The sequence below is a fragment of the Sorangium sp. So ce887 genome (genome assembly GCF_051521455.1).
GTDB lineage: Bacteria > Myxococcota_A > Polyangia > Polyangiales > Polyangiaceae > Sorangium.
Map to the genome: position 1 here is coordinate 3,746,029 of NZ_CP150354.1, position 57,671 is coordinate 3,803,699.

General features: G+C 71.3%; 46 protein-coding genes and 1 pseudogene (2 of these 47 only partly in view). 26 read left to right on the plus strand and 21 right to left on the minus strand.

The window, feature by feature from the left end:
* The 3 genes in view from WMF36_RS13935 to WMF36_RS13945 are tightly spaced (each overlapping or abutting the next) and all read right to left on the minus strand, a layout consistent with a single transcriptional unit that may run on beyond the window.
* Positions 1-1,592 carry the 5' portion of a helicase HerA-like domain-containing protein gene (locus WMF36_RS13935; RefSeq protein WP_437580077.1) on the minus strand. 832 nt of this gene lie to the left of the window's left edge, so 1,592 of the gene's 2,424 nt are visible here — the first part of the coding sequence; the start codon lies at positions 1,590-1,592; the stop codon falls past the left edge of the window.
* Entirely contained in the window at positions 1,589-3,787 is a 2,199-nt protein-coding gene (locus tag WMF36_RS13940) for a P-loop NTPase fold protein (protein WP_437580078.1), read from the minus strand. Before WMF36_RS13940 ends, WMF36_RS13935 begins: the two co-directional genes overlap by 4 nt.
* Positions 3,784-4,734 (minus strand): hypothetical protein, encoded by a 951-nt coding sequence (locus WMF36_RS13945; RefSeq protein ID WP_437580079.1) that lies wholly within the window; start codon positions 4,732-4,734, stop codon positions 3,784-3,786. Before WMF36_RS13945 ends, WMF36_RS13940 begins: the two co-directional genes overlap by 4 nt.
* 25 nt (positions 4,735-4,759) lie before the next feature.
* Here WMF36_RS13945 and WMF36_RS13950 point away from each other — a divergent pair, with 25 nt between their 5' ends.
* From WMF36_RS13950 to WMF36_RS13975, 6 genes and pseudogenes are all read left to right on the plus strand, one after another.
* Positions 4,760-5,101, plus strand: coding sequence for a hypothetical protein (locus WMF36_RS13950; protein ID WP_437580080.1), 342 nt, complete (start codon positions 4,760-4,762; stop codon positions 5,099-5,101).
* 466 nt (positions 5,102-5,567) lie between these two features.
* A pseudogene (locus WMF36_RS13955) lies at positions 5,568-5,756 on the plus strand (GMC oxidoreductase); the annotation flags it as partial.
* A gap of 28 nt (positions 5,757-5,784) precedes the next feature.
* Complete coding sequence (locus WMF36_RS13960) at positions 5,785-7,284, plus strand: arylsulfatase (protein WP_437580081.1); 1,500 nt, start codon at positions 5,785-5,787, stop codon at positions 7,282-7,284.
* 418 nt (positions 7,285-7,702) lie between these two features.
* The gene (locus WMF36_RS13965; RefSeq protein ID WP_437580082.1) at positions 7,703-8,521 is read left to right on the plus strand and encodes an acyl-CoA desaturase; all 819 of its coding nucleotides are present in this window, start codon (positions 7,703-7,705) and stop codon (positions 8,519-8,521) included.
* 134 nt (positions 8,522-8,655) lie between these two features.
* Positions 8,656-12,555 carry a serine/threonine-protein kinase gene (locus WMF36_RS13970; RefSeq protein ID WP_437580084.1) on the plus strand — a complete coding sequence of 1,300 codons (3,900 nt, stop codon included), beginning with the start codon at positions 8,656-8,658 and terminating at the stop codon, positions 12,553-12,555.
* 97 nt (positions 12,556-12,652) lie between these two features.
* Positions 12,653-13,498: a hypothetical protein gene (locus tag WMF36_RS13975; RefSeq protein WP_437580085.1), complete on the plus strand. Its 846-nt coding sequence runs from the start codon at positions 12,653-12,655 to the stop codon at positions 13,496-13,498.
* A 641-nt stretch (positions 13,499-14,139) separates the two neighbouring features.
* On the opposite strand, the gene WMF36_RS13980 is transcribed toward WMF36_RS13975, so the two are convergent.
* The 3 genes from WMF36_RS13980 to xseA all read right to left on the minus strand — a co-directional run bounded on the left by WMF36_RS13980 (position 14,140) and on the right by xseA (position 17,617).
* Positions 14,140-15,339, minus strand: a complete 1,200-nt coding sequence (locus WMF36_RS13980) for a glycosyltransferase (RefSeq protein ID WP_437580086.1) — start codon at positions 15,337-15,339, stop codon at positions 14,140-14,142.
* 300 nt (positions 15,340-15,639) lie between these two features.
* Complete coding sequence (gene xseB, locus WMF36_RS13985; protein WP_437580087.1) at positions 15,640-15,954, minus strand: exodeoxyribonuclease VII small subunit; 315 nt, start codon at positions 15,952-15,954, stop codon at positions 15,640-15,642.
* 4 nt (positions 15,955-15,958) lie between these two features.
* Positions 15,959-17,617: an exodeoxyribonuclease VII large subunit gene (gene xseA / locus WMF36_RS13990; RefSeq protein ID WP_437580088.1), complete on the minus strand. Its 1,659-nt coding sequence runs from the start codon at positions 17,615-17,617 to the stop codon at positions 15,959-15,961.
* A gap of 317 nt (positions 17,618-17,934) precedes the next feature.
* Here xseA and WMF36_RS13995 point away from each other — a divergent pair, with 317 nt between their 5' ends.
* A complete protein-coding gene (locus WMF36_RS13995; protein WP_437580089.1) occupies positions 17,935-18,285 on the plus strand; it encodes a DUF1428 domain-containing protein in 351 nt (116 codons plus the stop codon).
* 120 nt (positions 18,286-18,405) lie between these two features.
* Here the strand turns inward: WMF36_RS13995 and WMF36_RS14000 are convergent, their stop codons facing one another.
* The 3 genes from WMF36_RS14000 to WMF36_RS14010 all read right to left on the minus strand — a co-directional run bounded on the left by WMF36_RS14000 (position 18,406) and on the right by WMF36_RS14010 (position 19,987).
* Positions 18,406-18,903, minus strand: a complete 498-nt coding sequence (locus tag WMF36_RS14000) for an N-acetyltransferase family protein (protein WP_437580090.1) — start codon at positions 18,901-18,903, stop codon at positions 18,406-18,408.
* 52 nt (positions 18,904-18,955) lie between these two features.
* A complete protein-coding gene (locus WMF36_RS14005; protein ID WP_437580091.1) occupies positions 18,956-19,672 on the minus strand; it encodes a hypothetical protein in 717 nt (238 codons plus the stop codon).
* A gap of 72 nt (positions 19,673-19,744) precedes the next feature.
* On the minus strand, positions 19,745-19,987 hold the full coding sequence (locus WMF36_RS14010) for a hypothetical protein (protein ID WP_437580092.1): 243 nt from the start codon (positions 19,985-19,987) through the stop codon (positions 19,745-19,747).
* Between the two features lie 370 nt (positions 19,988-20,357).
* Here WMF36_RS14010 and WMF36_RS14015 point away from each other — a divergent pair, with 370 nt between their 5' ends.
* Positions 20,358-21,854: a DUF1552 domain-containing protein gene (locus WMF36_RS14015; RefSeq protein WP_437581913.1), complete on the plus strand. Its 1,497-nt coding sequence runs from the start codon at positions 20,358-20,360 to the stop codon at positions 21,852-21,854.
* A 124-nt stretch (positions 21,855-21,978) separates the two neighbouring features.
* On the opposite strand, the gene WMF36_RS14020 is transcribed toward WMF36_RS14015, so the two are convergent.
* Entirely contained in the window at positions 21,979-22,806 is an 828-nt protein-coding gene (locus tag WMF36_RS14020) for a helix-turn-helix domain-containing protein (RefSeq protein WP_437580093.1), read from the minus strand.
* A gap of 141 nt (positions 22,807-22,947) precedes the next feature.
* On the opposite strand from WMF36_RS14020, the gene WMF36_RS14025 reads away from it, so the two are divergent.
* On the plus strand, positions 22,948-24,033 hold the full coding sequence (locus WMF36_RS14025) for an aldo/keto reductase (protein WP_437580094.1): 1,086 nt from the start codon (positions 22,948-22,950) through the stop codon (positions 24,031-24,033).
* A gap of 21 nt (positions 24,034-24,054) precedes the next feature.
* Here WMF36_RS14025 and WMF36_RS14030 read toward each other — a convergent pair whose 3' ends face one another.
* Together WMF36_RS14030 and WMF36_RS14035 are read right to left on the minus strand one after the other, a co-directional pair.
* Positions 24,055-26,475 carry an ATP-binding cassette domain-containing protein gene (locus tag WMF36_RS14030; RefSeq protein WP_437580095.1) on the minus strand — a complete coding sequence of 807 codons (2,421 nt, stop codon included), beginning with the start codon at positions 26,473-26,475 and terminating at the stop codon, positions 24,055-24,057.
* A gap of 60 nt (positions 26,476-26,535) precedes the next feature.
* Positions 26,536-26,865, minus strand: coding sequence for an ArsR/SmtB family transcription factor (locus WMF36_RS14035; protein ID WP_437580096.1), 330 nt, complete (start codon positions 26,863-26,865; stop codon positions 26,536-26,538).
* Positions 26,866-27,140: 275 nt separating this feature from the next.
* Between WMF36_RS14035 and WMF36_RS14040 the strand changes: the two genes are divergently transcribed.
* From WMF36_RS14040 to WMF36_RS14050, 3 genes are all read left to right on the plus strand, one after another.
* A complete protein-coding gene (locus tag WMF36_RS14040) occupies positions 27,141-27,773 on the plus strand; it encodes a class I SAM-dependent methyltransferase (protein ID WP_437580097.1) in 633 nt (210 codons plus the stop codon).
* Positions 27,774-27,977: 204 nt separating this feature from the next.
* Positions 27,978-28,385, plus strand: a complete 408-nt coding sequence (locus WMF36_RS14045) for a hypothetical protein (RefSeq protein ID WP_437580098.1) — start codon at positions 27,978-27,980, stop codon at positions 28,383-28,385.
* A 109-nt stretch (positions 28,386-28,494) separates the two neighbouring features.
* Positions 28,495-28,713: a hypothetical protein gene (locus WMF36_RS14050; protein WP_437580099.1), complete on the plus strand. Its 219-nt coding sequence runs from the start codon at positions 28,495-28,497 to the stop codon at positions 28,711-28,713.
* 73 nt (positions 28,714-28,786) lie between these two features.
* Here the strand turns inward: WMF36_RS14050 and WMF36_RS14055 are convergent, their stop codons facing one another.
* The 3 genes from WMF36_RS14055 to WMF36_RS14065 form a co-directional block, all read right to left on the minus strand.
* Positions 28,787-29,017, minus strand: a complete 231-nt coding sequence (locus WMF36_RS14055; protein ID WP_437580100.1) for a type II toxin-antitoxin system RelE/ParE family toxin — start codon at positions 29,015-29,017, stop codon at positions 28,787-28,789.
* Positions 29,008-29,190: a hypothetical protein gene (locus WMF36_RS14060; protein WP_437580101.1), complete on the minus strand. Its 183-nt coding sequence runs from the start codon at positions 29,188-29,190 to the stop codon at positions 29,008-29,010. Before WMF36_RS14060 ends, WMF36_RS14055 begins: the two co-directional genes overlap by 10 nt.
* A gap of 970 nt (positions 29,191-30,160) precedes the next feature.
* The gene (locus tag WMF36_RS14065; RefSeq protein WP_437580102.1) at positions 30,161-31,678 is read right to left on the minus strand and encodes a xylulokinase; all 1,518 of its coding nucleotides are present in this window, start codon (positions 31,676-31,678) and stop codon (positions 30,161-30,163) included.
* Between the two features lie 234 nt (positions 31,679-31,912).
* Between WMF36_RS14065 and WMF36_RS14070 the strand changes: the two genes are divergently transcribed.
* Entirely contained in the window at positions 31,913-32,947 is a 1,035-nt protein-coding gene (locus WMF36_RS14070) for a zinc-dependent alcohol dehydrogenase (RefSeq protein WP_437580103.1), read from the plus strand.
* Between the two features lie 150 nt (positions 32,948-33,097).
* On the opposite strand, the gene WMF36_RS14075 is transcribed toward WMF36_RS14070, so the two are convergent.
* Entirely contained in the window at positions 33,098-35,212 is a 2,115-nt protein-coding gene (locus WMF36_RS14075; protein ID WP_437580104.1) for a PQQ-dependent sugar dehydrogenase, read from the minus strand.
* 906 nt (positions 35,213-36,118) lie between these two features.
* Here WMF36_RS14075 and WMF36_RS14080 point away from each other — a divergent pair.
* Complete coding sequence (locus WMF36_RS14080) at positions 36,119-37,252, plus strand: STAS domain-containing protein (protein ID WP_437580105.1); 1,134 nt, start codon at positions 36,119-36,121, stop codon at positions 37,250-37,252.
* Positions 37,253-37,580: 328 nt separating this feature from the next.
* Positions 37,581-38,189, plus strand: coding sequence for a nuclear transport factor 2 family protein (locus WMF36_RS14085; protein WP_437580106.1), 609 nt, complete (start codon positions 37,581-37,583; stop codon positions 38,187-38,189).
* A gap of 43 nt (positions 38,190-38,232) precedes the next feature.
* Here the strand turns inward: WMF36_RS14085 and WMF36_RS14090 are convergent, their stop codons facing one another.
* The 5 genes from WMF36_RS14090 to WMF36_RS14110 all read right to left on the minus strand — a co-directional run bounded on the left by WMF36_RS14090 (position 38,233) and on the right by WMF36_RS14110 (position 42,793).
* On the minus strand, positions 38,233-39,012 hold the full coding sequence (locus WMF36_RS14090; RefSeq protein ID WP_437580107.1) for a hypothetical protein: 780 nt from the start codon (positions 39,010-39,012) through the stop codon (positions 38,233-38,235).
* Complete coding sequence (locus WMF36_RS14095) at positions 39,012-39,986, minus strand: hypothetical protein (protein WP_437580108.1); 975 nt, start codon at positions 39,984-39,986, stop codon at positions 39,012-39,014. Before WMF36_RS14095 ends, WMF36_RS14090 begins: the two co-directional genes overlap by 1 nt.
* 16 nt (positions 39,987-40,002) lie before the next feature.
* Positions 40,003-41,484 (minus strand): serine/threonine-protein kinase, encoded by a 1,482-nt coding sequence (locus WMF36_RS14100; RefSeq protein WP_437580109.1) that lies wholly within the window; start codon positions 41,482-41,484, stop codon positions 40,003-40,005.
* Between the two features lie 98 nt (positions 41,485-41,582).
* Positions 41,583-42,080, minus strand: coding sequence for an anthrone oxygenase family protein (locus WMF36_RS14105; RefSeq protein WP_437580110.1), 498 nt, complete (start codon positions 42,078-42,080; stop codon positions 41,583-41,585).
* Between the two features lie 23 nt (positions 42,081-42,103).
* Entirely contained in the window at positions 42,104-42,793 is a 690-nt protein-coding gene (locus WMF36_RS14110; RefSeq protein WP_437580111.1) for an alpha/beta hydrolase family protein, read from the minus strand.
* 457 nt (positions 42,794-43,250) lie between these two features.
* Between WMF36_RS14110 and WMF36_RS14115 the strand changes: the two genes are divergently transcribed.
* The 11 genes from WMF36_RS14115 to WMF36_RS14165 all read left to right on the plus strand — a co-directional run.
* Entirely contained in the window at positions 43,251-44,165 is a 915-nt protein-coding gene (locus tag WMF36_RS14115; RefSeq protein ID WP_437580112.1) for a hypothetical protein, read from the plus strand.
* Positions 44,166-45,272 carry a hypothetical protein gene (locus WMF36_RS14120; RefSeq protein ID WP_437580113.1) on the plus strand — a complete coding sequence of 369 codons (1,107 nt, stop codon included), beginning with the start codon at positions 44,166-44,168 and terminating at the stop codon, positions 45,270-45,272. It begins immediately after the preceding gene.
* Positions 45,273-45,346: 74 nt separating this feature from the next.
* The gene (locus WMF36_RS14125) at positions 45,347-45,880 is read left to right on the plus strand and encodes an LEA type 2 family protein (RefSeq protein ID WP_437580114.1); all 534 of its coding nucleotides are present in this window, start codon (positions 45,347-45,349) and stop codon (positions 45,878-45,880) included.
* A 228-nt stretch (positions 45,881-46,108) separates the two neighbouring features.
* The gene (locus tag WMF36_RS14130; protein ID WP_437580115.1) at positions 46,109-46,846 is read left to right on the plus strand and encodes an RNA polymerase sigma factor; all 738 of its coding nucleotides are present in this window, start codon (positions 46,109-46,111) and stop codon (positions 46,844-46,846) included.
* Positions 46,843-47,892, plus strand: coding sequence for a hypothetical protein (locus tag WMF36_RS14135; protein WP_437580116.1), 1,050 nt, complete (start codon positions 46,843-46,845; stop codon positions 47,890-47,892). The genes WMF36_RS14130 and WMF36_RS14135 overlap by 4 nt, the downstream gene beginning before the upstream one ends.
* A complete protein-coding gene (locus tag WMF36_RS14140) occupies positions 47,889-50,723 on the plus strand; it encodes a CHAT domain-containing protein (RefSeq protein ID WP_437580117.1) in 2,835 nt (944 codons plus the stop codon). Before WMF36_RS14135 ends, WMF36_RS14140 begins: the two co-directional genes overlap by 4 nt.
* 266 nt (positions 50,724-50,989) lie before the next feature.
* The gene (locus WMF36_RS14145) at positions 50,990-51,436 is read left to right on the plus strand and encodes a hypothetical protein (RefSeq protein WP_437580118.1); all 447 of its coding nucleotides are present in this window, start codon (positions 50,990-50,992) and stop codon (positions 51,434-51,436) included.
* A gap of 834 nt (positions 51,437-52,270) precedes the next feature.
* Entirely contained in the window at positions 52,271-53,236 is a 966-nt protein-coding gene (locus tag WMF36_RS14150) for a sigma-54 interaction domain-containing protein (RefSeq protein WP_437580119.1), read from the plus strand.
* A gap of 1 nt (position 53,237) precedes the next feature.
* The gene (locus tag WMF36_RS14155; protein WP_437580120.1) at positions 53,238-54,389 is read left to right on the plus strand and encodes an HlyD family secretion protein; all 1,152 of its coding nucleotides are present in this window, start codon (positions 53,238-53,240) and stop codon (positions 54,387-54,389) included.
* Positions 54,386-57,130 (plus strand): ATP-binding cassette domain-containing protein, encoded by a 2,745-nt coding sequence (locus WMF36_RS14160; RefSeq protein WP_437580121.1) that lies wholly within the window; start codon positions 54,386-54,388, stop codon positions 57,128-57,130. The genes WMF36_RS14155 and WMF36_RS14160 overlap by 4 nt, the downstream gene beginning before the upstream one ends.
* Positions 57,127-57,671, plus strand: partial view of an ATP-binding cassette domain-containing protein gene (locus tag WMF36_RS14165; RefSeq protein ID WP_437580122.1) — the 5' end (the start) only. The gene runs 1,585 nt beyond the window's last position; 545 of the gene's 2,130 nt are visible here — the first part of the coding sequence; its start codon is at positions 57,127-57,129; its stop codon lies beyond the right edge, outside the window. The genes WMF36_RS14160 and WMF36_RS14165 overlap by 4 nt, the downstream gene beginning before the upstream one ends.

A 57,671-nucleotide genomic window follows, 5' to 3' on the forward strand; every position in this document is an offset into this window, starting at 1 on the left:
GACTCCTCCTCGCCGCCGCACGCGCACAGGCTGACGAGGTTGGCCGCCACCGCCACGAGCAAGCCCTCCTCCTCCTCGGCGCGGAGCGCGGGGTTCGCGATGTGCGAGAGCTCGCTCGCGCTCGGGAGCCGCAGGGGGTCGAGGCAGAGCCGCTGGCCGTGCGAGGACCCGGGGGTGAGGATGCGCGGCTCCATGCGCTCCTGGAGCTCCTCCCAAGCGCGGCGCAGCTCCGCCGGCACGTCGGCGGGCGGGCGCGCCTCCATCATCTGGACGAGATCGCCCTGGGGGTCGATCGCGAGGACGGGAACACCGGCGCGCAGCGCCTCCTCCGCGATGATCTTGGCCATCCAGGTCTTGCCGCTCCCCGCAGCGCCGACGACCGAGACGTGCGTCCGCAGCACCGCAGGGTCCATGCAGACGGGCGAGCCGCCGTCGTCGAATCCGAGGAGCATGCCGCTGACGTTCGCGGCCCGGGCCCCCGGCGGCCTCGCTTTCGTGAGGCGCTCGCCCGCCGGCTTCACGACCGCCAGCGCCTCTTCGAGCTCGGGATCGTCCTCCACCATCGGCTCGTCCGCGATCGGCTCGTCCGCCGTCGGCCCATCCGCCGCCGCGCCGGCGGCGAAGCGCTCGCGCTCCTCGTGCGCGTCGCGCGCGCCGCCGCCGCGGGTGGCCTCGAGCGCCGTCCAGCGGCGGTCCCACGCGCCCCTGTCCTTGGGGCCGAGCTCCGCGACGCACGCCCCGGAGCGCTCGTGCTTGCAGCCGTCGCAGCTCGCGCGGTCGCCCGGCGGCGGCAGCCCCCCGGCGCCCAGCGCGTGGTCGGACCAGGCCACCATGCTGGCGATGAGCTCGTGGACCTTGCCGCGCTTCGCCTCGATCTCCTCCCAGCGCGCCTCCCGGACGCTGCGCGTGGGGTGCAGATAGAACACCGCCACGTCCGGTTGCGTGCCGTGCTGGTGATGGTGCATCAGCGCGTAGGTGAAGACCTGGAACAGATCGCTGTTCGGGGAGGTCGCGGGCGTGAGCTTGTAATCCACGATGCGGTGCTTCCCGAGCCGCGGATCGAAGTACACGTAATCGATCGCCCCGGTCACGTGGACGTGGATGTCCTCCCCCACGTGGAACGTCACATCGACCCGCTTGCGCGAGTCCCCGAAGAGCTGGTTCCGGAGCTCCGCCGCGGGCAGGCCGTCCGCCCTCGCGTGCACCGCGAGCCGCGCGAGCTCCTCCATGTAGAGCTGGACCGCGGAGATGAAGCCGAGCCGCAGCGGCACCGGGCGCGCCGCGAGCGCGTCGAGGTTCAGGCACGAGGCGTTGAACCAGCGCATCAGCGCCTGCTGGAGGCTCACGGCGTCGCGGGCGGCCTCCAGCGCCGACAGCACCTCGTCCGAGCTCCGCGCGGCGGCGTTGAAGCGCTCCACCGCGGTGTGGAACAGCGCGCCGCAGCCGGGCGTCGCCCCGCCCTTGCGCCAGATGCGGCTCACGACCTTCTTCCCGTCCTGCCGCTCGGCCGTGGCGCGGGTGTCGAACCAGTGGAGCCTCGGGCACGTCGCCGCGACGCGGAGCTGGGTCACGTTGACGTGGACGAGCCTCACTTCCTGCTCCGGAGCTGGACGAAGAGGTCGTCGTCCGTCGCCGTGGCGTGGACGTGGCCCTCGTCATGGAGCGCCTGCGCCGTCTTCTTGAGGTGCGACCAGACCTCCGGAAAGCGCTTCTCCGGCAGCTTCTTGCGGGTCGCGAAGATCTGCGCGAGCTCCTTCGCCATCAGGCCGAGGCGCCACGACAGCTCGGCCATGATGTGCTCCCGCGTCTGCTGAGGATCCCACGCCGGCGGCGGCACCGAGTCCGTGCCGCCCTTCACGATCTCCTCGGTGAGCAGCTCGCGAAGCAGCGGGGGCGCCAGCAGCAGGCTCTGGCGGTGGAACGACGCCATCACCTCGGCCTCGGTCACCTTGCGGTACTGCCCGCGCGGGTGCTCGATCTCGAGGTCCTGGCTCCTCGCGGCGCCCAGGAGCCCCGCCAGCGAGTCGAGCTCCGCGTGCCCGGAGAAGTCGAGGTGAAGGTGGAGGAAGCGCTGGCGGCCCAGCTTGCTGAGCGCGTCGTACGCGGCCTTGCCGGCGCCCCCCAGCCGCAGCGGCCGGCGCTCCTCGTCGGTGACAAGGATGCGCTTGTCCGTGTGCTTCGTGTCGTCGACCATGCGCTGGAGCGGCATCCGCGCGCCGTGCCCGCTCGGCGCGCAGAGGAACGTCACGCCGGTGCTCACGATCACGCCGTCGGCGCGCTTCTCCCTGGCCAGCAGGTGATACGCCGGGGCCTTGCCCCGCTTCTTCGGGGTGAGGTGCTCGACGCTCAGGAGCGTCGAGCCGTCCTGGCCGGCGCACCTGGCGAGCAGGTGGTGCGTCAGGCTCGCGAGGTTGTCCTCGTCGGGCGGCAGCGACGCCTGCTGCAGCCGGCGGCGGTTCTTGCCTTCCTCGAGCTTCTTCCTCACCTCGGCGTCGATGACGTCCTCGAGCTTCGCCACGGGCGGCTTCGGTCGGTCGTCGCCCGGGCCGGGCCACTCCTTGAGCCAGCGCTTGCCGCCGGCGGTCGCGAGCCGATCTTGCTGTGCCTCCCAGCGGTCCCGCGCCCAGAGGATCGCGTCGCGCGGCCGGAGCTCCTGCACGCCGTCGAGGCGCTGATCGAGCCACTCGCCGCCGAGCGGGAACAGCCGATCACGCTTCCGCGCGGCGATGACCTCCTCGATCTCCTTCTCCTCGAAGCCGGAGAGCGCGGCGTCGAGCCGCCCTTCGAGGATGGCGCGGGCTTCCTCGGGCGAGATCATGTGCAGCTCGAGGATCCGCTCGGCGATCCGGTCCCACGCGGCCGCCGGGATCACCTCGCCCGCGCGCATGGAGAGCATGGACTGCTTCACGCCGGAGACGATGATCACGAGGTGCTTTGCCCTGTCGAGCAGCGCGTGCGCGTACGACATCAGGGCGCGCACGGCGTCCGGATCGAGGTTGTCGATCTGGTCGAGGCAGAGCACGAGCGGGAGCTCGGCGAGCGCGCAGAGGTGCGAGAGGACGTGGAGGACGCGCTCCACCGCGGCGTCGTCCGCGAGGGCGAGGCCGTCGTCTCCGGCCGCCTGGTCGAGCAGGCGCGCCTCGTCGGGCCCGAGGGTCTCGCCGGCGAGCCAGAGCACCGCCGCGTGGGCGCGCTTCTCGGCGCCGGCGTCGCCGAGGCTCCCGTGCGAGGTCCCGGTGAGGAACGCGTTGAGCACGGGGATGACCGCGCTCTGCGGGTCGATCTGGGCGCCGAGGCGGGCCAGCGCTTCCTTGCGCGCCTCGATCGCCTTGGGCCCCGTCATCATCTTGCGGCCCTTGAGCTCGCCCGTCTTGATGAGGGCGCGGTTGAGGATGGAGTAGAGGCGTGACTGCGTGTAGTCGCTCCCGCGGTGCCCCGCGAGGTCGCTGACGGTCGCGTTGAGCACGTACCGGAGCATCCGCTCGGGCGAGGCGAGGATGTTGTGCAGGTAGACGATGGTCGCCTTGTCTTCCCCGGCCCACTGGAACAGCCGCGCGAGCAGGTGGCTCTTGCCGACGCCGGGCGCGCCGATGAGCAGCGCGCCGAGGCTCGTCGGCTCCTTCGCGGCGTCCTGCACGACGCGCACGAGCTTGTTGAAGGCGTTCTTGTGGATCGACGCGACGGTGGCCTCGGTGCTGCCGACGTCGGTGATGCGGTGGCTGCGGAACGGGTTGGTGCCCCGGACCGCCGCGAGGAAGCGCTCGAAGGTGGGCTCTTCGCTGCTCATGCGTCGTGCCTCTGCGCCACGTAGACGAGCAGGTTGCCGGCTTCCATGATGCCGGCGTCGCGCTCCGCCTCGGCCATCTGGTGGTGGCGCCCGTCGGACGGGTCGAGCGAGTAGCGCCGCTGCCGCCGGAGCGCGGCGAGCTCCGCGTCGAAGACGGCGCGCGGGACGTCGGGGAGAGCGGCGCGGAGGGCGTGGAGGGTGACGTAGTTGTGGCCGCCGGCGTCGCGGTCGAGGGCGGCGAAGGCGGCGTCGAAGCGAGCGGCGAAGGGGGCGGGCGCGGGGGCGGCGTCGGGGGTCGCGAGGTGGGGAGCGGCGGCGGGGGCCGCGGGGTGGTGGGCGCCGTCGAGGGCCGCGGGGTGGTGGGCGCCGTCGAGGGCCGTGTGGCGGGGAGCGCCTTCGGGGGCCGCGTGGCGGGGAGCGCCTTCGGGGGCCGCGTGGCGGGGAGCGCCGTGGGGCGCGGGCGCGGCGGGGCGCGCCGGCGCACCGGCGGCCGGGAGGACGGCGTCTGCGATGAAGAAGAACAGCGGTTTCTTCCCGGTCAAGGCGCCCAGGGTCCGGGGGAGCCGGCGCTCGGCGATGCGCCGCTCGATCGCCGCCTTGAACGCGCGGCTCAAGGCCGGCAGGAGGCCCTTGGGGAGCTGCGCCAGAGCGACCGCGGGCGCGCCGGCCGTGCGCGCCGACTGGAGCTGCAGCTCCAGGAGCCGATCGGACTGCGCGACCGCCTGGAGGTCGTCCGCGAGCAGCACGAGCGTGGTACCGGGCGCTGGCTTCTTCTTGCCTCCCACGCCGCGGGAAAGCAGCACGCGCGCCTTCGCCTCCCTGGTGGTCAGCGCCTTGGCCGTCACCGCGGGCGTGTCACCGGTCAGCTCGGCGAGTCGCTCGAGCGTCGGCGGGTACGACGCGCCGCCGAGCTGCTTCTGCGACTCGAGGACCCCGAGGAGCCTCACTACCGGCGAGGGCGACGGAGCCTTCTTGCTCGCCGCAGCCTTCTGCCTTGCGGGAGCCTTCTCCTTCGGCGCGGCGGCCTTCCGGGTCGCGGCGGCCTTCCGGGTCGCGGTGGCCTTCTTGGGCTCCTCGGCGCTGCTCTTCCGGGCTGCCGTGGTCTTCGTGCTCGTCGCCCGCGCGCGCGGGCTCGATACGCGGTTCGTGTTCGTGACCCACCTCCTCGTGGCCGAGACTACCCGGGCGTCCAGCCATGGGAAGGGGCTCCGCTCCACCGCGCTGACGCCGGCGGCGAGCCTCTCGTGTCGCTGGCGCTGGGAGGTGCACACCCCGGCCGCGGAGCCCGGTGCGAGGCTACCTGGGGTCACGTAGTGTCATTTCGCAGGCAGATCTGTCAACGGATGGGCACACGCCCTCGCACCGGGCTCCACGTCGCGTCTGTCCACGCGATTGCGCTCTGGTCGCTCATGACCTGCTCTTCTGCGCACGCGGTCCGGAGGGTTGAATCGCGGATTTCGTCGTCTGCCCGTGAGCGCTGCGCTGAGGACGCAGGCTATCGGTCGCACCGACGGCGTCCCGAACCCCGCCGTGTCTCGGGCCAATTTCATCCGGGGCGCGAACGTGACGGAGCTGAAATGAACCGTCATAGACAGCGGCGAGAGCCCGATTCCGACCAGCGAATTCGTCCCCGTCGCCGACAGCAAGTGGCAGTGAAGCCACTGCCACTGTTGAACCGGTCGTGCTATGGTTTTCCCGGGTTCGGTGCCCCTCTCCGGGCCGCTCCTCATCGAGATCGTGCTGACGGACGAGATGTCCAGGCGCTCGGCTCATGATAACTGTGGGCAGCGACCCGGACCCGGGCTTTACATTCGCGCCCGTCCTCCCTCGACTCCGTATGCACGGCGTCGAAGGACTCCGGGTGATCGACGCGTCGGTAATGCCTGCCGTCGTCAGCGGAAACACGAACGCGGCATGCATCATGATCGGCGAGAAGGGAACGGACATGATCCGAGTGTCGCATGCCTAGCAGGAAACAATCCAACAAGGGGACACGAATGCCGAGCAAGCCGAATATCTTGATCATCTGGGGTGACGACATCGGCATTTCGAACCTCAGCTGTTACAGCGACGGCTTGATGGGCTACCGCACGCCCAACATCGATCGGATCGCGGCCGAAGGCGTCCGCTTCACCGACTCCTACGGTGAGCAGAGCTGCACGGCTGGCCGGGCGGCGTTCATCACGGGGCAGAACCCGTACCGCACAGGCCTCACCAAGGTCGGCCTCCCCGGCGCCGACATCGGGCTGCGCGCCGAGGACCCAACGATCGCCACGGCCTTGAAAGCCCAGGGCTATGCCACCGGCCAGTTCGGCAAGAACCACCTTGGTGATCGCGACGAGTTCCTGCCAACGATGCACGGGTTCGACGAGTTCTTTGGCAACCTGTACCACCTCAACGCCGAAGAAGAGCCCGAGCTCGAAGACTACCCGACGCCGGAGGACTTCCCGCAGTTCCAGAAGCGCTTCGGCCCGCGCGGCGTGCTCCGCGCGTGGGCCAACGGCGACGGTACCCAGCGGATCGAGGACACCGGCCCGCTCACGAAGAAGCGCATGGAGACCTGTGACGAGGAGTTCCGCGACGCGGCGATCGACTTCATCAAGCGCCAGCACGAGGCCGGCACCCCGTTCTTCGTGTGGTTCAACAGCACCCACATGCACTTCCGCACCCGCGGAAAGCCAGGAAGCAAGGGCCGGGCGGGCCGGTGGCAGTCGGTCTACCACGACACGATGTGTGACCACGACGACCTCGTGGGTGACCTCCTCGATCTGCTCGACGAGCTCGGCATCGCCGAGAACACCATCGTCATCTACTCCACGGACAACGGACCGCACATGAACACCTGGCCCGATGCCGGGATGACGCCGTTCCGCAACGAGAAGAACTCGAACTGGGAGGGCGCCTACCGGGTACCGGCCGTGGTGCGCTGGCCGGGCAGGATCCCGGCCGGTCGCGTGCTCACTGGCATCGTCAGCCAGAACGACTGGTTCCCCACGCTCCTCTCCGCCGCAGGAGTCCCCGATATCGTCGAGCAGTTGAAGGCGGGGGCCGAGCTGAACGGCACGCCGTACAAGGTGCATCTCGACGGTCACGACCAGCTGCCGTACCTCACGGGCGAAGCGACCGAGAGCCCGCGGAAACACTTTTTTTACGTGTCCGACGACGGCGACCTCACTTCAGTCCGGTTCGACAACTGGAAGCTCGTGTTCCTCGAGCAGCGCGCTGTCGGCACCTTGAAGATCTGGGCCGAGCCCTATGTGCACCTGCGCGTCCCGAAGATCTTCAACCTGCGCACAGACCCGTACGAGCGGGCTGACATCACGTCGAACATCTACTACGACTGGTTGCTCGACCACGCCTGGCTGCTCGTACCGATCCAGGCCTACGTCGCCCAGATGCTCCAGACCTTCGTCGAGTTCCCGGCCAGGCAGAGGCCGGCGAGCTTCAGCCTCGAACAGGTGATGGCCAAGATCGAGGCTGGTATGACGAGCAGCTGAACGAGCTCGAAGCCGACCGCGACCCACACGTCGACGTCGCTCGCCGGCGAAGGCGTGGAGCTTCTCGACGACGCTCGCGTTCTTTGCCCCTTGCTCGCCTGCGAAGCGTGGCATGTACGGCGGAAGTCCCCCTTTCCCGAAGCTCACTCGGCTGCGTAATATTGTTTACACCCCGCTGGCGCGCTGATCGAATCCCGTTCACGAAGCACCCCGGACGGTGTTATTCACAGGGCACCCGCTCCAGATTTCCCCCCCTTCCGGGTGCCGCGCGCCCACCTCGCTGACGAGCGTCGCGCACCCAGCCAGGCTTTAACAAGTGCCGAAACCCGTTGGGTCTCTCTCCCCCGACCGAGGCGCGTGGTTGACGCCCGGTCAGTGCTTCAACGTCCTCGGGATCGCCGCGATCCACGCCGGCGCCGTGCTCGCCCTCGTCCGGGGGGTGACCTGGGAGCTCGTCGCGCTCGCCGCGGTGGCTTACCTGATCCGGCTGTTCGCGATGATGGCCGGATATCACCGGTATTTCTCGCATCGCACCTTCAAGACGAGCCGCGCGTTCCAGTTTTTGCTCGCGCTCGTCGCGACGACGGCTGCGCAGAAAGGCCCGCTCTGGTGGGCGTCGACTCACCGGGTGCATCACAAATACTCGGACACCGATCGCGACGTCCACAGCCCCACGCGCCGTTCTTTCTGGTATGCGCACATGGGCTGGTGGATGGGACGGGAGCACGAGTCGACAAATCTCTCGCTCATCCCTGATTTCGCTCGCTACCCGGAGCTCCGCTGGCTCGACCGGTGGCACGCTCTTTCAATCGTGGCGATGGTCGCTGCGCTCCTGATCTTCGGTGGCCTCGACGTGGGTCTCTGGGGCTATTGCGTGTCGACCTGTCTCTTGCATCACGTCATCTATGCGATCAACTCCGTCGCGCATGTCAGCGGCTCGCGCCGCTATGCGACCACCGACACGAGCCGCAACAACCCGCTTCTCGGCGTGCTCTGCCTCGGGGAGGGCTGGCACAACAACCATCATCACTACCAGAGCAGCGCGCGTCAGGGGTTCTTCTGGTGGGAGATCGACCTTACCTATTACGGGCTGAAGGCGCTCGAGAAGATCGGCCTGGTGTGGGACGTGCGCGGCGTCCCCGAGCACGCGTTGCGGCGCAACCTCGTCGCGGAGATCGGCGAATCCCGCGCGCTCCGCGACCCTGTTGAAAGACCCGTCGAACAGTCCACCAGATGAACCCGGGTCGATGATCGGCCTGGGTCGGAATCGGGGTAAACCATCGATGCGTCCGGGGCGCCGCGCGCGCAGGAACCGCGGCCAGAATCCAGATCATCGCTGGACGAACCGCGTTCTCCGTCTATCCTCGACGGGTGCGCTCGGGGGAGCTCTTGGGGGGGCGCTTCCGCGTCGAAGCGCTCGCGGAGATCGGAGGGATGGGGGCGGTCTACCGCGCCTGTGACGTCACCACCGGAAGGCGGGTCGCCGCCAAGGTGCTGCACGATCCGTCGCCGCACCACCTCGAGCGCTTCGCGCGGGAGGCGGAGCTCCTCGCCCGTCTCGCGCACCCGGGGATCGTCCGGTACATTGCCTACAACGCGGCGCGCGAGGACACGCCCTTCCTGGTCATGGAATGGCTGGAAGGAGAGGACCTCTCCCGCCTCCTCTCGCGGCGGCGGCTCACGGTCGCCGAGGCGGTGGAGCTCGGGGCGCGCGTCGCTGCGGCCCTGGACGCCGCCCACGCGCGGGGGATCGTCCACCGCGATCTCAAGCCGGCCAACATCTTCCTCGTCGGCGGCCGGATCGCGGAGCCCAAGCTCCTCGATTTCGGGATCGCCCATTTTCCGGGCAGGGTCCCGATCACCGGCGCCGGGGTGCTGGTCGGCACGCCCGAGTACATGGCCCCGGAACAGGCGCGCAGCGGCGAAGATGTCGGCGCGCCCGCCGACATCTTCTCGCTCGGCTGCGTGCTCTTCGAGTGCCTCACCGGCGCCCCGCCGTTCCAGGCCGATCACCTGATCGCCCTCCTCGCCAGGATCATCTTCGACGAGCCGCCGCGCCTGTCGGAGGTCTGCCCCGGCGCGCCCCTGTGGCTCGACGCGCTGCTCTCGCAGATGCTCGAGAAGGATCCGGCGCGGCGCCCGCGCGACGGGGCCGCGGCCCACGCCGCGCTGGCGACGCAGGAGGTCCACGGCGGGTTGATCCCGGCACCGGCGAGCTCCGCGCTCACCAGCAGCGAGCGCCGTTTCCACGGCGTCGCGGTGGTGGGCCGCGCGCCAGCTTCCGCGCTGGACGCCACCCTCTCGGTCGGCGAGGTGGGCGCGGACGACGGCACGCTCCGGGAGGTCGCCGCCCGCTTCGAGGGGCGCCTGGAGCTGCTCGCCGACGGTACTGCGGTGCTCATCTTCGGCCGCCCGCACGTGCCCACCGACGTCGCCGCGCAGCTCGCGCGCTGCGCGCTGGCCCTGCGGGAGCGCGTCCCAGATCGCCCGATCGCGATCACCGTCGGCTGGGGCGAGCTCGGGTGCGGCCTGCCGGTCGGCGACGCCATCCAGCGCGCGGTGGAGCTGCTCCGGAGCGCGGGCCGCACGGGCGCGCCGCGGATCCTCCTCGACAAGATCACGGCCGGGCTGATCGAGGCCCGCTTCGAGGCCGCGATCACCACGTCCGGCGCCCTCGAGCTTCGCGGCGAGCGCGGCGCCGCCGAGCCGTGGCGCCCGCTCCTCGGCAGGCCAACGCCCTGCCTCGGCCGCGATCACGAGCTCCGCCTGCTGGAGCAGACCTTCGCCGCGTGCGCCGGCGAGCCCGCCGCCCGGGCGGTGCTCATCATCGGCGCCGCGGGCATGGGCAAGTCCCGCCTCTTCCAGGAGCACCTCGCGGCCCTCCGGCGCGCCGGTGCGCCCGCGGAGATCTGGCCGGGGCTCGGGGATCCGCTGCGCGCGGGATCCATCGGCGGCCTGCTCGCGGAGGCGCTCCGGGGCGCGGCGGGGATCAAGGGCGGCGAGCCCATCGAGGAGCGGCGCGCGCTCCTCCGGGCCCGCGTCGCCCGCCGCGTGCCCGAGGCGGATCGGCGCCGGATCGAGGAGTTCCTCGGCGAGCTCGCCGGCGTGCCCTTCCCCGACGAGGACAGCCTCCCGCTCCGCGCCGCCCGGCAGGATCCCGAGCTGCTCGGCGACCAGATGCAGCGCGCGCTCCGCGATTTCCTGCGCGCCGAGTGCGCGGCCCAGCCGGTGGTGCTCGCGCTGGAGGACGTGCACTGGGCCGATCGCGCCTCCGTCGCGGCCATTGACACGGCGCTGCGCGAGCTCGCGGACCAGCCGCTCGTCGTGCTCGCCACCGCGCGCCCGGAGATCAAGCAGGCGTACCCCGATCTCTGGGCCGAGCACGGGCGGCAGGAGCTCTGCCTCAGGCAGCTCTCGACGACGGCGTGCGCGCGGCTCGCGCGGGAGGCGCTGGGCGACGCGGCCGACGGGGCCGTCATCGATCGTCTGGTCACCCAGTCCGAGGGCCAACCCTTCTTCCTCGAGGAGCTGATCCGCGCGACGGCGGAAGGCCGGGGCGACGCGCTGCCCGAGACGGTGGTGGCGATGGTGCAGGTTCGGCTGGAGGCGCTCTCGCCCCCCGCGCGCCGGATCCTGCGCGCCGCCAGCGTGCTCGGCGAGGTGTTCTGGCGAGGCGCCGTCGCGCACCTGCTCGGGGGCGGCGAGGCCGCTCCGCTCGCGGATCACCTCTCCGCGCTCGTCGCCGGGGAGCTCTGCGTCCGTCACCGCGAGGGCCGCTTCCCCGGCGAGGAGGCGTACTCCTTCCGCCAGGCGCTCCTGCGCGAGGGCGCTTACGCGCAGCTCACCGAGGACGATCGAGCGCTCGGCCACCGCCTCGCCGCCGATTGGCTGGAGGCCGCGGGCGAGACCGATCCGCTGGTGCTCGCGGCGCACTGCGAGCGCGGCGGCCTGACCGCCCGGGCGGCGTCGCTCCTCGTCCGCGGCGCCGAGCTCGCGGCCGCGCGCCGGGCCTACCTCGACGCCGAGGTCTGCTACGGGCGCGTCGAGGCGCTGCTCGGCGCGTTGCTCCCCGCGGCGCGCCGCGCGCGGGGCCTCGCTCGCTTCCGGCTCGGGCGCTACACGGAGGCCCTCGCCGACCTCGCCGCGGCGCGCGACGAGGCGGCCGCGGCGTCGGAGCCAGGGGCGGAGATCGAGCTCCTCCTCGATGAGGCGATGATCCTCGACTGGACAGGCGAGTACCGGGCCGCGAGCGAGCGGGTCGCGGCCGCCGAGCGCCTCGCCGACCGGGTGGTCTCACCCCTGCTCGGCGCCCGCCTGCTCCTCGGCGTGGGCCGCTCGCTCCACCGCGTCGACCGCGAGGACGAGGCCGCCGCGGTGCTGACGCGCGCCGCGGCGCAAGCTGCGCGGCTCGGGGACGAGGGGCACGAGACGCACCTCATCGCCCGGCTCCTTCTCGGCTTCATCCTGGCCAGCCTTGGCCGCGTCGAGGAGGCGGCACGGGACCTGGACGCGGTGATCCTCAGCTGCGAGGAGCGCAGCGATCTCATGCACCTCGGCGCTGCGCTCAACAACCGCGGGCTCGCGCGGGCCCTCCAGGGCGACCGCGCCGGGATGATCGCCGATTTCGAGCGCACCATCGCGCTCGGGCACGACCTCGGCCAGCCCGCGCTCGAGCTCGTCGGCCGCTACAACCTCGCCGAGTACCTGTATTTGATGGACGATTTCGCGGCCGCGACGCCCCATGCGTGCGCTGTCCAGGCGACAGCGCCGCGCTGCGGCGATCGCCACGCGTCGATCGCCGTGGCGCTCCTGACCGCGCGCCTGCGCCTCTACCAGGGCGACGAGGCGGGCGCTCGCGGGCTCGCCCTGGGGCTCCGCGCGGCGCAAGATGAAGCCGGCTGCGAGGCGCTGAAGCCCTCGGAGGACGTGCTCTGCGCGATGATCGAGCTCGCGACCCGCGACGACGACGGCGCCGCGTGGGCCGCGCTCGAGGAGCGGTCCGCGCGCTGCTCGGTAGGGCAGGAGCGGATCGAGGTGCTCGAGGCACGGGCCCTCGCCTCTCTCCGCCGCGGCCGGCACGTCGATGCCCGGGCGCAGATCGAGCGCGCCCTCGCGGCCGCCGCCACCATTCCGACCGTCATGGGCGGTCGCCTCCGTCGCTGGCACGCGGAGCTGACGAAGCTGACAGAAACGGACGCTCCGGACACCCACCTTGCCGCTGCACCATCGCCTTTCACCGGCGCGGCAGTGCGGGAAAAAGTAGAATATTAACTCATCAGCGAATCGAGGGAGGTGGTTGGTGGGCCCGCGCGCGCCGCGCTGCGCGCAGGGAGCCGCCGGGTCATGCGCCAGGAACAGGGGGGAATCCATGTCTCTCAAGCGGACATTCATCGTGCTTGGTTGGGCTGGGGCGCTGTCGGGCTGCATCGCCGAGGTGGGGGACACCGGTGCGCGGGATGAGCTTGTGGGGGAATCCCAGGGGGCCCTCCTGGGCGGCAATGCGCTCAGCGCGAACGCCCTGAACCTCAACGCCCTGAACCTCAACGCCCTGAACCTCAACGCCCTGAACCTCAATGGTCTCAGCGCGCAGAACCTCGCCACGATCCAGGATCCCGGGCCGAACGGCACGCTGGCGCGCGAGTTCGTGCGCTATGCGACGAACTGCGCCCTGAGCAGCGCGGCGTCCTTCGACTTCTCGTGGACGGACTCCAGCGGCAACATGCACAGCGAGAGCTACCCAGGGCTGCTCGGCGTCGCGCCCACCTGGGCGAGCGGGCCGCTCGACGAGCTCGGGCAGCGCATGGTCACCAGCTGCGTGGCGGCGCGCGTGAACTACTATCAAGTACCGGTCGTCCTCTCCGCCCGCTCGCTGCGGACTCCGCTGAAGACGCTCTCCTCCAGCCAGGAGCTCATCGATTATCCGGACGTCGAGGGGGCCTTCTGGGGCAACCTGTTCGCCGCGCAGCCCTACCTCAACGCCTGCTACAACAGCGCGACGGTCAACAACTCGCGCGCCTACCAGCGCGACTGCGCCGCGGGCCACCTGACCTCCGGGGACCAGATCGTGGAGTGCGGTGTGATCCGCATCGCCGGGCCATGCGACCGGGTCTGCCAGACCCTCAACGGTGCCGGCCAGTACTACCCGTCCTGCGTCGACCGCCCCGGCCAGAGCACCGCGACCACGAAGGACGTGGTCACCACCGCCTTGCCCTGACCGACGCGCCGCCGCGACCCGCGACCGGCGATGACGTACGATCCGGCTACCGCGCCCGGGATCTCCTGCCCGCTTTCGCCTGCAGGGGGCGTGTCCTCTGCCCGAGCGACGTAGGCGACCGGCCGGGGACGGAGACCTCCTGGCGGCGTCCGGGCCCTCAACCTGGGTCGGGTCGCGTCCGTGGAGCCTGGGGTGAGGCTACCGGGGGTCACATAGTGTCATTTCGCAGGCAGATCTGTAAACGGATGGGCACACGTAGTGTCATTTCGCAGGCAGATCTGTGAACGGATGGGCACACGTAGTGTCATTTCGCAGGCAGATCTGTACCTGCCGAACCTTACGTAGTGTCACCCGTCAGGGGCCGGTCGCCCGGCCCTGCGGCCGGACGCGCCGCAAGCCCAACCTGGGTCGGGCTGCGGCCGGCCTGCGGCCGGACGTGCCGCAAGCCCAACCTGGGTCGCAAGCCCAGCCTCGGTCGGGCTGCCCCCCGCAAGCCCAACCTGGGTCGGGCCGCCGGCCGCCCCAACCTGGGTCGGGTCGCCCAACCCGGGTCGGGTCGCCCAACCTGGGTCGGGTCGCCCCAACCCGGGTCGGGTCGCCCCAACCTGGGTCGGGCCGCCCCGAGCCCGGGTACCCGAGGTTCACGCGGCGGCCCGCTCGATGAGCTCGGCAGCGACGGCCGTGCCATCCTCCGCCACCGTGCCGGCGAGCGCGCCCGCGCGAGCCGCGACCCCCTGATCGAGGGCGCCCTTCAGCGCGGCCAGGAGGGACGCCGCGTTCAGCGCTCCACGAGCCATGGACGTCCCGATCCCGAGCGCTCGGACGCGCCAGGCCCAGTAAAGCTGATCGGAGAACATCGGGACGATCACCTGCGGGACGCCCGCGCGCGCCGCGGTCGTGGTCGTACCCGCCCCGCCGTGGTGCACCACCGCGGCGACCCTCGGGAACAGCGCCTGCTGGTTGACGTCGCCGATCGCGATGCCGTCAAAGGCGTCGTCGACCCGACCGAGCTCGGCCCACCCCTGCGACAGGACGACGCGGCGCCCTGCAGCCCGCACGGCCTCGATGACGATGCGGCCGGCCTGCGGGTCCACAGGCATGCTGCCGAAGCCGACGTAGACGGGCGGCTCGCCGGCGGCGAGGAACGCTTCCAGCTCGGGTACGAGCGGCGTCTTGTCGGGAAGGAGCCAGGCGCCCGTCTGCGTGGCCTGCAGGCCGGGCGTCGCCGGCAGCGGCCCGAGGACCGGGTCCGCCGCGAGCCACGGACTCTCGCCCAGGATGTGACTGAGGACATCGCTCAGCGGACCCAGGCCCAGTCGCTCCCGATTCTCGTTGAGCCGCTCGAGAACGCGCTCGTTCCAGCTCCGCGATTCATCCTGCCAGCGTCGGAGGTTGGACTCCGGGTCGCCCCCGGGCTCCCCGTCGGGCCCATGATCCGGCGACGGCAGGGTCACCGGCGCATACACGGCGACCACGGACGGGATCCCCAGCCGTTCCGCGATGGACCGTGCGGCGTACTGGTGCGCTCCGCCGGCCACGATCACGTCGCATCCCTCGGCGGCCGACGCGGTCGCGTCGTACTGGTCTCTCACGAGGTGCTCGACCAGCGCGCGGATCTGCTCCGGCGTCGGCAGGGAGGCCTGCGTGCCGGCAACCCCGCTCGGTTGACGCATCGCGATCCCGATCGGGGCCGCCGTGAAGCCCAGGCTGCCCACCCAGTCGATGAAGTTCGGCGGAACGCACAGCCTCACGTCGTGCCCCCGACGCCGCATCTCGGCGGCCAAGGCCACCACCGGTTGCACGTCACCGCGAGTCCCCACTCCAGTCAGCAATACGCGCATCGTCTCTCTCCCTTTCACCACGCGTGTTGCGCGGATGACGGAGGCGACGATCGCACCGGGGACGCGATTTATCATCGTATCATCGCGCCAGTTCCGCTATACATGCTGGAAGGGGCGGCGGGGCGAGGACGCCCAGATTACGGATCATCCGTTCAGGCCGAGACGGCCGGAGGGTACCGCCCTCATCGCCATCGCTTCCTCCTTCGTCGCGATGGGGACGGGTAACCGGCGCCGCAGGGACCGTCACAACGCCCTCGGCCGGGCGATTACGCCGGACGTGCCGCGCGGCCGCGCGGCCGCCTACTCGTCCTCGTCGTCGTCTTCTTCTTCCTCTTCGTCTGTGGTGGCCGGGGCCTCGCGCTCGAGCTGCTCGGTGATGGTCTTCACCTGGACCTCCGCGGCATGGATCTTCTGGCGACAAAGCGTCACCAGATCTGCCGCCTCCTTCACGAGCGCGGAGAGCTCATCGATGTCGACCTGACCTTCCTCGATGTCCTGCAAGATCTCCTCGAGGCGCGACGAGGCCTCTCCATAGGAGCGCTCTTTCGTGGCGCCCTGCGGGCTTGCCGTGCTCCCGGTGGACGGTTCCTTCCTCTCGCGCTTCGGCTTTGCCATGGTCCTAGTTCTCCTCCGACCCGTCCGAGCGAAGCCGCAGCACACCCTGCTTCAGCTCGGCCGTGAGCGTCGTCCCGCGGGGCGCGCGTGCGGCGTCGGTGAGCACCGTTCCCGCCTCCGTGCGCAGGATCGCGTATCCCCGCTCCACCACGCGCCGCGGGTCGAGGAGGCGCAGGCGCCGCCCGCGCGAATCGACGCGCTCGGACTCGAGCGCGAGCCTCCGGGAGGAGCGCGGGCCGAGGAGAGAGGCCATCTCGCCGACGTGATGCGAGGCGGCGTCGAGATCGCGCCTCGCTCCCTGGCGAAGCTGGCGGACCGCTTCCTGGAGCTGGCCCGCTCGGCGCGCGATGAGCAGCGACGCGGTGCGCGGGACCCGGGCCGCCCCGCGGGTGAGATCCGATGAGGCGGACCGGAGGACCCGCCGGCCCTGGTCGAGGATGTTCAGGAGGGACGATTCGACAACATCCCTCGCGTCCGAGACCCGGTTGACGAGGGATGCGGCCGCGGCCGTCGGGGTCTTTTCGCGCCAGCCCACGAAGTCGAGCGCGGACATGTCTCTCTCGTGGCCGATCCCGACCACCACGGGGAGCGGGAATGTGGCGACCGCCCGGGCGATCGGCTCGGAGTCGAACCAGGCGAGATCGGTGCGTGAGCCGCCGCCGCGGCATATCAGCAGCACGTCGAGCTCCGCGGCATGCGCCCGGAAATAGTCGAGCGCGTTCAGGACCGATGGCTCCGTCTGCCGCCCCTGGACACGCACCCCGTGCGCCACGACGCGGAACGCGAAGCCTGACTCCTTGAACGTGCCGAGCACGTCGTTGTAGGCGTCCGAGCCCAGGCTCGTCACGAGGCCGACGCGGAGTGGCAGGGTGGGGAAGGGGAGGGAGCGGTTGCGCTCGAGGAGCCCTTCCTCGGCGAGCCGGCGGCGGATCTCGTCCCTCCGCCGGGCGGCCTCGCCGAGCGTGTAGCCCACGTCGAGATCCTCGACCATGAATCGGTACGATCCCCACGGGACGTACAGCTCCACGCGCCCGCGCACGCGGATCTGGATCTCGTCCTCGATCTGGAACGGATTGCCCGCCGCGGCGAGCCGCCGCTCGATCTCGGAGCGAGCGCGGTCGAAGAGGGTTGCCTTGATCTCGGCGATCGTCTTGCCATGAGCGTCGCGCTCGACGAGCTCGAAGCCGACGGTGCTCTTGTGGGCGGCCCGGTTGTAGCTGCAGACCTCTCCGACGAGCCAGATCGAGGCTGGAAACGCTGCTTCGAGGGCGGCGCGGACCGTTCCGTTGAGCTGCGAAACGGTGAAGTCGGAGGCGGCTGGGGTGGCTTGGGTGGCTGAGCTTGGCCGGGGGGCCATCATGTCGCGCGGCGCATCGGAGCGGATGGGCTCGGCGGTGCGGACCGGCGCGACGGGCGCTTCGTCGAGGGCGCGGGCGCCGCCGCGTTCCCGGTAGAGGCGCTGCGTCACCTCGCAGAAGGCGAAACCCTCGAGGTGCAGCCTGTCCACCACCGCGACCACGTGCGTCTCCGGGACCCACCAGGTTTTCTGCTCGGGATTCCAGCGGCGGGCGGGGAGCAACTTCACGACCTCCACCAGCCTGCGATCGAAGGCGAAGTGGATCTGGAGGGTCCCGGTCCCGTCGTTGGTGACCCGGCGGCTCATCGCGCGACTCTATCATCGCGGGCGAGGAACGCGGGCGGGCATCGCGGGCGGACGCGACAGAGGCCGCGACGTGGCCCCCAGGAGCCCCAGCGGGGTCGGCGCCTGCGCCGCGAAGCGGCCGAGCGTGCGCTGCACCGCGGTCCGGCGGGAGGCAATCACGGCAAGGTCGTCGGGCCGCTCGCCGGCGAGCTCCCATGGTTGCCTTCTGCAATCGGGTGGGGCATCACCCCAGAACCTCGATCCGGTCGGCGCCCCCCGCCGGGCGGCTTCGAGGCGGCGGCCCGTCCGGAGCGGGCCAGAGCGAGAGGAGAACCACGATGAGCTACGTTGACGGTTTCGTTGTGCCCGTGCCCGCGGGCAAGAAGCAGGCTTATCGCGATCTGGCCGCGAAGGCCGCGGCGTTGTTCAAGGAGCACGGGGCGACGCGCGTCGTCGAGTGCTGGGGCGACGACGTGCCTGACGGCAAGATCACCGACTTCAAGGGCGCGGTGAAGGCGGAAGAGGGCGAGGTCGTCGTCTTCTCGTGGATCGTCTGGCCCTCGAAGGAGGCTCGCGACGAGGGTAACAAGAAGGTGATGGAGGACCCGCGCATGAAGATGGGCGATGACGTGCCCTTCGACGCAAAGCGCATGATCTTCGGCGGGTTCGACGTCCTCGTCGACATCTGACCTGGATCTGACCTGGGGCTGCTGGCCCCGAGCCCGGCCCCGCTCAGGCGGGCCCCTGACGAGCCGTGCCCGGGCAGGCCTCAGGCGCGCAACGAGACGCGAATGCCGCCCGCGGCGCGATCACAGCATCCGGCACATCCAGACACTGGGAATCTCGACGGAGAACCCTGCCTTCTGGTACGCGCGTCGCGCGGGCGCATGGCTCGGGTCCCCACCCGTACCCACCGTGGCGACCTTCATGCCGGCTTCCTTCATTCGACCGATCGAGAAGTCGTACATTCCGGTGCCGAGACCCTTGCCGGCGTGCGCCGGGTCGACTGCGTTCAACCCGATCTCTCCGACCTTCGTGTCGTGGTTGAGCTGCACGGAGACGAATCCAACGACGTCATCGGCGACCTCTGCCACGTACAGCTCCCAGGGTGACCCCGCTGTCAGCATGGAAGCCAGAAGACCCTCCTGAGCTTCGTCCCCGCGCGCCTGGGCCGCAGCATAGATCTCGTCGCCCAGGATCGAGCGGAACGACGCGAATACAGGAGCAAACGCCGCTCGACGTATCTCATCGAGGCGAGCAGCGTCCTCCGCTCTGGCCGGTCGAATCTTGAGTCCTGACGCTGTCATGTGACCTCCGCGAATTCGGGAGCATACCACGCCATCGTGAGTCGATGCGACCTCACGCCGAGAAGACCTCGTCCGTGCGCGCCTGCAATAGTGCGTGGGCTTCGTCGCGCAGCGGCTCTCCGTGCGCGCTGATCAGGTGCCGGAAGGGCAGCGCCAGCAGGCGGCGGAAGTCGTCGACATCCGGGTGGCACGCGAGTTGCCAGGTGGATGGGATGTTCGCGGCGCGGATCAGCCCTTGCTCCGCGAACAGCTCACCGCATTGGGGAGAGAAGAACTCATCGATGTGCGTCCAGTTCTGAACGGCGTCGCAGGTGATCAGGATCCCGCCTTCGTGGTGTAGCAGCACCGCCGCTTCGGGGAAACGTGCCGACGAAAAGACGAAGACCTCGCCGGTGCGTACTGGAAACGCTCCACCCGAGGCGAGCTCTCGATCGGGGCCTCGACCGTCGAGAGGCTCTGCACCAGGTAAGGTCCACAGCGTGGCGCCGTAGCGATCGCGATAAAATGGATCGTCGCGACCATGGAAGGCGCCGAGCCGGACCACATTTCGGACCTCTCCGAGGCCTTCCAGGTCGCGCAACCCTTCCTCCGTGAGCCGCACCGTGTTCAGCAGTGTCAGCGCGCCGTCCTCACGCACGACGACCATGGTCCGACTGGTCTGGATCCCGACGCCGTCATGCTGTGTCTTGTTCGTACCGATAACGAAGAAGATCTCGGGAAACGCGATCCGTAACCTGCCATGCGGCCAAGCAGGGATGTACTCGAACATCTGAAGCTCCTCCACTCTCTTTGGGACGATACGTTCCACGGTCGCTGCGGCCTGGGGAAAAGTCGCCTCGTCTTAGGTCTGCCGCTCCATGACCAATGCCCTCAGAGCCTGCCGCATCGGCTCACGCAACCCGTTCCAGATGAGCTGAAAATAGACCATCGCGTGCTCCTGGTCGAGCCGGCCGAGGGCAACGAGCGCCGCCTGTACCACGGTGAGCCCGTTCGGCCCCTTGCCATGCGCCACCGCCGAGAGCACCGCGAGCTCGGTCGCCGTCTCCGCGTCGGCCGGGTCGGTGATCTCGGGTACGCTGGTCACCGTGCATCGAGCTTGTTGGTTCGTTCTCGTGATCATTTCGACACGGACCGGGCATAGACCAGGCACAAGAGGTGCATACACATGCGAACGCCAAGGCACCTGTCGTACATCGGTGCAATAAGTTTCGCACCTCAGCACCTCTCTTCGCTGGCTGCACCGGCACCATCGCGGACAATGCCGAGGAGGGCGGACCTCTGAGTCCGTGAAACGTCATGAAAGCTGAGGAACGTCGAACATGAGCAAGGTGCTGAACCGAAGGATCTTCCTTCGTGGCATGGGCGGAGCCGTCCTGGCTGCGCCGTTCCTCAGCTCCGTGTGGGAGCGCACCGCAAGGGGCGACACCCCTGCACCTGGGAAGTCGCTTATCGTGATGTTCACGCACTATGGGTGCATCACGAACAACTGGTTTCCCGCGAAGACCCAGGGTGAGCTCACGGCTGCTGACCTCACGCCGACGAGCCTCGCGCCCCTCGCTCCCCATGCGAAGAAGCTCCTCATGCCGCGCGGCATCCGCTCGATGAACGAGTGGACCGTCAACAGGGTGCGTGGACAGGGGAACGACCCCCACACACAGACCGTAGGGTCGTTCTTCAGCTGCCAGCCGATCACCCCGAACAGCAACGACCCGTTCAGCTTCGACGGGGCGACGAAGTTCAAGGCAATGCCTGTCGGTCCTTCGCTGGATCACGTCATGGCCCAGCAGCTCAGCCCGCAAGGCGCTCCGTTGCTCTTGAACATGGCCGGCCAGAGTCAACACCCTCAGTCGGCGATCTCCTACTCCGCCGCCGAGGTCATGTACAACGGCCTCGACGCGTCGCAGGCCTTCAGCGGCCTCACGGGCCTCTTCCACACGGGGACGCCGATGAACCCGGACACCTACGCGGCGATTCGCGGCAAGAGCATCCTCGATCTCGTGAAGGATGATCTGCAGACGCTCGAGCGGTTCGACATGAGCAAGGCCGACAAGCAGAAGCTCGAAGCCTGGAAGGAGCTCCTCAGCTCGACAGGAGATGTGATGGTTCCCGCGCTGTGCAACGCGGAGCTCGCCGAGAGGCTCGGTGCGACGGCGGCGAACGCCTCCAGCGTGGAGGCGCCTGTCCCGGGCAGTGACGCCCTCACGACCAAGGTTTCCGGCGATCTGGATGGAGCGGATATCTATTCGGCCATCGCAGCGCTCGCGGCCGCCTGCAACGTCAACCCCGTGATCTTCTTGAAATATCCGGCAAATTACGTCTTCGCGGGGCTCGGCATCACCACGGAGTCGCACTCCCTCTCTCACCGCCTCGACAATGCAGGCATGCTAGGCGACTGCCTGCCCGACGCGATCAAGTGGCTCCTGCAGATTGACGCCTACTACGCGCAGAAGTTCGCGAACCTCGTCGGAATGCTCGACAGCATCCCCCAGGAGAACGGGACGACGGTCCTCGACGACAGCGCCGTCATCTGGTTCAGCGAAATGTCGGACGGCAACGCGCACAACCTCAACAACGCTCCGATCCTTCAAGCCGGTAGCGCCGGCGGTTACTTCAAGACCGGCCAGATCATCAACGTCGACCCCGCGTGGACCCCGACGAACGGCAACAGTATGGCGCAGTGCGCCGACGGTACGGGCGAGGCCAACGGCGTCACTCAGGCCACCGGAACCGATCCGAGCGTCGCCAACGCGCCGATCAACAAGTACTTCTGCAACATCATGAACGCCATGGGCGTGAAGGCGGGTGCGGATGGCTTCCCTGCGAAGGGTGGCTCCGCGGAAGTGACAAAGTTCGGCTATTCCGACAGGACGGAGGACTTCATCGGTGGCAAGGGCGCGGTCGCCGGCGCCACGATCCACGATCCGGGCGAGTTCACGGAGCTCAAAGCCTGAGCGCTCTCGGGGCGAGAGCCTGAACACTCGTGACGAGCTCGCGTCCAAAGACCACTCCGCATGCGCCTGGCGGCGGCGGTCCGACGTGCCGGTGGGATGCTCGTCCTCGCGGTCGCGCCATCGACTAGCGCGTGCGCTCGATCTCGGGGGTCGAGCGCCGCTTCATGAACGCGACCGGCGAGAGCCCCGCGAGCTCGCGGAACTCCCTGACCAGGTGCGGCTGATCGCAGTAGCCGCTCGCGAGGGCGACCTCCGACCACGACCCGCGGGCGACCTGCACGTTCGAGACGACGCGCTGGAAGCGGGTGATGCGCGCGTACTGCTTCGGCGAGACGCCGACGGTCGCCACGAAGGCGCGTCGCAGGTTCCGCGGGCTGACGTGGAGCGCGCTCGCCGCCTCTTCCACGGTGATCCCTCCGAGCGAGAGCTTCCGGACCGCGGCGCGCGCGACGGCCGCCGATGCGGGCTCGAACACGTCGGGACCGAGCATGCGGTCCTCGAGGGCGCGTTCGATCGCGTCCAGGCGAGCGCGCGTGGGGTCCAGCGTGACGCCGGCTCCGATCGCCACAAGCTGATCGAGCAGGGCGTCGGCGCGTCGGCCCCAGAGATCCCGCGCCGGGACGAGGCGATCGGCGAGCTCGTCCATCGGCACACCGAAGAAGGGGTACGCGCCGCCGGGTCGAAAAACCACCTGCACCGCGAGCAGGAAGCGCGACACGCGCTTGTACACGGCCCGCGTCTGAGGCCCGAGGACGACGAGGTCGGCGCGGTCGGCGTCGTGGAGGCGAAAAACCAGCGACGTCGTGCCATCGGGCAGCAGGTCGAGGCTCGTGACCGGCGGCGTTATGGCGCGAACGGCGACGACGAGATTGCGGAGCGCACGCGACGCCGGCGCGCCGACCTCCGGGGACGAGGCGCGCCGCGCGATGGCCTGTTCGATCGATCCCAGCACGATGCCATCGTGCGCTCGCCTCTGGCCGCCATCAACCCTCCCGGCCCCGTCCTGGCCGTTTCCTCCAAGATTGCACGCCGGCACGGGCGCACGGTGGGGTCCAGCAAGGGCTCTTCAGCCGGAGCCCCCAGGAGAACCACGATGAACCTCGACCACTACGTCACCCTCGGCCGCTCCGGGCTGCGCGTCAGCCCCCTGTGCCTCGGCGCCATGACCTTCGGCGAAGACCTCGGCTTCGGATCCAGCGTCAAGGAGTCCGAGGCGATCCTCGATCGCTTCATCGAGCGCGGCGGCAACTTCATCGACACCGCCAACTTCTACACCAAGGGCCACTCCGAGAAGATCATCGGCGACCACCTCGGCCGCCATCCGAGCAAGCGCGACCGGGCGGTGATCGCCACAAAGTTCACCGCCAACCTCTACCTCGGCGACCCCAACGGCGGCGGCGCCGGGAGGAAAGCCATCTTCGCGCAGTGCGAGCAGTCGCTGCGCCGCTTGCAGACCGACTACATCGACCTCTACTGGATGCACGTCTGGGACAAGAACACGCCCATCGAGGAGACCGTGCACGCCCTCCACGATCTCGTGGCGGCCGGCAAGGTCCGCTACGTCGGCGTCTCCGACACGCCGGCGTGGAAGGTGGCGCAGGCGCACGGTCTGGCGGGCTTCCGCGGGTGGGCGCAGTTCATCGCGCTGCAGATCGAGCACTCGCTCCTCGAGCGCACGGTGGAGGGGGAGCTCATCCCCATGGCGCGCGAGCTGGGCCTCGGCGTCACGCCCTGGTCGCCCCTCAAGAGCGGCGTGCTCTCCGGCAAGTACACGCGGGAGAACGCCGGCAAGCACAGGTCCGATCGCGGCCCCTTCGTGCTCTCCGCGCTCACCGACAAGGCGTACGAGATCGTCGACAAGCTCGTCGAGATCGCCAGGGATCTCGACACGACGCCGGCGCGCGTGGCGCTTGCCTGGGTGGTGGCCCGGCCGGGCGTCACCTCCACGATCATCGGCGCGCGCACGCTGGCGCAGCTCGACGACAACCTCAACTCCCTCGCGGTCAAGCTCGCGCCCGATCAGGTGGCCGCGCTCGACGCGCTCTCGGCGCCGGTGCTCGACTTCCCCGCCGGCTTCCTGCGCATGGCCGGCGCGTTCATGAACGGCGGCACGACGATCAACGGCGAGAGCGCGCCGGCGCTGCCGATGGTGCCGCAGAGCGAGAGCGAGCGGTACTGAGCACGTACGCACGCTGCGGCGCTAGGTGCGCCGCGTACTCCCGTTGCCTCGCGCCGGCGCCTTCTTGGGCTTGACGACGCCACCGACGAACGCCGCCAGGTGCTCGCCGGTCAGCGTCGACCTCGCCGCCACAAGGTCGGCCGGGGTGCCTTCGAACACGATCCGCCCGCCGTCGTGGCCCGCGCCCGGCCCGAGGTCGATGATCCAGTCGGCGTGCGCCATCACCGCCTGGTGGTGCTCGATCACGATGACCGACTTGCCGGAGTCGACAAGTCGGTCCAGCAGGCCGAGCAGCTGCTTGAGGTCGGCGAGGTGCAGCCCGGTGGTCGGCTCGTCGAGCACGTAAACGCCGCCGTCGGCGCCCATGTGCGTCGCGAGCTTGAGCCGCTGCCGCTCGCCACCCGACAGCGTGGGGAGCGGCTGGCCGAGCCGCAGGTAGCCGAGCCCCACGTCGGCCATGCGCTGCAGGATCGCGTGCGCGGCCGGCGTACGCGCCTCGCCGGCGCCGAAGAAGGCGACCGCGTCTTCGACGGGCAGGTCGAGCACCTCGGCGATGTGGAGCCCGCCGAGCCGGTACTCCAGCACCGACGCCTGGAATCGCCGGCCCTCGCACTCCTCGCAGACCGTGCTGACACCGGCCATCATCCCGAGGTCGGTGTAGATCACCCCGGCGCCGTTGCAGGTCGGACAGGCGCCCTCCGAGTTGGCGCTGAACAGGGCGGGCTTCACGCCGTTGGCCTTCGCGAACGCCTTGCGGATCGGCTCCAGCAGATCGGTGTACGTCGCCGGGTTGCTTCGCCGCGAGCCGTGGATCGCGCTCTGGTCGATCGACACGACCCCGTCTCGACCCGACACCGAGCCGTGGATGAGGGAGCTCTTGCCCGACCCCGCCACGCCGGTCACCACCACCAGCACGCCGAGCGGGATGTCGACGTCGACGTTCTTCAGGTTGTGCCTGCGGGCGCCCCGCACCTTCAGCACACCCGACGGCTTCCGCACCGACGGCTTCAGGGAGGCCCCGTCGCTCAGGTGACGCCCGGTGAGCGTGCCGCTCGCCCGCAGCCCGTCGACGGTGCCCTCGAAGACCACCTTGCCGCCCGCGGTGCCGGCGCCGGGGCCGAGGTCGACGACGTGGTCGGCGATCACGATCGTCTCCGGCTTGTGCTCGACCACGAGGACGGTGTTGCCCTTGTCGCGCAGCCGCAGCAAAAGGTCGTTCATCCGCTGGATGTCATGCGGGTGCAGCCCGATCGTCGGCTCGTCGAAGACATAGGTCACGTCGGTGAGCGACGACCCGAGGTGGCGGATCATCTTCGTGCGCTGCGCCTCACCGCCCGAGAGCGTGCCGGACGGCCGATCGAGGCTGAGGTAGCCGAGCCCGATCTCCACGAACGACTCGAGCGTGTGGCGCAGCGCCCCGAGGAGCGGCGCGACGGACGGCTGCTCCAGACCGCGCGCCCACTCGGCCAGGTCGCTGATCTGCATCGCGCAGACATCGGCGATGTTCTTGCCCTTGATCTTGGAGGACCGGGCGGCCTCGCCGAGCCGGGTGCCGCCGCACTCGGGACAGGTGGTGAACGTGACCGCCCGCTCCACGAAGGCGCGGATGTGCGGCTGCAGCGAGTCGACGTCCTTGGACAGGAACGACTTCTGGATCCTCGGGATCAGACCCTCGTACGTCAGGTTGATGTTGTCGACCTTGATCTTCGTCGGCTCCTTGTGGAGCAGGTCGTGCAGTTCCTTCTTGGTGAACTTGCGGATCGGCTTGTCCGGATCGAAGAAGCCGCAGCCGTTGAAGATGCGGCCGTACCAGCCGTCGATGCTGAAGCCGGGGATCGTGAGCGCACCCCCGTTGAGCGACTTGCTGTCGTCGTACAGCTGAGACAGGTCGATGTCGTTGACCGAGCCCCGGCCCTCGCAGCGAGGACACATGCCGCCGGCGCGGGTGAATGTCTGTTTCACGGCCTTGCTGCCGGCGCCGCGTTCGACCGTGATCTCGCCGCTCGCCCGGACCGAGGGGACGTTGAAGGAGTACGCGTTGGGCGAGCCGATGTGCGGCTTGCCGAGGCGGCTGAAGAGGATGCGCAGCATGGCGTTGGCGTCGGTGGCGGTGCCGACCGTGGAGCGGGGGTCGGCGCCCATCCGCTCCTGGTCGACGATGATCGCGGTCGTCAGCCCGTCCAGCACGTCGACCTCGGGCCGGGCCAGCGTCGGCATGAATCCCTGCACGAACGCGCTGTAGGTCTCGTTGATCAGCCGCTGCGACTCCGCCGCGATGGTGCTGAACACAAGCGACGATTTGCCCGATCCCGAGACGCCGGTGAACACGGTCAGCCGCCGCTTGGGGATCTCGACGCTGACGTCCTTCAGGTTGTTCTCCCGGGCGCCCTGGATGCGGATCAGGTCGTGGCTGTCTGCGGAGTGCTGGTTCTGGGAGGTCATGTTCGTCATCATGTCATCGAGCATCGACGGTTTGCGCTTGTGCGGTCCTGTCCGTGGGAGTCATTCGTCCATTTTCTCCAGCAGTTGTTCAAGGCGATCGACGTGCTCGGTCCAGAAGGCCCGGTAGTGCGCGATCCAGTCGATGAGCGGCTTCATCCCGCGCGGCTCCACCCGGTAGTAGACACAGCGCCCCTCGCGCCGGCCGTTCACCAGGCCGGCGTCCTTCAGCGTGGCGAGGTGCTGCGAGACCGCCGGCTGCGAGATGTTGAAGCGCGCCGTGAGCTCCTTCACGGCCGCTTCGCCACGCGTGAGCGACTCGAAGATCGCCCTGCGGCTGGGGTCCGCCAGCGCCTGAAAGATCTTGTCCTCGGCCACGGCCGCGCTCTGCATCCCTTACGTATAAGCTGTCGCTTATTGGTTGTCAAGCGCGCGCATCGGGCTGCTCGGCTCGAAGGTTCACTCGTCGCTGTGTCCCTTTTGGACGGGACGCTCTCCTTCAATCGTGTCGTCGAGCTGCCGCGCGCCGAGCTTCCTGTTGAGAGAGCGTCGCCTTTTCAGGAGAGCGGTGGTTCGCATAGAAAAGGTACTGTCGACCCGGGGCAGGTCCCGCGATTGGGGCTTGACGTTTCCGAGACGTTTGGATTTCCTCCCCCCAAGGAGCCAATATGACCGCCGACCCCGCCTTCTGGAACAACCTCGCCGAGAAGTACTCGCGCCAGCCTCTCGCGGACCCTGACTCGTTCGAGCGCAAGATCGCCGTCACCACCTCCCGGATGACCTCACGCGACGTGGTCCTCGACATCGGCTGCGGAACGGGGTCGTTGGCATTGCGCCTGGCCCCGTCTGCCGCCCACATCCACGGGCTGGACCTGTCCAGCGAGATGATACGAATCGCCAACGGCAAGGCCCGTGCCCAGCAGATCGACAACGTCACCTTCCACACCGGTCCCTTCGACGACAGCTTCACGGCCTTCGAAGCCGAGAGTCTCGACGGCATCTGCGCGTACAGCCTGCTGCATCTGGTCGATGACCTCCCCGCCGCATTGGGCCGCATCTATCGACTGCTCAAGCCCGGGGGGTTCTTCATCTCGTCCACGGTCTGCCTGGGCGAGTCGTGGGTTCCCTACGGTCCGATCCTGCAGGTGATGCGCTGGTTCGGGAAGGCCCCGCCGGTGAAGATCTTGCCCAAGGCAGCGCTCGAGAACGAGCTGCGTCGGACCGGCTTCATCGACCTTTTGCAGCCCGACGTCGGGGCCAAGCCGATCATCGCGTTCATCGTCGCCGCAAAGCCTCGATAGCTCGGCGAGCGTGCGCGCGGCCGTGCAGCGCGGGGGCGGGCGGCCCGACCCCGGTGGAGCTGCGGCGCCCCTCGGGGCTCCAGCGCGCCTCCACCTCGCGCGGGTCGGCCGCGTGTGATGCCGCGTACCCGCGCGGCGCGGGCTCCCGATCGCGCGCCGCCGCTCGGCTCGGAAGGGGATTCACGCTAGCATGTCGCAAGGCTCATGCCCGAGGTCCTGCGCAACGCTCATTTCATCGTGGCCGTCGATCGCATCGCGAAGATCGTGAGGGTCACGCGGACCGCCGAGCCATTCGATTCCATCGAGCAGATCGAGCAGGAGTGTCTGGAGATCACCGCGACGCTCGCGCCGGTCGACCGGAGCGCGATGTCGCTGCTCCTGGACATCCGGGCGGCCCCGGGGCGAAACGATCCCAGGTTCGAAGACGCAACGCTGCAGCTGCGGACCGCGGCCGTGCGCGGCTTCGGGTGCGTGGCCGTCCTCGTGGGGACGCCCGCCGGTGCGCTGCAGGTCCGGCGCCATAGCCGCGAGGACGGCATCGATCGCCTGATCAGCGACAACGAGGGCGAGCTGCTCGCCTACCTCGCCGCCGTGCCCTCGCGCCACCGCTGATCGCGGTCTCGGCGGTCGCGGGCCTCATCTCGCGCTCCGTCACGACGGGCGCAACGCTGGAGTCCATCTTTCCACGGGATACAGAGCGCGGCATGCCTATACTCGCGCCGTGCCGACCGCCGAGGAGATCACGAAGCATCAGTACCAGGCGTCGATCTCCGCGATCATGTCGAGAACGCCGTTCTTGCATGTCCCGCCCACCGCGAACGACCCGTTCCGGTGCGAGAGGCCGTGGTGGTCGGCGTCGTGCGCTACCGTCGTCCAGCAGACCGACGTGCTGCGCGCCGCCCTGGATATGGCCGCCACCTCGTTCGGCACAGGTAGGTGACGACTATTCCTTCTCGATCTCATCCAGCCGCAGGCGCCGGTGTCCCTCGAACACCGTCAAGATCCGGATGTCGTCAACCGGCGACGCGGTAGATGATTCGATAGGACCTCAGGAAGACCTCGCGGACGTCGTCGCGCCCGAGCTCCGGCACAACGCGCCCCCCGAACGGCGTCATCGCGGCGAGCTCCGCCTGCTCAACGAGGCGCGCGGTCCAGCGCTCAGCAGCCTTCCGATCATCGCGCGCAATGAAGCGAAAGATGTCAACCAGATCGTCGCGTGATCGTTCCGTCCAGACTACGGCCACACGATCGGCCCAACCGCGCGCTCCAGCGAGTCCATGAGCGCCTTCGTGTCCATCACCCGGCCCGCGGCGTCGTCGGCCAGCCCCTGTGCAGCGGCACGAAGCAGGCGCACGCGGTCGTCCTCGTCGGGACGTGAGGGATCGGCCTGATCGCTCGTCGGGATGATGGGCTCCACGAGGGACAGGGTAGCGCGCAGGCCCCTGCATGAGCAAGCGGCGACCCGCAGCACATCCGGCCACGCGCCTGCTGCGGCGAGTGACCGGCCCCCCCGCCGCCACGCTCGTCGACGTACCGACCGCCCCGGAGGCCACGCTCGTCGACCTGGTGCTCGGCACCGGCGCGGCCTCGCGCGTGCTCGGCATGCGCCGCCTGCTGGAGCTCGGGCGCCTGATGCCCTACGCGCTCGCGCAGCGGACCGAGCTCGCGCTCCACGACGCGCAGCGGCTGCCCGCCGCCCTCGAGCTCGGCCGGCGCGTCGACGCCGCGCGCTCGCGCCGCACAAGGCGCCTGCGCTCGCCGCGCGACATCGCCCGCTTCTTCGAATCCATGCTCGCACGGCTCGTGTACGAGGAGCAGCTCTGGATTGACGGCGCTCGACGTCCACCACGGCGAGTGCAGCGTCCGCATGCTCTCCCGCGGCGGCCTCGGCGCTACCGTGGTCCAGCAGAGCGAGGCCGTCAGTCGCCACTGACGAGCTGCGCCATGACCTTCACCAGCTTGGGGGAGCCGTGCCCATGGAAGCGGAGGTGCTCCACGATCGTCCGGTGCCTGCTCCCCGGGCCTGGACGCGTCTCGGGCTCTCGAGGTTCAGGCGCCGGGGTCGCCCCGTGGCGGTCGTCGTGTCCCGGGAGGAGTTCGCGCGGCTGCGCTCGGATCGGCCCCGCTTCGGCGGCGCGCACCGCGCGTTCCTGAAGAGGTTCCCCCTTGACGAGGTGGGCCTCGATCGCGAATTCGCCGCGTCTCTTGAAGCCGTCAGATCGGAAGATGCTCGTGCAGGCCACGCTCGTCACGCGTGAGCAGGAAATGGGCTGCGACACCGCCGGCTTTCACGGAACCTGGGTTCCCGCCAGCTGATCCTGTCACTCGTCCGTCGACGGGCGAACAACAAAGACGCCGGGGGCTGCGCAGAGCGGGAGGGGCCGCGCCTACTCCCTGGTGAAACCCGACAGGCGGCGCATCAGCCCGGAGAGCTGGGGATACATGTCCCTGTAGATCTCCAGCAGCGCCGCGTAGCGCCGCCGGCGCTCGGGCTCGGGCTGGAAGGTCGCTGTGGCGGCCCCGCGCATCGCCTTCGCGGCCGCCTCGATGCTCCCGGCCAGGCCGGCGCCCGCGGCCGCGCACATGGCGGCGCCCAGGCAGGCCGCCTCGACCGTGTCGGACCGCTCGACGACGACGCCCGTCGCGTCGGCCATGACGGCGCACCAGAGGTCGCTGGCGGCCACGCCCCCGACCGCGGCGAACTCGGCGACCTCGATCCCCGCCGCGCCTCGCATCCGATCGAGCACCAGCGCCTGCTCCAGCGCCACGCCCTCGATCAGCGCGCGGTAGACGTGCCCGCGCCCGTGCGCCTCCGTCAGGCCCAGGATCGCGCCGCGGGCGTCGGGGTCCCAGTGGGGGTTCATCGCGCCTTCCCAGTAGGGCAAGAGCAGCAGGCCGTCGCTGCCGGGCGGCAGCGACGCCGCCTCCGCCTCGATCGCGCCCATCGCGGCCTCATCGCGCGGATCGACGCCCAGGAGGCGGCGCAGGAACCAGTCCGAGAGCAGGGCCCCGCTGCGCAGGCTGCTCTCCAGCACGTAGCCGCGGCCGGAGGCGCAGGTCATGGTGCGCCACGCCGGGTCCTGCCGCGGCTCCGGGCAGAAGACGCCGAAGACCACGGCCGTGCCGAGGTTCAGGTAGGCGCGCCGCGGATCCAGGGCATCGACGCCGAGCCCGGCCACCTGGCCATCGCCGCCGCCGGCCAGCACCGGCGTGCCCGCGCGCAGCCCGGTGGCCGCCGCGGCGGCCGCCGACACCGCGCCGAGCAGCGCGCCGGGGGGGAACACCTCGGGCAGCCGGTCGGCCGTGATGCCGACGGCGCCGCAGAGCTCGTCCGACCAGCGGTGCGCGCCGATGTCGAAGAGCGCGAGCGGGTCGGCGCTCGCCCAGCTGGTGCGGGCGCGCCCGGTCAAGGCCTGCACGAGATAGGCCTGCACGTCGCAGAAGAGGGCGGTGCGGCGGTGGATCTCCGGCTCCTCCTCGGCCAGCCAGGCGATCTTGGGCAGCGCCGGGCCGAAATCCGCGGCCTTCCCGGACAGCGCCCTCAGCCGGCCTTCCCCGATGCGGCGGACCAGGGAGCCGAGGTGCCCCCGCGCGCGCCCGTCCAGCCACAGCATGGCGGGGCGGAGCGGCTCGCCGTCAGGACCGAGGCAGGCGAAGGTCTCGCGCTGGTGCGCGATGGCGAGCCCCGCGATGCGGCCCGGGTCCACCGCGGCGGTGACCTCGGCGAGCGCCGCGCACAGGGCGCCCCACCACGCCCGGGGATCCTGCTCGAACCGGTCGGGCGCCGGACGCTCCAGCGAGAGCGGCGCCCGGCCGGCGGCCTGCAAGCGCCCCCCGGCGTCGAAGACGGCCGCCTTGGCGGCGGTGGTGCTCAGGTCGATTCCGAGGACGAGGTCGGCTGGCATGGCGAATCGGCCCCTCAATCCCCGCCGCCCGCAGCCGGATCGCCGCGGCGCTCGTCGATCCCGGCCAGGCGCACCGCCGTCATCAGCGCTCTCCCGCGCTCAGGCCATCAGCAACCCGGAACGTGTGTTGACAATCGATCACCGAGGCAGATTACATGCGGAGCCGCGCCGGCACAATTGTCCGCCTCGGCGCGGCCGGGGTACCGGCGGGCTTGCGAAAGGGAGAGTGAATCGGTGCGCGCAACGTTCATTCACGGCATCCGCGACGTCCGGCTCGGCGAGGTAGAACCGCCGCAGCCGCGCGAGGGCATGGTGACAATCCAGGTCGCGGGCTGCGGGATCTGCGGCAGCGACCTGCACTACTACCTGGAGGGCGGGATCGGCCCGGCGAGGATCCACCACGCGTTCGTGCCGGGGCACGAGCTCGCCGGCTGGGTCCTCCAGGACACCCCGGAGCTGGGCCTGTCCAGGGGGCAGCTCGTCGCCGTCGACCCCGCGCACGCCTGTGGGCGCTGCGAGTGGTGCCAGCGAGGTCACGTGAACCTCTGCCCCTTCGTGGAGTTCCTGGGCGCGCCGCCGCTGCATGGCGGCATGGCGGAACGGGTGGTGGTGCATCCCGACCAGGTCGTGCCCGTCCCGCGCGGCTTCTCGGTGCGCCGGGCCGTGATGCTGGAGCCGCTGGGCGTCGCGGTCCACGCCATGGACCTGGCGCGGCCCCGCCTGCAGGAGACGGTGGTGGTGCTGGGCTGCGGGCCGATCGGCCTGTGCCTTGTCCAGCTCGCGCGCCTCTCGGGCGCCGACCGCGTCTTCGCCGTCGACCCCGTCGCCTACCGGGCGGAGGCCGCGCGCCGGCTGGGCGCGCACGACGCGGCGCCCACGTTCGAGGCCGTCGCGGAGTGGACGGGCGGCCGGGGCGTCGATCTCGTGCTCGAGGCGACGAACTCGCCCGACGGCTTCCACCACGCGGCCGAGTCCGCGCGCATCGGCGGGCGGATCCTGCTGGCGGGCATCCCCGACGGGGATCGCTATTCGCTGCCGGCGGCGCTGTGCCGTCGCAAGGGGCTGAAGATCAAGTTCTCCCGGCGCATGGGGCATGTGTACCCGCGGGCCATCCGCCTTGTCGCCGAGGGGGCGGTGGACGTCGATTCCATCGTCACCCACCGCTTTGACCTGTCAAACGCCGAGAAGGGCTTCCGCCTGCAGGCGGAATGCCAGGACGGGGCGCTGAAGTCGATCATCGTCCCGGAGGACGGGGACGCGCCGTTCTGATCCAGATCGACGGCAACTCCACGCATCGAGGCGGCCGCCTTCGCTCGACAGCCCGCGGGATCTCGCCCAGACAGAGCGTTTGCTCGATCGCGCGCGGACGACCGCACGCCGCTTTCGGTCGAGCAAACGCCTGTCCGGTGGACGCCGCCCTCAGTCGCCCAGGATGACGCGGAAGATCTGCTCGTTGCTGTTGTTGGGTACGCTGTCCGTGCCCCCGGTGTTGGTCGTGGTCAGCCAGAGGTCGCCGTCGAGGGTGGGCTCGACGGTGCGGAGGCGACCGTAGGTGCCCACGAACAGCTGCTGCACGCCGGTGAGGCTGCTCCCGCTGATGACCGCGCGGTACATCCGTGTCCCCCGCTGGCATGCGGCGTAGAAGACGTCGTTCACGATCGCGATCCCGCTGCACGACCCCTCCGCGGTCCTGTACGTGAGCTTGGGCGCGATGTAGCCCGACGTGCCGCAGCCGCTGCCGCCTTGCGAGGTCGTGCCCTCGCAGTTCGGCCAGCCGTAGTTCCCGCCTCTCTGGATGAGGTTGGTCTCATCCATCACGGTGTTGCCGAACTCCTGCTCCCAGAGCCGACCCTGGGAATCGAACGCAAGCCCCTGCGGATTCCGGTGGCCATAGCTCCACACGTAGTTCCCGAACGGGTTGTCCGACGGGACCCTGCCGTCGGGCTCGATCCGCAGGATCTTGCCGCTGAGGCTGCTGGTGTCCTGCGCGAGGTTCGCGTTCTGCGCGTCACCCGTCGAAGCGTAGAGCTTGCCGTCCGGCCCCCACCGCAGCCGGCCGCCGTTATGGTACTTGTTGCGGAGGATGCCCGAGACCAGCACCTGCTCGGTCGACGTGTCGAGCCGGTTGCCGATGACCTTGATCCGCACGATCCGGTTGTCCGTGGACGAGGTGTGCATGATGTACAGCCAGCGGTCGCTCTCGAACGTCGGCGCGATGGCCAGCCCCATCAGGCCCCCTTCGCCGTCCGTGCCCGCGACGTTCGGCACCGTGCCGATCGAGGTCTTCACACCGGTGCTCGGGTCGAGGTGGACGATGTCGTCCGCGTCCCTCCGGCTGTAGAGGACCGTGCCGTCCGGCAGCGAGACAAGGCCCCAGGGGAGGTCGTTGTCCGTGGCGACCTGGACGACCTCGCAGACCGCCGTGCTGCAGGCCGACCCCGTGGTCACCGAGATCGAGCCGCTCGCAGGCGACGCGTTGCTCTGCGCGTCGCGCGCGACCACGTGGTACGTGTAGGCCGTCGCCGCCGAGAGCCCGCTGTCGACAAAGGACCTCGCAGGGGGGCTCGAGGCCGTGCCGGGGACCGTGCCGACCTTGGCGCCGTTGCGGTGGACGTCGTAGGCCGTGACCGCGACGTTGTCGGTCGACGCAGCCCACTGGAGCGTCACGCTGGTTCCAGAGGCGCTGCCGGTCAGGTTCGTCGGAGCGGTCGGCGGTTGATTGTCGGCCTCGCAGTGCGGCGTGGCGAGCCGCAGCGTCTCGCTCGCCTGGGAGACGTTCCCCGCGGCGTCGCGCGCGTTGACGTAGACCCCCCAGCTCACGCCCGGCATCACGGTGAGGCTCGTCGACAGCGTGGAGCCGCTCACCGACGTCATCTGCTGGCCGTCGTGGTAGATGTCGTAGGAAGCGACACCGACGTTGTCCGTCGACGCCGCCCATGACAGCGTCGCCGAGCTGCACGTCACGTTGCTGGCGCTCACGCCCGAAGGGGGCGTCGGCGCCTGGGTGTCCGCTCCTGCGGGCGACGACCATTGCTGATTCGTCTGGCCGTTGCAGGTCCACAGCTGCACGGCGGTGCCGTTGGTCGTCCGCCGGCCCTCGACGTCCAGGCACAACCCGGACTGCTGGTGGACGATGGCGCCGGCCGAGCTCATCGTCCATTGCTGGCGGGCCTGGCCGTTGCAATTGCCGATCACCGCCTTGGTCCCCGGGCTGGTCCGACCGTTCTGCGCCTCGACGCAACGGGTGCCACCGTAGACCTGGAGCTCACCGGCGGATGTAAAGTTGAATCCCTGGTTGTCCTGTCCATTGCAGGTGTAGATCTGCAAAACGGCTCCGGGCGTGGTGCTCCTTCCCTTCACGTCCAGGCAGCGCCCGGACGCGGCGCCGATCAACGGGGCGCCCGTCACGAGCGGCACCTCGTCGGTGCTGAGCGCCTCCACGCCGTCGCTGGATCCGTCGATGCAGCCGGCAGGGAAGAGCGCCACCGTGGCCACTCCGGTTATCCAGTACCGTGATCGCACATGTCTCTTCATGATCGTCCCATCCATGTTGGCAGTCCGCTGTGCTCGCCGAACGGTCATCTCCAGACGAGGCCAAAGCGACGTCCTGGAATCGATCTCGTAGGGCCTCGTCCGACCTGGCTCGCGACGGAATTTGACAATCGACGGTGATCGCGCGGCTACGACGATGAAGCCTGCTTCTCCTACCATGCTCGACCCTGCGCGCAACGGGTTTTCGGTTGCTCGATTACACGAAGCCGTCCGCGATGCACTCTCAGCACCTTGTTTCGCTCCGACGGCGTCCGGCGGTGGTGTTATGGCGCTCCAGCGCTTGTTTTCTTCCGACGCGGGTTGGTCGGCGAGCATTGCATGGAGCAAAATCGCCTCAGGGGGCGCTGCGTGGAGCAGAAACGCCTCACTCGATGCCCTTGCCACGCCTCGTGTCTTCGTCAGTGCTCTGCCACGGATCGCGGATGGGCGGCCTCCGACATCGGCGAAGCTGCACAGTTGTCGTGTGCCTGTCTTCGCTCCACAACCTGCGGGCATGAGCCGGTGACAGAGAGATAGAGTGCGCCATTGTCGCACCCTGGTGCACGCTGTCCGCTCGGTCGATGTCAGCGGCTCCGGGACCGGCGGCGCTTCAGCGCGACGTCACGCGAAGCTCGTACTCACCCCGCGCCGTGTGACCGCGCCCGTACTCGAGGTTGAGGTCGGCGACGCCGGGAATCCCCATTACAGGCGAAAGGGTCCTGCCACGTGTACGGCAACACACTGGAAGCGGCGGTCGACGACGCGCGCCTGGGAGCGAGACGGGCGTGCTCGCTGCTGCGCGTGGCCGCAGCGCGGCGGGCAAGCGGGCGGGAGCTCCCCAGAGGCGAGAGGCCGGGGCTCTGGTCCTCGACACTGGCGGCTTGATCCATGTAGCGTGTCAAACTCGACATGGGCCAGCCCGACAGCACGACCAGCACGCTTGACGACTTTTTCCTGCATTGTACGGAGTTGGTCTTCATCGCCAGCGAGAGCGGCGCGCTCCTCCATAGCAGCCGCGCGCTCACGAGCGCGATGAGCGCCGAGCTCCTCGATGCGTCCTCGCGAGCGGGGCTCGCCCCCCTGGTCCACCAGGACGACAGGCGCTCGTTCGACGAGGCGTGGGAGGGCCTCCGCGCCGCGGCAGAGCCCATGGCCGTCGATGTGAGGCTGAAGACGGCGGACGGCTCATTCAGGTACTTCCAGTGCACCGCGCGATGGGTGCCCGAGAAGGAAGAGGTGTATGGAACGCTCCGCGACGCCGAGGAGCGGATCAAGCACGAGATTAAGCTCAAGCTCCTCGACGCGATCAACGACCACCTCCCCATCTGCCTGTGGGCGATCGACGAGCGAGGGGTCTTCGTCCTCCACGAGGGGAAGGGGCTCGCGGCCGCCGGGTTCAAGCCGGGGCAGTTCGTCGGCCTCAACCTCTTCGAGCTCTACCCGGAAGAGGGCACGGCGATGGTGCGCAAGGCGCTCGAGGGCACGATGTCCTACTTCGTCGTCGAGATCGACGGCGTCCACTGGGAGTCCTGGTATCTGCCCATCCAGAACGAGCGCGGTGACGTCACCCACGTCGTGGGGGTCACCCTCGACATCACGGCCTCGAAGCGCACCGAGCAGGAGCTCCGCGGGAAGCTCCAGCTCATCGAGCGGCAGCAGCAGGTCATCCGCGCGCTGTCGACGCCGATCCTCCAGGTGTGGGACCGCGTGCTCACGCTGCCCCTCGTGGGCATGTTCGACACCACGCGCGCCGCCGACGTGATGGAGGGCGTCCTCCGCGAGGTCGTCCGGACGCAGGCGCACTATGCCATCCTCGATCTCACCGGGATCGAGGTGATGGACACCGAGACGGTGAACCACCTCTTGAAGCTCTCCTCGGCCATCAGGCTCCTCGGCGCCGAGGGGATCATCACAGGGATCCACCCGGCGATCGCCCAGACGCTCGTCGGGCTCGGCGTGGATCTCTCGTCGATCGAGACGCGCTCGACGCTGCGGCAGGGTCTCGAGCACTGCATTCGAAGGATGGGCCGCGAGGCCAGGTAGCGCGGCTCACCCTCGCCGGCCGCCCGGCGCGAGCTCTCCCGCCAGCGTCCCCGCGCTGGACGCGCGACCGCGCGGCCGCGCAGGCGCGCGGTCTGCCAGCGTGCGTCGACGTCGCCGGCGAGCGCCGCACAGGCGATGAATCCGCACGTGCGCCTGAACCAGCAGGGCGCCAACGTCGAGTGTGCGACAGGAACATGTGGCAAGAAGCCCTGGCGCCCGAGTCACGAGCATTCGTGAAGAACTGTGCTTGACTCGATTTGTTAAGACATTTATATAATATTGTTGATCCTTGGCGACGTGCGCGCGCCCAGCGAAAGAGGTGAGATCTATGAGCACGAACGGCGATCGTTTCAGCAGCTTTCTGCGTCGTGTCCTGCCGGTGGCCTCCACGCTCGCGCTGGCGGGCGCTGTCATCGTGTCGGTCGCGACGCCCGCGGAGGGCACGTCCCCGAACGGCCTGCCAGAGCTCAAGGCGCTGCAGGAGATCGAGCAGCTCGAGTACTGCTATGCGGCCGGGACCGACGCGATCGGCCGCGGTGATCTGGCGACGGGCAAGCAGATCTACGCGAAGTGCTTCACGCCGGACGCCCCCGTCTTGATCTGGGAAGCCGGCGCCGCGCCGGGCGATCCGCCGGTGATCTCGGTGCCCAGCGCCGCGGCCTGGGCCGATCTCATCGACGTCCTGTTCGCTGACTCCGGTTATGTGGGCACGCAGCACCTGATCAGCAACGTTCGTATCGATATCCTCCCCGGCGGCCACCGGGCGAAGATCACCTCCTACCTGATCGCGACGCACGTCTACGACCCGGTCAGCAGCGCCCACATCGCGTACGGCACGTACGAGAACGAGGCGGTCCGGACGCCCTCGGGCTGGAAGCTCAGCAAGCGCACGTTCCGCACCCTCTCGTTCATGCGCGTCGACTCGCCGCCTCCCTGAGCGAGCGCCGCGAGCGGTCGTCACCGCCGCGCGCCGCCGGCGGTCACGGGACGAAGGCGATGTCGTCGACGAGCAGATCGAACACGGTCGACTTCGCCGTGTGGAACTCCACCGAGTAGACGTGCGCGGCGTCGAGCGCGGAGGGCGCCGGCACGCCCCAGCCGTCCGGGCTGAGAGCGGAGAACATGACCGTGTACTGCGCCCACTCCGTCGTGAGGTCGAGCCCCTCGCCGAAGTGGTCGCCGCAGCCCGATCCCTCGCACACGCCGCCTTCGCGATCGGTGTTGCGGTCGGGGAGGTTCACGTAAATGTGGGTCGGCGCCGCCGCCTTGGCCCAGAAGGTCAGGCCCGCGTAGGCGGAAGCGTCGTAGCTCAGCTTCGCGCCCCCTGGGGCGAGGTTCAGGTCAAACCCCATCCCGGCCCCCCTCGAGATGAAGCCGCTTCCGGCGACGTGGGCGGCGTAGTCGCTCGGGTCGTGCCCGGGCGATACGGGCACGAACGGGCGACCGGGTAGCGGCGTTTGCGTGCCGCTCCGGGTGCCATCGTTGTACGTGTACCAGCTGCCGACGCGGCCCTCACACCGGAGGATCGCGCTGTCGCCGTCCTCCAGGTCATCCAGGAGCGCCGTGCAGGGAGGCGGCTCGGCCCCGGCGTCCGATGCGCCGGCGCCCCCGGCACCGGCGGCACCCGCGGCGCCCCCGGCACCCCCATTGAGATCGAACGGATCGGGGTCGTACTCGCCGGACGAGATGCCGAGGACGAGACCGCATCCGGCCGCGACCATCGACGCGCAGAGACCGACGATGAGCACCTGGAGACGCATCAGAAGCTGCCTCGCACGAGCGCGCCGCCCACCGTGGGCGTCAGCCTGACCGACGCGCCCGTCGTCGGGCTCTTCGCGGTGAGCCAGAGCACGCCGCCGCCGGCGATGGCCGCGAGGCCGACGCCGAAGACCACCGTCGCGACGTTCGCGCGCGCCACGGCGCTGTCGCGGATGTCCATGCCGCGCCGATCGCAGCGGTCGCCGTTGCAGAACGCGCTCGACTCGTCGAACCTCGACCTGGCCGCGAAGCCGAGCGCCGTCGCGACGCCGGCGGTCACGATCCCCGCGCCTCCCGTGACGAGCGCGAGCGTGCGGCGCCCCGTGCCCGCGCCGCCCGCGTCATCCGAAGCGGGGCCGTCCTCCAGCGGGCGCACGACGAGGGTCGACGTCGCGCCGCCCGGCCCGACCTCGACCCGCGCCGTCCACGTTCGCTTGCCCGGCGCGCTCGCCTCGATGACATGGGTCCCCGCGTCGACCGGCATGGGCACGCCCCACTGGCCGGGGCCGACCGGCGTGCCGCCGCGCTTCACCTCGAGGCCCGGCGTGCTCGCGTCCTCGACGACCACCGTGAGGCGGGAGACCTTCGGCTGGACGGCCGCCGCGCGCTCGCGCGCCCTCGCCTCCTTCTCCCGGTCGCCGCTCGCGCGCACCCGGGCAGCGACCTCGAGGAAATGCGCCCACGCGGAGGCCATCTTGCCGATGCGCTCGTAGCAATCGGCGAGGAAGTAGCGGGTGTTGATGCTGTCATAGAGGCGAAGGCTCTCTTCGTATCTGGGGCAGGCGCGCGCCGGCTGGCCAGCATCGATGAGCTCTCCCGCCTCCCTGAACAGCGCCACGGCGCCCGCCTTGTCCTCGGCCCTCGCCGCGCCGCCTCCCGCGAGCGCAGCCGTCAGGCCGGCGCCGATCGCGCAGAGGCACGCGACCCACCTGCGCCCGCGCCTCGCTCGGCTTTTCGTCGTCTGCTGGGGCGTCATCGTCTCTGCGAGGGGTTCAGAAGACATCGCGATTGAAGGGGTCGGCGCTGGCAGGGCGCTTCACGGGCGGCGCGCTGCGCCTCGGGGGAGCCGCGCCGCCCGGCTTCGCGGCCTTCGGCGCCGCGGTGGCCGTGGCGCGCGCGTCCGGTCGCGGCCCCTCGGCCGACGCGCCGGGCGCGGCGCTCGGCGGCAGCGCGTCGCTCGCGGAAGGCGCGATCGCCGGGGGCGGCGCGTCGCTCGCGGAAGGCGCGATCGCCGCGGGCGGCGCGGCGCTCGGCGGCGTGGCGCGGGGCTCCGCTGCTGCGCCCCGAGGGCCCGCTGCCGGCGCGGTCTCACGCTCGACGGGGGCCGGTGCTCGGGGTGACAGGCGCCAGAGGAACAGGCCGCAGCTCACGATCGCAACGCCGAGCCCGAGCGCGATGGGCAAGGTGCGCCTCTCGCGCGATGCCTGCTTCCCGGTCGTCGTGCCGAGCGGTGCGATGGTGAGCGCTCCCCCGTCGAGGGGCAGGGTCGCCGCGGAGATCGCCGCCCCGGCCGTCGAGGCCGCGAGAGGAGCGCCGCCCCGCGGGGCCGCGACCGGGAGCGCGCCGCGCAGCGCGCCGAAGACGCGCTCGGCGGTCGCTCGCAGGTGCGGCGGGGCGAAGGGCGCAAGCGCGAGCGCGAGGTCCGCGATGGTCGGGTAACGGCGATCGCGATCCCGCGCGATCGCCGTGAGGATCACCCGCTCCAGGGGCTCCGGGATGTCCGGGCGCAGCGCCCGCAGACTCTGAGGCTCGCCCTGCGTGACCAGGTAGACCAGCTGCGCGAGCTCCTGCGCGACGAACGGTGTTCGCCCCGTGAGCAGCTGGAAGAGCACGACGCCCAGCGAATAGATGTCCGCGCGGCCGTCAACGTCGCTGGCCGAGCGGAGCTGCTCGGGGGACATGTAAAGAGGCGAGCCGAGCACGCCCCCGACCCGCGTCAGCGCGTGGTCCTCTGCGTGCGTCATCTTCGAGATCCCGAAGTCGAGCACCTTGACGCACGGCGAGCCATCCGCGTTCCGCGTGAGGAACAGATTGCTCGGCTTCACGTCCCGGTGGACGATGCCTTGCGCGTGCGCCTCCGCGAGCGCCTCGCACGCCTGGAGCACGAGCTCGATGGCCAGGGGCACCTGGAGATATCCGCTCTCCGCGAGCACGGCGGCGAGGTCCTTCCCCTCGAGGTGGTCCATCACCATGTAGGGCGCGCCGTTCTCCAGCGTGCCGACGTCGGTGACGCGCACGACGTGCGGGCTGCGAATGCGCACGGCGGCGCGCCCTTCTCTCAGAAAGCGCTGGAGGACCTCTGCGTCCTGCACGTACCTCGGCAGGAGCACCTTGATCGCGACGCGATCGTCGAGCGCGAGGTGGCGCGCAGCGACGACGAGCCCCATCGCGCCCCGTCCGAGGACGTTCTCCACGCGGTACTTGCCGAGGAGCACGTCTCCGGGGGCAATCGGGTACTCGTCGGGGGTGAACATGATGGACCGGGCATGGTGGCGAAGGGGCGTCCAATATGCCACGGTCAGAAGTTTTGGCAATTCCACCGCATCGGCCTCCCTCCGTGTCTGAATCGCGGTCACTCGGCGCGCGCGCGCTGGACGAGGGCGAGCGTGAACAGGGCGGCGGACGCGAGGGCCGCCAGCGTCCGCACGGTGTTCCACGTCGTCCACGCGGGGACGTAGCGAGACCACGTCTCCGCGGCCATCGCGGTCTCCGGCGAGACCCGCTCCAGCGCATCGTTGAGCGGGACGTTGCGCGTCATCGTGCAAAGGAATGTGCCGATGAGGTACAGCGCGCTCGCGGCGATGCGGAGCTTCGAGCCCGCCTCCGACCAGCTGAGCACCGAGACGACGATCAGGACCAGGCACGCCCCCGCCGTTCCCACGAACACGCCCAGGAACGATCGATTCAGCACGACCACGTTGATCGACTGCATCGCCGCGATCCCCTCCGCCGGCGGGAGCCTGGCCAGCGCAGGCATCACGAAGCTCGAGAACGCGAAGAACGCCCCCGCGATCAGCCCACACCCGAGCGTCGACCCGAGGGTCAGGAAGAACAGTGCTTGCGGGATCATCGGCTCACATCCTCCATCCGTGGTCATGGCTTCTTGCCAGAGGCCTGCTTCACGAGCCAGGCGTCGACGGCGGCGAGGATCTCGGCGAGCACGCTGTCCCCCGTCCGGCCCGCAGATTTCAGGAGCTCGAGCGAGTGGTCGCCGCCCTCCACCACATGCAGGCTCGCGCGCCTGCCGAGGCGCTTCAGCACCGGCCGGAGGAGATCGAGCTGGCACAGAGGATCGCGCGTGCCCTGGAGGAAGAGCATCGGCGCCTTGATGGCCGAGAGGTGCTCATCGCGGAGCGGGGCGCGCTTGCCCGCGGGGTGCAGCGGGTAGCCGAGGAACACGAGCCCGTCGCAGGGGACGGCCCGCGCCGCGAGGAGCGAGGCGATCCGCCCGCCCATGGATTTGCCGCCGATCACCAGCCGATCCGGCTTCTCCTTCCGTAGCCGCGCGATGGCCGCCTCGTAGGCGCTCTCGAGCTTCTCCGGCCTGTCGGGCGCCTTGCGGCCGAGCTCCTTGTACGGGAAGTTGAAGCGCAGCACGGTGTGCCCGCGGTCGTTGAGCCCCCTGGCGACGTCGACCAGGAGCGGCGCGTGCATGTCGCCGCCGGCCCCGTGGCCCAGCACCACGGCCACGCCGGAGCGCTTCGCGCGCGCAGAGGGCGCGTGGAGCACGCCCGAGACCGCGTTGCCGCCTGCGATGGGGATCGAGAGCGCTCGCTCGGGCATGGAGCCCTCATGCCATGGCGGAGGGGCCCATGTCGAGGAGTCGCTGGCGCGCGGCTCTGCTTGCCGATTCGACATGTCCGCGCTCGCGGGGAGTGCCCTCTCGACGCGTCTGCCGACGAGCGACTCGGGAGGTCTACCCCTGCATGCTCCCCTTGATCCGCGCATCGCGCCCGGGAAAGATCGTCGCCATGGCTCGAACAGCTCCGGTCCCGAACATCCCTGCCATTCCCGGAATGAACCCGGGCGTCTTCGTGCTCGGCGGGGGCGGCGGCGCCGGAGGAAAGGGCGGGAGCGGGGGCAATGGAAACGGCGACCGGCAGGGCGCCGGGGCAACAGCGGCGGCCAGAACGCCGACGGAGGAGGGAAGGGCGGGGGCGCCTGCGGGCAGGGCACCGGCGCCGCCGCCTGCACGAACTCCCGCCACGGCGGAAACGGAGGCACGGCCGCCGGCGATCCCGTGGACATCGTGACGGGGCGGGTCTTCACGGTCTCGTCCCGAGCGGTGGGGTGGCTCCGGCAGCGCGGCGCCGTGCGCGATCCCGGTCGCGTCATGGCGCCGGAGGTCCTCCGCGAGCACCTCGCGCGCCGGGGGCTGACGGAGGTGGAGGCCCTGCTGCGGTTCGAGGAGGTCTTCGGCGGCGTCTGTGTCCCGTCGGCGGAGGGAGAGGCGCTGTGGTTCGGGATCGGGCTGGAGATCGAGCGCGGCGTGCGCCCGCGGGGGGGGCGGGCGGCGATGGGCGATTTCCCGCAGGGAACGTACTGGATGGACGCGCGCGGTCGGGTCGTGATCGACGACGGGGTGGTGGAGTCGTTCGTCCTGGCCGAGGACGCGCGGCACCTCTTCGAGCGGTTCGCGATCGGGCAGGAGTATCCGGTGGCCGCCTTCAGCTGGCCCGGGCGCGTCGCCGTGGATATGACGGTCGATGTCGCGGCTGAGCTTGCCGCGGCGATGGGCGCCGAGCGCGTGGACGAGCTCAGCGACGCCTGTCAGGCGGTGTTCCAGAAGGGCGATCTCGCGATCTGGTCTCCTCCTTCGTTCGCAGAGATGAGCGTGGCGCCGTGCACCGCGGTGGCGAGCGACACCGAGAGCGTGCGTGCGCTCGTCGCGGCGGTGCGCGAGCGATTCCCCGATCTCGGCCTGAGCGTGCGCGTCGGCGGGGCGCAGGGCGAGGAGCGCAGCGGCGCGCCGGCGCCCGAGATGCCGGCCGGCGTCCCGTATGAGCGGTGGGACGACGGCGGTGCGACCGGCGCGGTCGCGCTCTCGGACGACGGGGGCGTCGTACAATGGATCGCGTCGGGCGACGAGGTCATCGTGGAGCAGATCACCCGCGATGGATTCCGCAGGATCCGTTTCGGGCGCGCTGAACCGTGATTGGCGTCGACGGTGGCGGGCTGGCGGTGCGTGGTTAGACGTCTGGCGGTGCGTGGCCAGACGTCTGCCTGCGGCACGCTCAGGCCATCGGCTGCAGAGGATGCGTCGAATTCCAAACGCATCGCGCTGACAGCAGGTAAGCGCTCATCGCGGCGCCGTCGTGCCCGCGGAGCGTGCCTTTTTGTTGGTCTCGTCCGCGCGGCATGTCAGCGTGCGCCCGTCATGCGAAACCGATTCGATCGGCTGGCAAAGGACATCGCTCAAGAGGGGCTCACGCCGACAGGCAAGGTGGTGACCGACGCGGAGGTCGCCGGAGATCCGCAGCGTGCGGACGTGTGGTACGAGCCCGATCCGGCGCGCGCATCGGGACGAGAGCGGCTTGGGCTCCTCGGCCGCCTCGCGGCGACGGCGTGCACCATCGAGGCCTACAGCGACACGCCGAGCGCCGATGAGGCGCGCGCGTGCGTGGAGAAGCACCTCGCCGTATGGCGAAGCTGCGGAGCCCGCGATCGCGCGGCAGAGCCCCCGTTCCTGTGGATATTGTCGACCGGCCGCCCCACGGCCGTGCTCGACGGCCTGCGCTCGGAGACGATGACCGGCTGGCCCGCGGGAGTGTACGAAGGCCCGCGCCTGCTGCGGACCGCCGTCGTCGTGCTCGCCGAGCTGCCCCGCGTGCGCTCGACCGTCCTGATCCGGCTGATGGGCGGTGGGCGTGTGCTGCGAGAGGCGATCGACGATTTCCGCCAGTTGCCGGAGGATGCGCCGGAGCGGGCCATCGCGCTCGGTCCTCTGCTACGCTTCCGCGCGGAGGTCGCCAAGCGCGGGCCGGCGACGCCGGAGGAAGAGGAGTTCGTGATGACCACCCAGGAGCTCGTCGATCAGTTCATCGAGCAGGGACGCACACAGGGGATCGCGCAGGGGATCGCGCAGGGAGCCATCGAGCTGTACGAAGCTCGCTTCGGCCCCATGCCGCCGTCGCTGCGCTCCGCCGTCGAAGCCATGCGCGACCTGCCGACGCTGCGGACATGGCTCGTCCTTGCCGGCACCGGGACGCGCGAGGAGGTGCACGACGCCCTCACCGCCGCTCCCGCCGGGCGTTCGTCCTGACCCCCTCGCCGGCGCCTCGCGCGCCGCCACGCTGCGAGGTGACGGCGCGCCCCTGCGCGGCTAAGCTCTCGCCCGTGCCGAGCCCCCGGAAAATGAACCCCCTGCGCCGCCTGCCCGCGCTCGCGCTCGCAGCGCTGGCGGCGATCGCCGGTCCCGCCTGCGTCAGCAAGCCGACGATGCAGCTCGATCACGCCGAGATCACCGGCATCCGCATCGCCTTCCCGCCGAGCCTCGGCGTCCTGATGACCGTGGTCGTCAACGTCCACAACCCGAACTCGTACGACGTCGCCGTGCGCGCGGTCCGCGGTCAGGTCGTGCTCGCCGGCCGCTACACGATGCCGGTCGACTTCCGCGCCAGCGGCGACGGGGTCTGGCTCCCCTCCGACCGCACGACCCAGGTCCGCGTCCCCGTCAGCCTCCCCGTCGATCTCGGCTTCCAGCTGGTCCGCGAGTCGTTCTCCTCGCCCGTCATCCCGTACCGCTTCAGCGGCCGCGCCGACGTCACGGCCACGCGCACCTTCCGGCTCGAGGCAGACGATTACTCCGTCGACGACCACGGCGTCGTCTCCCGCCAGCAGATCGAGGCCGCCCTCGGCATCCTGCGATAGGCTCCGCGGCGCGCCGGGCGCCGAGACCCGCAAGACACGCTCTCCTGCCCGCAAGACACGCTCTCCTGGAGGACGTCAGTCCACTTCGCTGCTGTCCGGCGCCGCGCCTCCGGATCGAACAGCGCCGCAGCGCCGCCGTGGGCCCGCAGGGGTCGAGTCGTCCGGCGAGAGACTGCCTGGATTGACGGGCACGTTGCGCGCGTCTATCGGTGTGCGTTGGTGCCATCGATGTCCCACCCGCCCGAGCCGCCGTGGACGCTCGTCGACGCCGCCAGGCGGGAGCCCGGGGCGGCGGCGACCTCCGAGCTCGCGCTCGCGCTGATCGCGCGGGCCGTGGGGGGAGAGCCGGCGGCGGTCAGGGCGCTCGTCGATCTGCTCACGCCCACCATCCAGCAGCGGGTCATGCGGCCGCTGCTCCGCCGCCGCCGGGCAGCGGGGCACCGCGATGTGCGACAGGAGGTCGAGGACATGATGCAGAGCGTGTTCCTCGCCCTCTTCGCGGACGGCGGGCGCACGCTCCGCCAGTGGGACCCCGCGCGGGGGCTCTCGCTCACGAGCTTCGTGGGGCTCGTGGCCGAGCGCGAGGCGTGCTCGATCCTGCGCAGCCGCCGCCGGAACCCCTGGACCGAGCAGCCCACCGAGGACGACGCGCTCGAGCGCGTCGACGGCGCGTCCGTCTCGCCCGAGCCGGCGGCGATCTCGCGCGATCTGCTCGCGGCCCTCGCCGACCGGCTCCGCGACCGGCTGAGCGAGCGCGGGCTCGAGCTCTTCTACCTCCTGCTCGTCGACGAAAGATCCACCGAGGACGCCTGTGCCATCACCGGCATGACGGCGGACGCCGTGTATGCCTGGCGGAGCCGCATCGCCCGGCTGGTCCGGCAGATCGCCGCGGAGCTCGCCGCCGAGGCCGAGGCGCCGAGACGAACGCCCTCGGCAGAGTCAACGACCCCGGAGCGCGCAAGATGACCGACAGGGACGACGAGCTGCTGAAGGCGGTGGCGAGCGCCGCGCGCGCGGAGGATCGGGCGAGCGATCCGCGCTGGTCGGCGAGGGTGGACGGCACGCTCGCGCAGGGCGAGATCGACGCGCTGGAGGCGCTCGCGGAGCGCTCCGTGGAGGATCGCGCGGCCTGGGAAGCGTCGCGGCCGCTGGACAGCGAGGCGCGGGCGCGGATCGCCGACCGGCTCCTGGCCGGGCTGCAGGCGAACGGGGGGGAGCGCGGCGGGACGGCGGCGAGCGCGGGCGAGGCGGGGGAGAGCGCGGGCGTGCCGGCGTCGACCGGCGCGCCGCGCGCGGCGGCGACCGGCGCGCCGGCGGCGGGCGCGCCGCACGCGGGCATGATGGGCGAGCCGCGGTCGGCTGCGAGCACCGAGGCAGCCCCCGCGGGCCGGGTCGTTCCGCTGGCGGCGACGCCTGGCCGGGCACGGTGGCTCGCCGCCGCGGCGCTCCTGGCGGCGGCCGCGGCGTGGCTCCTCGTCGCGCGGCCGTCGACGGAGGACCCTGGCCGTCACCCCGGCGGCGCGACCGGAGAGCCGGGCGCGCTGGCCCTGGCCTCGGTGCCCGCCTACACGCTCTCGGTCGCTGGGGGCGAGGTCGGACAACGGTCCGCGAGCGGCGACGCCGGCGCGCCCGAGACCGTGCGCCTCGGCCCCGGGTCGAGGCTCGAGATCGCCCTCAGGCCCGCAACCCGGGTCGAGGGCCCCGTCGCGGTGCGAGCCTTCTTGATCGCAGGGGACAGGGCGCTCCCCTGGGACGTGCGCGCCGAGGTGTCGGCGCAGGGCGCAGCGCGCATCGCAGGCGACACGGAGACGCTCTTCCACGGCGTGCCCGAGGGCGAGTGGGAGATCGCGATCGCGATCGGGCGGCTCGAGGCCCTGCCGGACAGGCCCGTCGAGCTCGCGGGCGAGCCGCGGAGCGAAGGCGAAAAATCCAATATATTTCGTATGTTACGTCTCAAGGTGCGCCTGCTCCCGAGGGAGGCTCCGTCCCTCCCGCCGCCGAAGACTCCATGAGGCGCCGCCGGGCGCTCCGGATCGCCGGGCTCGGCGGGGCGCTGCTCGGCGCGGTGGCGCTGCTCGGCGCGGTGGCGCTCGTCTCCGGCGGCGACGCGCGCGACAGCGCAGCCTCCTCCGGCGGCGACGCGCGCGATCCGGCAGCCCCCGCGGCATCACCGCCGCCGCCCCTCGAGGTCGAGTTCGCCGGCTGCGGCGCCGTGCATGCCGGCCCCGCCTGCGCCCTGCCCGACGACAGGACGATCCGCCTCTGGATCAAGGCGCCCCAGGACGCTCGCGTCGCCGTCGCGGCCGACGCGACCCCGGTCCCGCTCGACGGCGCGCCGGTCCAGGGAGGCCTGCTCGTCCGGGTCCCCGTGCCCGCCGGCGCCGCCGCCCTCTCGGTGACCGCCGAGCGGAACGGCGGGCGCGCGGCCTTTCGCCTGCCGCTCCTCCCGCCCCTCGTCGCGCCCGCGCTGAAGGAGGCCGAGGCGCTGCGCCGGCAGAGCAAGCTCGACGAAGCGTCGTCGGCCCTCGGCGCCCTGGCGTCGGGCCAGGATCCCACCCTCCAGGCCCTCGCGATCGGCAAGCTCGCCCGCGTGGATCTCGCGCGCGGGCGGATCCCGGAGGCGATCGCGCGCTTCGACGCGTCGATCCGGGCGCACCGCGCCGCCGGTCGGCTGTCCGACGAGTTCCTCGATCGCTTCGCCCTGTCCTACACGCTGCTCTACAACGGGCGCAGGTTCGCGGAGGCGCGCGCCGCGCTCGACCCGCTCGCGCCGCTCGAGGCGAGCCACCCGGAGGGGCGCGCGCTGAAGCTGTACTACGCCGCGCTGCTCTCGTTCGAGTCCGGCGACCTGCGCGCGGCGCTCCGGCAGCTCGACGCGTCGGCCGCGGCCGGAGGCCGCCTGGGCCTGAGCGACCACCGGCGCCACGTCCTTCAGAAGCGCGCCGAGGGCCTCCAGATGCTGGGGCGGCCGCTGGAGGCGCAGGCGCTCCTGCGCGAGGTGGAGGCGTCGATGCCCGCCGGCAGCCCCCCGTGCGACCAGGCTGTCCTGCTGAACAACATCGGCTGGAGCGCCCTGCAGGTCGCGTGGGCGAGCGCCTCGCCCGGGAGGCCCCTCGCGGACGCCGAGGCCCCGCTCGAGGCCGCGCTCGCGCTGTACGACGGGCCGTGCCCGAGGCCGGCCGAGCGGGCGAACGCGCTGACGAACCTCGCGCTGGCGAAGCTCGCGGCGGGGCAGACGGCGAGGGCGCGCGCGCTCCTCGACGAGGCGCGTCGGACGGACGCGAGCCCCGACGCCGGCGTCGCGATCTACTGGCTCGATATCGAGGGGCGCATCGCGCTGGACAGCCGCGATCCCGCGGGGGCGCTGCGGCTGTACGAGCGGCTCTCGCGGCTCGCGGAGGCGGGCGCGCTGCCCGAGGGCCGCTACCGGGCGGCGCTCGGGCGCGGGGAGGCGCTCGAGGCGCTGGGGCAGCCCGACCGCGCCCTCGCGGCCTACGAAGCCGCGGAGGCGATACGGAGCGAGCTCAGCCTGCTCGCGCCCCTCGGCGAGGGCAGGGGCGCTTTCCTCGGCCGCCTCGAGGAGGGCGCCCGCCGCTGCGTGGACCTCCTGCTCCGGCGCGATCCGGCGCGCGCCCTCGCGGCCGCCCGGCGGTCGCGCGCGCTCGCGCTCGCGGCGCTCCGGTGGGTCGACCGCATCGAGTCGCTCGACGGCGAGGCGCGGGCGCGCTGGGAGAGCGCGCTCGCCGCGTACCGTCGCGAGCGCGCCGCCCTCGACGAGGAGGGCCGCGACGACTGGCGGCTGTCGTCGGACGAGCTCGACGCCGCCCGGGCGGCGCGGGCGGCGCGCAGCCGGTCGATCCGGGCGCTGTTCGACGAGGCGCTGCTCCTGGTGAGGCGCGGAGAGCCGGCTGCGGCGGAGCCCGGGGAGGCCCCGCCGCTGGACGAGGGCGAGCTGATGCTGGTCTTCCACCCGATCCGCGCGGGGTGGGCCGGTTTCGCCGTCACCCGGGACGGCGTCGCGGCGCGCCGGCTGCCGGCGCTCGACCTCGCGGCCCCCGCCGGCGAGCTCGCCGCGCGGCTGCTCGCGCCGTTCGAGGTCCCGCTCCGCGCGGCCGGGCGCCTGCGCGTTGCGCCGTACGGCGAGCTCGATCTGATCGACGTCCACGCTCTGCCCTGGGACGGCGCGCCGCTCGTCGCGCGCATGCCCGTCGTGTACGGCCTGGATCTGCCGGGCCGCGCCGCCCCGGGGGCGGAGGGCGCCGGCGCGGCGCGGGGCGCGCTCGTCGTCGCCGATCCGCAGCGCGACCTGCCGGCCGCGCGGCGCGAGGCCGACGCCGTGGCCAGGGCGCTCGAAGGGCATGGGCGCGCGGTGGAGCGGCTGTCGGGCGGCCTGGCCACGCACGCCGCGGTCACCGGCGCGCTGGAGCAGCCCGGGATCGCGCTGTTCCACTACGCGGGCCACGGCTTCTTCGGCGGGGTCGACGGCTGGGACAGCAGCCTTCCGCTCGCCGGCGGGGGCAAGCTCGCCGTGAGCGACATCCTGGCGCTGCGACGAGCGCCTGCGCAGGTGGTCCTGTCCGGCTGCGATACGGCCCGCACCGGGGCCGCGCCGGGGGCTCGGGGGCTCGGGCTCGGTCTGGCGCAGGCGTTCCTGGTCGCCGGCGCCCGGTCGGTGATCGCGGCGACGCGCCCGGTCGACGACGCGCTGGCGGAGCGGATGATGGTGGCGCTGGTCGCCGCCGGGCAGGAGGCGCCCGGCGCGCAGCTGCGCGAGGCGACGCTCGCGGCGCTGCGCGCGACCCCGTTGTCCGACTGGGCGAGCTTCCGCGCGCTGGTGCCGTGAAGTGGCCCGCGCGCCGCGCCGCGGCCGGCGCGGCAGGAGGAGCGCGCTGGAGGGCCGCGTCCGGCTCGTCGGAGCGGCTCCGGCGCGGCGGGGCGAGCCGCGGAAGGATCCGATGCAGCGGCGCGTATCGAACGCGTGGTTCGGTACGTCAAACCCCGCGTTTTCAAGGGCCGCGCCGCGGGATTGGCCCGCTGCGCGGAACGAGGAGCGCCGGCGACCGGCGAGGGACGGAACGACCCTCGAGCGAACGCCAGGAGGATCCAATCATGGTTCTGCACCGCATCAAAGCAGCTGGTCTCTTTCTCGCCGGGGGCGCCGTGACGGCTCTCGGCGGTTTCGCCGGTCCCGAGGCGGCGATCGCGGCCGAGACTGGACCGGTGGTCCTTCAGACCCCACCGGACAAGTATCAGCCCCCCACGACTCCGTGCGGCGCTTGTTACAACATGCAGAATCGGCTGCTCTATGTGTCCCTCGACCAGCTCGATGAGATACCGGCGGTCGACCTCCATCTCTACGAGCTGGGCGGCAACCGCGCCGGCGCCTATGGCTGGCTGAAGCCGAACCAGGTCAATAAGGCATATGTCGTGTACGAGGTGCCCCAAGGGCCGACCATGGACGTCGACTCAGGCGTGATCCGCTGGACGGGCCCGTACGGGCACGTCCAGAGCCTGGAGGTCACCGTGGATGACGCCGAGCCGCAGTGCGATGAGTAGCGCGCCGGCCGCGTAGCGCGAGGACGGACGCGGGCTCGCACGCCGGCGAGGAACATGCGCCTGGTCTCCCGCCCCCTCCCGGTGGTGGCGTCCGCCCTCAGGTGGAGGCTCTGGCCTCCACGGCGCGCGACGCGTCTCGACGCACGGGTGCCGCGCGGGACATCTCGCACGATACGCGCTCCCCTCAGCGGCGGTGTTCCGCGCCACCAGGCAGCGCCGGAGCACCGGCGCGATCCCGGCCCGTCCAGGGGCCGAGGCGCGGCGTTCGGCGAGGGGATCACCGAAAGTGCGGCTTTGCGCCAGGTTGCGCCGTCCTCGCAAGAGTCGTCGTACAGGCTCGACCTGATGGCCCCGCTGGTTCCGAGGCGCGTCTGCCGGCGGGCTGAGGCGTTGGCCACCGACTTGCTTTGAGTCGTCCCCGGCCCCGGTCGCCGCCGCACCACCCCGCGCGCCAGCGCGGCTCGCGCGGAGGCGCCGTCCACACGCCGGACAAGTCCCTTCGCAGCATCGGAATCGGAATCAGAATCGGAATCAGAGTCAGAATCGGAACAGGAACCGGGCTGGAACCGAAGGACTGGATTGCCAGCGGCGTGCGTGGGGTCCGCGGGGGAGCCGCCCGGCGTGGCGCAAGGCTCCTCATGATACCTCGGGTCAGGCGGCGACGTCGAATCCGTGCGCGGTAGGTCAGCAGATGAGAAAAACGATCTATATCCTAGGGTTCTGTCGTGCCCCGCCGAGGGGCGACGCGCGCGTGGCCGGGGGGCCGTGCGGCGTCGACGGCTACGGAACTTGAGAGATGTGAATCACGCCCTTTCGTCGTGATGAGGAGCGTTCATGGTGGATGACTGTCAACCCGGTTTTCTTGCGATCGATCCGGAGATGCGGCGCCTGCGGGACGCCCTGGAGACCGTGGCTCCCACGCCGCTGCCGGTCCTGATCCTCGGCGAGACGGGGACGGGGAAAGAGGTCGTGGCGGAGTGGATCGCCGGCATGTCGCGGCACCCGCGCGAGCGGTTCGTGAAGGTCAACTGCGCGAGCCTGTCGGAGTCGCTCGTCGAGAGCGAGCTCTTCGGCCACGAGCGGGGCGCGTTCACCGGGGCGGTGGCGCCGCGCGAAGGGCTGTTCGAGGCCGCCCACGAGGGCACGCTCTTCCTCGACGAGGTCGGGGAGCTGTCCCCGCGCACGCAGGCGAAGCTCCTCCGCACGCTGGAGTACGGCGAGATCGTCCGCGTCGGGAGCACGCGCCCGCGGCGCGTGGACGTCCGGGTGATCGCGGCGACGCACCGCGATCTCGAGCAGATGGTGAGTGACGGGGACTTCCGCCAGGACCTCTACTTCCGCCTCAACGCGATCACGCTGCGGATCCCGCCGCTCCGGGCCCGCACCACCGAGATCCTCCCGCTCGCGGAGCTCTTCGCGGCGCGCCTCTCGCAGCGGCTCGGGCGCCCGGCGCCGCGGCTCGCGCCCGAGGCGACGGCCGCGCTGCTCGCGCACACCTGGCCGGGGAACATCCGGGAGCTGCGCCACGTGCTCGAGCGCGCGGTGGTCATGTCCAAGGGAGGGGCGATCCTCGCGGACCACCTGATGCTGGAGGCGCCGCGCGCCCAGGTCGAGGCCGGGATCAGGGGCGACCTGCGCTCGTTCGAGCGGGACCGCATCGTCGCCGCGCTCGACAGGACCCGCCAGAACCAGACGCGCGCCGCCGAGCTGCTCGGCGTGTCGCGGCGCACGCTCACCAACAAGCTCAACGCGTACGGCATCGCGCGACCCCGGAAGAAGGTCGCGCTGGAGGAGTGCTGACGTGGCCTCGCCGTTCCTCCGCACGATGCGGTCGCTCGAGCTCGAGCGCGACGCGAGGACCTGGATCCGCCTCGCCGTGATCCTCGCCGTGCTCGGCGCCTGGGCGGCCTGGATGCACGCGGCGCGCGTCTCGGTCTACGCCACGACCGCGAAGGCGCGCCTGGAGGTCAGCCGGATGGCCCACCGCGTGGCCGCCGCCGAGGCCGGGCGCGTGGCGGTCGTCCGCGTGGAGCTCGGGCGCCACGTGGAGCAAGGCGAGGTGCTTGTGGAGCTGGACGCGGCCGTCGAGGAGAAGCGCCTGGAAGAGGAGCGCACGAAGGTGGCCGTGCTCGCGCCGAAGCTCGGGGCGCTGCGGCGCCAGATCGCCGTCGAGGAGGAGGTGCGCGCGTGGCAGGAGAAGCTCTCCGACGCCTCGATCGCGCGCGCCAGGATCGACCTGCGCCAGCGCGACCTCTCCGCCGCGCACGGCGAGGAGCTCCGCGCCATCTCCGAGCGGCTGCATCACGAGCAGCTCGCGTCGACGGCCGAGCACCTCCAGGCGAAGACCCGCGCCGCCGACGAGGTCCTCGAGGCGGAGGGGGCGCGCGCCGATCTCCACCGGCTGTCGGTCGCGCGGCGCCACGACGAGCGGCAGGCCACAGCCCACCTCGCGGAGCTCGAGCGCGCGCTCGGCGACCTCGCGGCCGAGCAGCGGGCGGCCGAGGCCGCGGTGGACACGGCGCTCGCGCAGATCGAGCGGCGCAAGCTCCGCGCGCCCATCGCCGGAAAGCTCGGGAATATCGCCGCGCTCCAGGTGGGGGACGTGCTCAAGCCCGGCGACCTCGTGGCGACGGTGGTCCCGGGCGAGGACGTGCACGCGGTCGCGCTCTTCGCGCCGTCCGACGCGGTCGGGCGCGTCGTCCCCGGGCAGAAGGCGCGGATGCGCCTCGACGGGTTCGCGTGGACGCAGTTCGGCATGCTCGAGGGGGAGGTCTCCCACGTCGCGAGCGAGCCGTACGACGGCGCGATCCGCGTCGAGCTCCTCGTGCGGCCGGGCAGCGCGGCGTCGATCCCGGTGCAGCACGGGATGCCGGGGACCACCGAGGTCGAGGTGGAGCGCGTCTCTCCCTGGACGCTCCTCCTGCGCGCCGTGGCGCCGGGAGGCCCGCGATGAAGCGCGCGTTCCTCGTCCCCGAGGTGCTGCAGGCGTCGCTCATGGACTGCGGGCCCGCCGCGCTCAAGGCGGTGCTCCAGGGGTTCGGCGTGGAGGTGCACTACGAGTGGCTCCGCGACCGATGCCAGACGGACGTCGACGGGACCTCGATCGACGCGCTCGCCGCGCTCGGGCAGGAGCTCGGGCTCGCGACCGCCGAGGTGGTGGTCCCGCACGACAGCTTCCTCTTGCCCGAGGCCGACTGCCTGCCCGCGATCGTGGTCAAGCGCGGCGCGGGCGACGCGCTCCACTTCCTCGTCGTCTGGCGCCGGCTCGGGCCGTTTGTGCAGATCCTCGACCCCGGCAGCGGGCGCCGCTGGGTGCGCGCGGATCGCTTCATGGAGGACATGCCGCACTTCCCGATCCCGATCTCGATCGAGAGGTGGAGACGGTGGGTCTCGTCCGAGGACTCGCTCGGCCCGCTCCGCGCGAGGCTGCGCGCGCTCGGCGCGCAGGGGGAGGCGCTCATCGCCCGGGCGGACGCCGACCCGGGGTGGCGGCCGTTCGCGGCGCTCGACGCCGCCGTGCGGATGGTCGCGCGCCTCGTCCGGGGCGGCGCGATCTCGCGCGGGGGCGAGGCGCAGCGCGTGCTCGAGGGCGTCTTCGACCGCGCGCTGGCCGGGGAGGCGGGCGCCATCCCGAAGGGGTTCTTCTGGGCCGCGGAGGGCAAGGCGCCGGGGAAGCTCCTCGTGCACGGCGCCGTCATCGTCCACTTCGCCGCCCGCGCGGCCGGCGCAAGCGCCCCCGCTGCGGCCGCGCGTCCGGCCGCGCCGCCGCCTCCGCCGAGCTACCGCGACAGCGCGACGCCGGCGGCCGCGCCGGTCGAGCAGGCGCCGCGCGCGGTCGCGACCGCGGTGCTCCCGGCGTCCGTCCGTCGCGAGCTCGAGCTGCCGACCCCGTCCGCGTCGCGCCTCTTCTTCTGGATGCTCCGCGCCGACGCGGGCCGGGCCCTCGCCCTCGTCGGGGTGGCGCTCGCGGCGAGCGCGGCGATCGCGGCGATCGACGTGGTCGTCCTGCGCGGGCTGTTCGACGCCGTGAAGAACATCACGGTCGAGTACCAGCGCGCGCTCGGGCTCCTCGCCCTCGTCGCCTTCGCCGCCGGGGGCCTCCTGCTCGAGCTGTTCGTGGCCCACGCCGTCTCGCGCCTCGGCCGCGCCCTCGAGGTGCGCTTCCGCGCCGCCTTCCTGGAGAAGCTGCCGCGGCTCGAGGATCGCTACCTGCGCAGCCGGCCCACCTCGGACATGACCGCGCGGGGCCACGCGATGCACCTGATGCGCGAGGCGCCGGCGCTCTTCTCTCGCATCGCGCGCGCGGCGCTGTCGTTCGCCGCGACGCTCCTCGGCGTGCTCTGGCTGTACCCGGGCGGGGCGTGGCTCTCGCTCGTCGCGGCGGCGGTCGCGCTCGCCGCCCCGTACCTCGCGCGGAGGCCGCTCGTCGAGAGCCTCATGCGCCTGCGCACGCACGCGGCGTCGCTCGAGCGGTTCTACCTCGACGCGCTGCTCGGCGTGGTGCCGATCCGCGTCCACGGCGCGGAGCGCGCGGTGCGGCGCGAGCACGAGGCGCTGCTCGTCGAGTGGACGCGGACCGGCCGGCTCGTGCACGCGCAGTCCACCGCCATGCAGGCCGTCCAGGGGCTCGCGAGCACGGCCGTGGCGGTCGCGATCGTCGGCGGCTACGTCGCCTCCGGCGGCCCGGCCGCAGCGCTGCTCCTGCTCGTGTTCTGGTCGCTGCGCCTCCCCGTGGCGGCGCAGGAGCTCGTCGCCGCGCTCCTCGGCTGGAGGAACGTGCGCAACGCCTCCGTGCGCCTCTTCGCGCCGCTCGCGGCGCCGGAGATGGACCTCCCCCGCGCGCCGGTCGCCGAGGACGTGGAGGACGCCGCGCCGGGCGCCGCGTGCGCCACGTCGATCGATCTCACGGGCGTCAGCGTCCAGGCCGGCGGGCACACGCTCCTGTCCGAGGTCTCGCTGCGCCTCGCGGCGGGGTCGCACGTCGCGATCGTGGGCACGTCCGGCGCCGGGAAGTCGTCGCTGCTCTCGCTGCTGCTCGGGTGGCTCAGGGCGTCCCGGGGGGAGGTGCTCGTCGACGGGCGGCCGTTCGACGACGCGGCGGTCGGGCGCCTGCGCCGCGCGACGGCGTGGGTCGACCCGGCCATCCAGCTCTGGAACCGCACGCTCCTCGAGAACATCACCTTCGGCCACGCCGGCGACGCCCTCGCGCGCGTGCCCCTCGCGATGGGCCAGGCCGATCTCACCGGCGTGCTCGAGAGCCTGCCCGACGGGCTGCAGGCGGCGATCGGCGAGGGCGGTGCGCGCCTGTCGGGGGGGCAGGGGCAGCGCGTCCGCCTCGCGCGGGCGCTGATGAAGGGCGACGCGCGCCTCGTGCTCCTCGACGAGCCGTTCCGCGGCCTCGAGCGCGAGCGTCGCCGGGCGCTCCTCGCCCGCGCGCGCGAGCACTGGGCGCGCGCGACGCTTGTCTTCGTCAGCCACGACGTGATGGACACGCTCGGCTTCGATCGCGTGCTCGTGATCGAGGGGGGCAGGGTGGTCGAGGACGGCGCGCCGCGCGCGCTCATGGAGGATCCGCGGAGCCGCTACCGCGCGCTCGCCGAGGCGGACGCGCGGGCGCGCGACGAGGTCTGGTCGAAGGGGCGCTTCCGGAGCGCGACGATGGAGAGCGGTCGGCTCATCGAGGGGGCTGCATGAAGGCGAGCGACACAAAGGCGAACGAGACCGAGCGGGCGGCGGCGCTGGCCGAGCTCGCGTGGCAGCCCTCCGCGCTCGGCCAGGCGATGAGCGCCCTCACGGCCGCGTGCGGGCTCGCGAGCGGCGCGGCGCCGTCGCCCGGCGCGCCGCCGGACGGCGATCCCACCGCGTGGATCGAGGCGTACGCGGGCTGCATGGGCATCGAGGCGGAGGCGGTCCAGTGCAGCTTCGCCGACCTTCCGCGCACCATCGCGTCGCTCGGTCCCTCCCTCATCCGCTTCGAGCAGGGCTACCTCGCGGTGATGTCCGCGGGCCATCGGGGCCTCTCGGTGCTGACGCCGGCGCTCACGCCGGCGCGGATCCCGCTGGAGACCGTGCGCCGGGCGCTCTCCGCCCACCTCGAGGACCGCCCCGCGTCGCACGTCGACAAATGGCTCGCCGCCGCGCGAATCCCGCCGCGGCGCGCCGCGCGGGCGCGCGCCGAGCTCCTCGGCCAGCTCGTCGCGGATCGCCCGATCGACGGCATGTGGCTGCTCCGCCC

Bases quoted from the DNA above. Each gene is read 5' to 3' on its own strand.
- WMF36_RS13940 (WP_437580078.1), bottom strand. From the start codon at position 3,787: ATGAGCAGCGAAGAGCCCACCTTCGAGCGCTTCCTCGCGGCGGTCCGG.
- WMF36_RS13960 (WP_437580081.1), top strand. From the start codon at position 5,785: ATGCCGAGCAAGCCGAATATCTTGATCATCTGGGGTGACGACATCGGC.
- WMF36_RS13975 (WP_437580085.1), top strand. From the start codon at position 12,653: ATGTCTCTCAAGCGGACATTCATCGTGCTTGGTTGGGCTGGGGCGCTG.
- WMF36_RS13980 (WP_437580086.1), bottom strand. From the start codon at position 15,339: ATGCGCGTATTGCTGACTGGAGTGGGGACTCGCGGTGACGTGCAACCG.
- xseB (WP_437580087.1), bottom strand. From the start codon at position 15,954: ATGGCAAAGCCGAAGCGCGAGAGGAAGGAACCGTCCACCGGGAGCACG.
- xseA (WP_437580088.1), bottom strand. From the start codon at position 17,617: ATGAGCCGCCGGGTCACCAACGACGGGACCGGGACCCTCCAGATCCAC.
- WMF36_RS13995 (WP_437580089.1), top strand. From the start codon at position 17,935: ATGAGCTACGTTGACGGTTTCGTTGTGCCCGTGCCCGCGGGCAAGAAG.
- WMF36_RS14000 (WP_437580090.1), bottom strand. From the start codon at position 18,903: ATGACAGCGTCAGGACTCAAGATTCGACCGGCCAGAGCGGAGGACGCT.
- WMF36_RS14005 (WP_437580091.1), bottom strand. From the start codon at position 19,672: ATGTTCGAGTACATCCCTGCTTGGCCGCATGGCAGGTTACGGATCGCG.
- WMF36_RS14015 (WP_437581913.1), top strand. From the start codon at position 20,358: ATGTTCACGCACTATGGGTGCATCACGAACAACTGGTTTCCCGCGAAG.
- WMF36_RS14025 (WP_437580094.1), top strand. From the start codon at position 22,948: ATGAACCTCGACCACTACGTCACCCTCGGCCGCTCCGGGCTGCGCGTC.
- WMF36_RS14030 (WP_437580095.1), bottom strand. From the start codon at position 26,475: ATGACCTCCCAGAACCAGCACTCCGCAGACAGCCACGACCTGATCCGC.
- WMF36_RS14035 (WP_437580096.1), bottom strand. From the start codon at position 26,865: ATGCAGAGCGCGGCCGTGGCCGAGGACAAGATCTTTCAGGCGCTGGCG.
- WMF36_RS14040 (WP_437580097.1), top strand. From the start codon at position 27,141: ATGACCGCCGACCCCGCCTTCTGGAACAACCTCGCCGAGAAGTACTCG.
- WMF36_RS14045 (WP_437580098.1), top strand. From the start codon at position 27,978: ATGCCCGAGGTCCTGCGCAACGCTCATTTCATCGTGGCCGTCGATCGC.
- WMF36_RS14065 (WP_437580102.1), bottom strand. From the start codon at position 31,678: ATGCCAGCCGACCTCGTCCTCGGAATCGACCTGAGCACCACCGCCGCC.
- WMF36_RS14075 (WP_437580104.1), bottom strand. From the start codon at position 35,212: ATGAAGAGACATGTGCGATCACGGTACTGGATAACCGGAGTGGCCACG.
- WMF36_RS14080 (WP_437580105.1), top strand. From the start codon at position 36,119: ATGGGCCAGCCCGACAGCACGACCAGCACGCTTGACGACTTTTTCCTG.
- WMF36_RS14085 (WP_437580106.1), top strand. From the start codon at position 37,581: ATGAGCACGAACGGCGATCGTTTCAGCAGCTTTCTGCGTCGTGTCCTG.
- WMF36_RS14090 (WP_437580107.1), bottom strand. From the start codon at position 39,012: ATGCGTCTCCAGGTGCTCATCGTCGGTCTCTGCGCGTCGATGGTCGCG.
- WMF36_RS14095 (WP_437580108.1), bottom strand. From the start codon at position 39,986: ATGACGCCCCAGCAGACGACGAAAAGCCGAGCGAGGCGCGGGCGCAGG.
- WMF36_RS14100 (WP_437580109.1), bottom strand. From the start codon at position 41,484: ATGTTCACCCCCGACGAGTACCCGATTGCCCCCGGAGACGTGCTCCTC.
- WMF36_RS14105 (WP_437580110.1), bottom strand. From the start codon at position 42,080: ATGATCCCGCAAGCACTGTTCTTCCTGACCCTCGGGTCGACGCTCGGG.
- WMF36_RS14110 (WP_437580111.1), bottom strand. From the start codon at position 42,793: ATGCCCGAGCGAGCGCTCTCGATCCCCATCGCAGGCGGCAACGCGGTC.
- WMF36_RS14130 (WP_437580115.1), top strand. From the start codon at position 46,109: ATGTCCCACCCGCCCGAGCCGCCGTGGACGCTCGTCGACGCCGCCAGG.
- WMF36_RS14135 (WP_437580116.1), top strand. From the start codon at position 46,843: ATGACCGACAGGGACGACGAGCTGCTGAAGGCGGTGGCGAGCGCCGCG.
- WMF36_RS14140 (WP_437580117.1), top strand. From the start codon at position 47,889: ATGAGGCGCCGCCGGGCGCTCCGGATCGCCGGGCTCGGCGGGGCGCTG.
- WMF36_RS14145 (WP_437580118.1), top strand. From the start codon at position 50,990: ATGGTTCTGCACCGCATCAAAGCAGCTGGTCTCTTTCTCGCCGGGGGC.
- WMF36_RS14150 (WP_437580119.1), top strand. From the start codon at position 52,271: ATGGTGGATGACTGTCAACCCGGTTTTCTTGCGATCGATCCGGAGATG.
- WMF36_RS14160 (WP_437580121.1), top strand. From the start codon at position 54,386: ATGAAGCGCGCGTTCCTCGTCCCCGAGGTGCTGCAGGCGTCGCTCATG.